The organism is Saccharomonospora sp. NPDC046836, assembly GCF_040645195.1.
In the GTDB taxonomy this organism is placed as follows: domain Bacteria; phylum Actinomycetota; class Actinomycetes; order Mycobacteriales; family Pseudonocardiaceae; genus Prauserella_A.
Genome location: NZ_JBEYXW010000023.1, coordinates 1 through 56,601 on the forward strand (window position 1 = coordinate 1; position 56,601 = coordinate 56,601).

Consider the following 56,601-nt stretch of genomic DNA (forward strand, 5'->3'; position numbering starts at 1 on the left):
ACATGACCACATCTGCGTTCGACGGCGACCTGGTCGTCCTTTCCCGCCGTACCGAGTCCGACGGCGTCGTGACACTCGAACTAGGACTGTCCACAGGCGAGCCATTGCCTCCATGGGAGCCCGGCGCCCACATCGACGTCATGCTGCCGGACGGTCTCATCCGCCAGTACTCGTTGAGCGGCTCCGTCGACGACCGTGCGGCCTGGCGCATCGGCGTCCTGCAGGAACCGGACAGCCGCGGCGGCTCGCGCTGGATCCACGAGCACGCACGCGACGGCACGACACTGCGGGTTCGCGGTCCACGGAACAACTTCCCGCTCGTGCCATCGCCCCGGTACGTGTTCATCGCCGGCGGCATCGGGATCACGCCGCTGCTGCCCATGCTGGCTCAGGCGCGCGCGTCCGGAGCGGAATGGGTGCTGCACTACGGCGGACGGAGCCTGGCGTCCATGGCCTTCCTCGGCGAGCTCGAAACCTACGGTGACCATGTCGTGGTCACACCGCAGGACGAGGCCGGTCTGCTCGACCTGGCAACGATTCTCGGTGCACCCGCGGAGTCCACTGTGGTCTACTGCTGCGGCCCGGCAGGACTCATCGATGCCGTCGAGGAGCACTGCGAGCGCTGGCCTGCCGGGTCCCTGCACGTCGAACGTTTCGCGGCAGCCGCGCCTGCCACCGATCTCGACGACCACGCGTTCGAGGTGGAGTTGCGTGGCTCGGGGTTCACCATCGACGTCCCGCCGGGTGTGTCCATCCTCGACGCCGTGGAGAAGGCGGGCGTGCCGGTGATCTCGTCGTGCACCGAAGGTATCTGTGGTTCGTGCGAGACCACGGTCCTCGACGGAGACGTGGAACACCGTGACTGCGTGCTCACCGACGAGGAGCGCGATGCGGGCGACATCATGATGATCTGCGTGTCGCGGGCTAAATCCGGCCGCCTCGTCCTGGATCTGTGACCACCGGGCGATTTCGCTGTAGCTCCCTTTCCGTGACGTGAAAGCACTCTCGCCCTGCCGCTTCGCGGTCCGGCATGGTTGAGAGTGCCACGGGGGTCGCACACCGGCCCCAGAGGGAAAGGGTGCCCAATGAGCATCACCACGCGCGCTGCCATCTGCCGGGAGCCGGGCCGACCGTGGGAGATCGCCGATCTCGAACTGGACGAGCCGAAGGCCAACGAGGTCAGGATCAAGTTCTTCGCCGCGGGGCTGTGTCACTCCGACGACCACATCCAGAAAGGGGACGCGCGGATGCGCTTCCCCGTGGTCGGCGGCCACGAGGGCGCAGGGATCGTCGAAGCCGTCGGCGAAGGGGTGACACGGGTCGCGATCGGCGACCACGTCGTGTGCTCGTTCATCCCCGCCTGCGGCGCGTGCCGCTACTGCTCGACAGGCCGCCAGAACCTGTGCGACGAGGGCAAGAACGCCTCCACCGGTATGTTCGCCGACGGCACGTTCCGGTTCCACCACGACGGCGAGGACCTCGGCGGGCTGTGCGTGCTCGGCACGTTCTCGCAGTACGCCGTGGTGTCCGAGTTCTCCTGCATCGTCATCCCCGAGGACATCCCGTTCGACGTCGCCGCGCTGGTGGGCTGTGGGGTGCCGACCGGATGGGGGTCGGCGGTGCACGCGGCCGGGGTGCGGGCCGGGCAGACGGTCGTGATCTACGGCTCCGGTGGGGTCGGCAGCAACGCCGTGCAGGGTGCCCGGTATGCCGGGGCGAAGAACGTGGTCGTGGTGGATCCGGTGCCGTTCAAGCAGGACATGGCGAAGGTGTTCGGTGCCACGCACACGTTCGGCGATGCGGAGGCTGCGCACGAGTTCGTGGTGGAGACCACCTGGGGCCAGCTCGCCGACCACGCCATCATCACCGTCGGCGTGCTGCATGACGAGGTGATCGACCGCGCGATCCAGGTCGTCGGCAAGAGCGGTCAGGTGACGATCACCGCGGTCGGCAACGGTTCGGTCGCGGCCCCGGCCGGCATGCTCATCGGCTACCAGCGGCGTGTGCAGGGCGCGATCTTCGGTGGCTGCAACCCGCTCTACGACGTCCCCCGGCTGCTCGGCCTGTACCGCTCCGGCGACCTCAAGCTCGACGAGCTGGTCACCCGCCGCTACCGGCTCGACGAGGTCAACGACGGGTACGCGGACATGCTGGGCGGCAAGAACATTCGCGGCGTCATCGTTCACGAGCACTGAGCTCGTCGTCAAACCCGAGGAGCCGACCAATGACGATCGCCCCAACCGAGTCGAATGTCGCCACGCTGATCATCGAGGGCGCCCACCTCATCGCCGGTGAGTGGGTCCCCGCGGTCAGCGGCGACACCATCGAGGTGCTCAACCCGGCGAACCAGGAGGTGCTGGCCAGGGTGCCACGCGGCACAACGGCCGACGTCGACGCCGCTGTGCAGGCCGCGGCCGCGGCGTTCCCGGCCTGGCGGGACACCGACGCGACCACCCGCGGCGCACTGATCCTGCGCTGGGCCGAGCTGATCGAGCAGCACGAGAACGAGCTGGACCGGCTGGAGTCACAGGAGGTCGGCCGCCCGCACTGGGGCACCCCACCCATGGCCAGGATTCTCCGGTTCATCGCGGGCCAGGCCGACAAGGTCAGCGGCCTGTCGCTGCCCACGCACAGTCCCGACGTGCTGGGGCTGACGCTGCGCGAACCGTACGGCGTGGTGGGCAGCGTGATCCCGTGGAACGCGCCCGGACCCATGTTCGTCAACGACGCCGGTGCCGCGATCGCCGCGGGCAACACCATCGTGATCAAACCGGCCGAGGACGCGCCGCTCACCCCACTGGCACTGGCGCGCCTCGCGGTCGACGCGGGAATACCGCCCGGCGTGCTCAACGTGGTCACCGGCTACGGCCCCGAGGCGGGGGCGGCGATCCCGGTTCACCCGGGAATCCGCCGGATGAGCTTCACCGGCTCGCCGGCCACCGGCGCCGCGGTCATGCAGGCGTGCGCGACGAACCTCGTGCCACTGCACCTCGAACTCGGCGGCAAGTCACCGCAGGTCATCTTCGGCGATGCGGACCTGGACGCCGCCATCCCGGCCATCGTCGCAGGCATCACGCTCAACACCGGACAGATCTGCGCCGCGGGCTCTCGCGTCGTCGTCGATCGGGCGGTACACGCCGAGGTGGTGCGCCGCCTCGCCGAGGAGATGGCGCGGGTGTCGGTCGGGCCGTGGTACGAACCGGTGCGGATGGGCCCGCTGATCAACGCCAAGCAGCACTCCCGGGTGCTCGGGTACGTGCGGTCCGGTCAGGAGGAGGGCGCGGAGCTCGTGGTCGGCGGGGGAGTTCCCGACGGGGAGGTGTTCGAGCGGGGGTTCTTCGTCCAACCCACGCTGTTCGACCGGGTCGAGCCCGGTATGCGCATCGCGCAGGAGGAGATCTTCGGCCCGGTCCTCTCGGTCATTCCCGTCGACGGCGAGGTCGATGCGCTCGCCGTGGCGAACGGCACCGACTACGGGCTGGTCGCCTCGGTGTGGACACGCGACGTCGGCCGCGCGGTACGGATGGCGCGGGGCCTGCAGGCCGGCCAGGTGGCGGTGAACGCGGCACTCGGCTCCGGCGTGATCGGCGGCCCGTTCGGCGGGTACAAGCGCAGCGGGTTCGGGCGGACGATGGGCGCCGACGCGGTGCTCGCGTACACCCAGGTGAAGACGGTGTCGATCCGTGGCACGGCCTGACGGCGGCGGGCTCCGGATGCGGGTGCTCATGGAGCCCCGCCACGGATCCCGCTACGACGAGATCCTCGCGCTCGCGCTCGCCACCGAGCGGGCGGGCTTCGACGCGTTCTTCCGGTCCGATCACCTGCTCGGTGTCGACCCGACCGACCAGAGCTACCTGCCGACGGACTGCTGGACCACGCTCGCGGGCCTCGCGCGGGACACCGAACGGGTGCGGCTCGGGTCACTGGTGACCGCGGCGACGTTCCGTGCGCCGGGACTGGTCGCCACCATCGTGTCCACTGTGGACCAGATGAGCGGTGGCAGGGCAGAGCTGGGCATCGGCACGGGATGGTACGCCCGCGAGCACGCCGCGTTCGGGCTCGACTTCCCGTCGACGGGGGAGCGGTTCGACCGGCTCGAGGAGCAGCTGGCGATCATCACCGGCCTCTGGGGCACCACGACCGGGGACGAAGCGGGCTTCTCCTTCTCCGGCAAGCACTATCGGGTCGAGGCGAACCACACCCCTGCGCAGGCAGTGCAGTCGCCGCACCCGCCGATCGTCATCGGCGGCAGCGGTCCACAACGGACACCGGCTCTCGCCGCGCGCTACGCCGACGAGTTCAATGCCGCGCTCGGCATCGATCCGCGGCAGCGCTACGAGGTGTTCGCCCGCGCCTGCGAGGCGATCGGCCGCGATCCGGACGAGGCACGGCGCTCGATCGTGCTGCCGGTCGCCTGCGGGGCCACCCCGGCCGACGTGGAGCGCCGCGCGGCGGTGATCGGCTCGGAGCTCATGCGCACACATGCGGCGATCGGATCGCCCGAGCAGGTCACCGAGCGGGTCCTCGCGCTCGGCGAGGCCGGTGCCGACACCGTTTACCTGCACATCTACGACATCCACGACCTTGACCACATCGCGCTGCTCGGCGCGGAGGTGCTGCCGCACGTGACCAGTGCGGCGCCGGAGCCAGTAGGGGGTAACCGATGATAACGACACGTGCGGCCATCGCCCGCGGCCCGCAGCTGGGCTGGGAACAGGCGGAGCTGCGACTCGACGAGCCGAAGGCGCACGAGGTGCGCGTGAAGTTCGCCGCGGCGGGGCTGTGTCACTCCGACCACCACATCACCAATGGCGACGCCAAGGTGCGGTTCCCGATCGTCGGCGGCCACGAGGGCGCGGGCGTGGTCGAGGCCGTCGGGCCGGATGTCCGCAGGGTGAACGTGGGCGACCGCGTCGTCTGCTCCTACATCCCGGCCTGTGGTGGCTGCCGGCCGTGCTCGACCGGGCACCAGAACATGTGCGAGAAGGGGCTCAACGCCGCGACCGGCATGTTTCTCGACGGCACCTTCCGGTTCCACCTCGGCGACGAGGACCTCGGCGGGTTCTGCTCGCTCGGCACGTTCTCGCAGTACGCGGTGGTGTCGGAGTGGGCGTGCGTTCCGCTCGCCGACGACATCCCGTTCGAGATCGCCGCGCTGGTTGGGTGCGGCGTGCCGACCGGCTGGGGCTCGGCGGTGTACGCCGCGGGAGTGCGGGCCGGTCAGACGGTGGTGATCTACGGTGCAGGCGGCGTCGGCAGCAACGCCGTGCAGGGTGCCCGGTACGCGGGCGCGAAGAACGTGGTCGTGGTGGATCCGGTGGCGTTCAAGCGGGACATGGCGAAGACGTTCGGCGCCACCCACACGTTCGCCGACGCGGGATCGGCACACGACTTCGTAGTGGAGACCACCTGGGGCCAGCTCGCCGACCACGCCATCTGCACGCCGGGCGTGGTCACCGAGGACATCGTCAACGCCGCCGTGCAGGTGGTCGGCAAGGGTGGCAAGGTCGTCGTCACCGCCGTCAGCAAGCTGGGCGAGCCGGCCATCCACGTCCATGCCGGCAGTCTCATCAGCTACCAGCGGCAGGTACGCGGCGCGCTCTTCGGTGACTGCAATCCGCTCTACGACATTCCCCGGCTACTCGGCCTGTACCGCTCGGGCGACCTCAAGCTCGACGAGCTGATCACCCGCCGCTACCGCCTCGACGAGGTCAACGACGCCTACCGCGACCTCGACGACGGCACAAACATCCGCGGCGTGATTGTTCACGAGTAATGAGTGTTGGAAGTGGTTTGCGTGGCGGCGCAAGCTGCCAGCCCCACAGCAAGCGGCTCCGCCGCTTATGAACACAACCTAGTGCTCACCGCTTGTTGGAGGAACTGCCTTGGCCACACCGAGTTTCGTGGCGCCCGATGATCAGGACGCCGTGACCGAGCTGCTGCGCGCTCAGCTGGAAGGGCTGCCCGCGCGCTCGCCGTTCTACGCCGACCTGTTCACCGAGCACGGCGTCACCGCCTCGACGTTCGCCGTACTCGACGACCTGCGCAAGCTGCCCTTCACCACCAAGCAGATGCTGCGTGACTCCCAGGCCGCGTCGCCGCCGCTCGGCCGGCACGCCGGTACCGGTCTCGGCGACGTGATCCGGGTGCACGCCTCGACCGGCACCACCGGGAAACCGAGCTGGGTCGGCGTCACCCGCCGGGACGCCACAGCCTGGACCGACATGGTCGCACGGGCGTTCCGCACGATGGGTGCCACCCGCGACGACGTGGTGCTGCATGCCGCGGGGCTGACGTTGTTCGTCGGCGGGCTGCCGATCCGCGACGCGCTGGAGCGGATCGGGGCCACGCTGATCCCGATCGGCACGGGCGCGTCGGAGAAGGCGGTGCTGGCGATGGAGACGCTGGGGGTCACCGCACTGCACTCGACCCCTTCCTACGCAAGGTACCTCGCCGAGTACCTGCGAGCCCGCGGGCGCGATCCGAAGGAGTTCGGCCTGCGCAAGATTTTCGTCGGCGGAGAGCCGGGCGGCGGCGAGCCCGCGTTCCGTGCCCACATCGAGCAGGAATGGGGCGCACCGGTCACCGAAGGGCTCGGCAACGCCGACATGGCGCCGGTCCTTTTCGGAGAGTCGCCGGGCAGCGGCGGCATGCGGTTCACCGGCGGGCGGCACGTCGTGTTCGGAGAGTCGCCGGGCAGCGGCGGCATGCGGTTCACCGGCGGGCGGCACGTCGTGGTCGAGCTGATCGACCCCGACAGCGGGGAGCCGGTCGCGCCTGAGGAGGGCGCGTCCGGCGAGCTGGTCTACACCGCCGTGGACCGCGAATGCTGCCCGCTGGTGCGGTTCCGGACCGGCGACCGGGTGCTCGTCACCGGGCTCGCCGGTGACGGCGCCCCGCTGATCCGGTGCTCCGGGCGCACAGACGACATGCTGATCCTGCTGGGGGTCAACGTCTTTCCCTCGGCGATCCGCGACGTCGTGCAGGGCATGCACCCGCGCACCACCGGCGCGATGCAGGTTGTGTTGCCGGGCAAGGGCCCCAGGGTCGAGCCGCCGCTGCGGGTGGAGGCCGAGTGGGGCGAGGAACCGGGGGATCGCGGGCAGCTGGCCCACGAGATCGAGGCGGCGATCCGGTCGCGGCTCTCGGTGCGGGCGGCGGTCACGCTCGTCCCGCCGGGCTCGATCGAGCGAACCGAAGCGAAGACACGGCTGACAAGGATGGTGCCACAGTGACAGACATGGTTCGTGCGGCGGTACAGGTCGGGCCGCGGCAGATCGAGATCCGCGAGTTCCCCCGCCCCCGCATCGGGGACGACGACGGTCTGCTTCGCGTCGAGGCCAACGGCATCTGCGGCAGTGACGTCGAGATGTACAAGGGACACATGCGGGCCGACGCGCCCCCGACGATCCCCGGACACGAGCCGCTCGGCATCATCGAGGAGATCGGCGAGCGCGCCGCGCAGCGGTGGGGCGTGCAGCCGGGCGACCGGGTGGCGCTGGAGGTCATCGTGCCGTGCCGGTCGTGCCACGACTGCCTGACCGGCCGCTACCAGGCGTGCCGCAACCGTACCTTCGGCCACGGTGTGACACCGATCGACACCGCACCCGCGTTGTGGGGCGGGCTTGCCGAGTACCTCTATCTCACCCCGGGTGCCGTACTGCACAAAGTGGACAACCAGCTGCCTGCCGAGCTCGCGGCGATGTTCAACCCGCTCGGCGCGGGTGTGCGCTGGGCGGTGCACCTGGGCCAGGCCGGACTCGGCGACACGGTGCTGGTGCTCGGTAGCGGTCAGCGCGGGATCGCCTCGGTGATCGCGGCGCGGGCCGCCGGCGTGGGGACGATCATCGTCACCGGCCTCGCCGCCGATGCGCACAAACTGGCGCTGGCCAAGGAGTTCGGCGCGGACCACACGATCGTTGTGGACGGTGACGAGGCCGAGAACACGGTCGAGCGCGTCCGGGAGATCACCGATGGCGCGATGGCCGATGTCGTGCTGGAGCTGACGCCGATGGCGACCGCGCCGGTCACCGACGCGCTGTTGTCGGCCCGTCATGGTGGCCGGGTGGTGCTGGCCGGACTCAAGGGCGGCCGGGACGTTCCGCTGCGCACCGACCTCATCATCAACCGGGCGCTGAACGTCGTGGGCGCCTACGGTGTCGACGCGACCGCCTACGCCGAGGCGATCTCGATCATCGAGTCCCGCCGGTTCCCACTGGAGAAGCTGCACACGCACACGTTCGGCCTCGACGACGCCGCGCTGGCCATGGAGACGCTCGCCGGCGATGTTCCCGGCGAGGCCGCGGTACACGTCTCGGTCCACCCGAACTCCTGAAGGAGTGACCACTGGTGCTCGTTGACACCCATGCCCACCTCCTGCCGGCCGGCTACCCGGCCGACGCGCCGGAGTGCTTTCCCGCGATGGAACCGATCGACGGCGACACCGCGCGGACGCTGTTGTTCGGCGCGACACGGTTCCGCGCCGCCGACGTGTTCTTCGACGCCGAGCGCCGCATCGAGGCGCAGCACGCCTCGGGGGTCGACGTCGAGGTGCTGACGCCGATGCCACCACTGCTGCGCTACGACCTTGCCATCGCCGACGGTGTGTCGCTCGCCCGGCACGTCAACGAGCTCACCGCGACGTTCTGTGCGGCCGACCCGGCGCGGCTGATCGGCTTCGGGCTCGTGCCGCTGCAGGACCCCGAAGCCGCGGCGGCCGAGCTGAGCACGATCCGCGACCTCGGCCTGCGCGGCGTCGAGATCGCGTCCACTGTGCTCGGTGCCTCGATCGGCGACGAGCGGTTCCTGCCGTTCTTCGCCGAGGCACAGCGGCTCGGGCTCGCGGTGTTCGTGCACGCCCTGCCCACCCCGACCGACCGGCTGCCCGCCTCGGCGATGGGCACCTACGTGGTCGGCGTCGAGGGCGCGCTTGCCGCCGCGTCGATGGTGACCGGCGGAACCGCGGCCAAATGTCCCGACCTGCGTATCGCGTTCAGCCACGCGGCCGGTGGCTTCCCACTGATGCTGCCGCGCGCCCAGTACTTCTGGGGCGGCAGCTGGAACGAGGAGCCGCCCGTCCCCGAGCGCGCGGTCGCCCCCGACGACGGCCCGTCACCGCTGGCCTACGCGCGCCGTTTCTACTACGACTCGCTGGTGTTCGACCGCCGCGCGCTGCGGTACCTGATCGACCTGCTCGGGCCGGACCGGCTGCTCGTCGGCTCCGACTTCCCGGCAATGCCACGGGAGGACCCGACGGGCCGCACGCTGCGCTCACTGGACCTGCCCGAGAACGTGCTCGCCGACATCACCTGGTTCAACGCGTTCCGCTGGCTGGGTGTGGACCCACCAACGCCGCACTGACCCGGCCGGCGTAGTTGTCCCCCAAGGCCACCTTGGTTGCGTTCAACGCAACCAAGGTGGCCTTGGGTGCATTTGGTACCTACCGGAGTGGGCAACTCGCGTGCTGGAGTGGGAAACTCGCGTGCTGGAGTGGGGGACTCGCGCTCCGGAGCGGGGGACTCGCGCGCTCCGGAGCGCTGGGACCTAGCGGTGCAGGCGGGGGTCCAGGAAGTCGCGCAGCGAGTCGCCGAGCAGGTTGAAGGCGAAGACCGCCATCGACAGCACGATCCCCGGAGCGAACACCATCCACGGCGCCATCTCCACGTAACGCACACCCTCCGAGAGCATCAGCCCCCACGAAGGCGTCGGAGGCGGCGTTCCGATGCCGAGGAAGCTCAGCGCCGACTCGGCGATGATCACGCCGGCGAACAGCAGGGACGACATCGTCAGCAGTGGCGCCACCATGTTCGGTAGCACGTGGCGGGTCATGATACGCAGCGCACTCGCGCCGGTCGCCCTGGCTGCCTCGATGTAGGGCTCCTCCCTGATGCGCAACGTCTCCGCCCGCGCCACGCGGTTGAACGACGGCGTGATGACGATGACCAGCGCGATGATGGTGCCCTCGATGGACGGGGTGAGCACGACCGCCATGAACAGCAGCAGCACCAGGGGCGGAACGGACTGGATGGCGTCCATGACGCGCTGGATCACCAGATCCTTCGTCTTGCCGAGAAAGCCCGACACGACGCCGATGATCGTCCCCAGTACCAGGCTGATCGCGGTGGTCAGGACGCCGATGATCATCGAGGAGCGAGCCCCGTAGATCAGCCGGCTCAGTACGTCACGCCCCAGATCGTCGGTCCCCAGCAGGAAATCGCCAGAGGGACCCTCTGTGGTGCGCGTCCGATGCTGCAGCAGCGGGTCGTACGGAGCCACCAGCGGCGCAAAAACCGCCACCAGCACGATGATTGTGATGAGCGCGAGGCTCACCGCGCCGAGGGGCTCGGACCGCACGAACCTCTTCAAACCCGCCCACCAGGCCGCGGGGTTCACCCGCCGTGGCGGTGGTTCGAAGGGCGAGCCGGCGGGCGGCAGGGAACTTCTCATGACGTCACTGCTCATTTCCCGGCCTCCCTGGCGGCTCGGATACGCGGATCGACGAGGGCGTAGAGGAGATCAATGATGATCATCGTGACGACGAACAACCCGGCGTAGAAGATGGTGCACGCGATCACGACGGGGTAGTCACGGTTCTGCACCGACTCGAAGATAAGCTGCCCGGTGCCCGGCAGGGAGAACATCTGCTCCAGGATCACGGTGCCGCCCAGCACGGTTCCCAGGTTCACACCGAGTAGCGTGAGGACGGAGATCACCGAGTTGCGCAGCGCGTGTTTGTACAGCACCAGCCGTTCCGATGCCCCCTTCGCCCGCACCGTGCGGATGAACTGCGAGCCGAGATTCTCCAAAAGGGACGAACGGGTCATCCGTGCGGTACCGGCGACAGCGGAGGTACCGAGCGCGATCGCCGGTAGCGCCATCTGCTGAAGCCAGGACCCGAAGTCCTCGGTCGGGCTGGTGTAGACGAACGGCGGTGACCACGCGAACCACAGCCCGAGAACGGTCAGCAGCAACAGACCCACGACGTAGTTGGGCACCGAGAGACCGGCCACCGCGACCGCGCGGATCGTGCCGTCCGTCCGGGTGCCCCGGCGAACAGCGGCGAGGATGCCGAAGGCCACCCCGATGACCGTGCCGACGGCCAGCGAGAGCAGGCCGAGCTGCAGGGTCACCGGAACGCGGTCGAGAAACAGGTCAACGACCGGTTCGTTGGTGTAGAAGGATGTCCCGAAGTCGCCCTGTACCGCGCCACCGAGAAAACCGGCCAGCTGCTGGTGTACCGGTTGGTCGAGCCCCAGCTCGGTACGCAGCGCTTCTGCCTGCTCCTCCGACGCCCCCGTGTCGGCGAGCATGAGATCGACGGCATCGCTGGGAATGAACGTCATGGCGATGAACACGAACACGGTGACGAGCACCAGAACCACGGCGCCGTAGCCGAGCCTGCCCAGTAGGTACCGGATCATGGCTTGCCCCCGCTGGTGGTGTCGAGCAGGTGACACGCCGCGGCCCTGCCCGGCTCCGGACCCGGCTGGAGCCGCGGTGCCTCCGTCCGGCACCGGTCGAAGGCCAACGGGCAGCGGGTGTGGAAGCGGCACCCGCTCGGGGGCGCGCTGGGGCTGGGCACCTCACCCCGTGCCGTGGCGCGTTCCCTGGCACGGGCCGTTGTCGGATCGTGTCCCGGGATGGCCGCCAACAGCATCTGCGTGTAGGGGTGCAGCGGTTCGGCGAAGACCGCGTCGCTGCCACCGCGCTCGACGATCTCGCCCATGTACATGACGCACAGCTCGTCGGCCATGTACCGCACGACGTTGAGGTCGTGCGCGATGAACAGGTAGGAGAGCCCGTGCTCGTGCTGCAACCGCTTGAGCAGGTTCAGGATCTGCGCCTGCACCGAGACGTCGAGCGCGGAGACCGACTCGTCACAGAAGATCACGTCCGGACTGGTCGCCAGCGCCCTGGCGATGCCGAGCCGCTGAGCCTGCCCACCGGAGAACTGGTGCGGGAAGCGGTAGAGGTCGCGGCCCGAAAGGCCAACGGTTTCGAGCAGCTCGACCACCCGCGCGACCCGCGCCTTCCCGCGCGCGACCCCATGCACCTCCAGCGGCTCGCCGACGATGTTCAGCACGGTCATCCGCGGGTTGAGTGACCCGTACGGGTCCTGGAAGATCATCTGCATGCGCCGGCGAAGCGCGGTGAGTTCCCTGCCCCGCTTGGCGAGTAGGTCGTCGCCGTCGAAGAACACCTGCCCGGATGTCGGCTCGATGAGCCGGTTGGCGAGCCGCGCGGTGGTCGACTTCCCCGATCCCGACTCGCCGACCAGGCCGACGGTCCTGCCGCGGGGGATGCTGAACGAGACCCCGTCGACCGCGCGCACGGAGCCTGTGCCGCGCCCGAGCGGGCCCTGCCTGATCGGATAGTGCTTGACGAGGTCGCGCACCTCCAGGATGGGTACCTCCTGTTCGGCACCGGCGACCTGTCCCTCGATGGTCGTCTCAGCTGACACCTGTTGCTCCTGACTGGATCGAGCTCAGGCCGGCGGCCGGTTCGTCGTGCGACCAGCACCGGCTGTCCCGCCGCTCCGGCAGGCTGAACAGCGGAGGTGCCTCGGAGCCGCAGCGGTCGAAGGCTTGCGGGCAGCGCGGGTGGAACCGGCACCCCGACGGCATCTCGAGCAGGTTCGGCACGGACCCCCGGATGGCAGGCATGAGGGTGTCGCGGCTGATCGTCGGGCTCGGTATCGACCGCAGAAGTGCCGCGGTGTAGGGATTTCGCGGGTCGCCGAGCACCTGCTCGACCGTGCCCTGCTCGACGACCTGCCCGGCATACATCACCACGACCCTGTCGGCCATCTCGGCGACGACGCCCATGTCGTGTGTGATGAACAACAGCGCGGTGCCGTGCTCGCGCTGGAGGGTCCGCATCAGTTTCAGGATCTGGGCTTCGACCGTGACATCCAGGGCCGTGGTCGGCTCGTCGGCGATGAGCAGCGATGGGCTGCACGACAGTGCGATCGCGATCACGACGCGCTGCTGCTGCCCGCCGGACAGCTCGTGCGGGTAGGCCCGCGCCCTTCGCTCCGGGTCGGGGAGCCCGACCTCCTTGAGCAGTTCCACGGCGCGAGCCCTCGCCTCGGCCGCCGTCACGTCGCGATGGATGCGGATCGCCTCCGCGACCTGGTTGCCGACCGTGTAAAGGGGATCGAGAGCGGCCATCGGGTTCTGGAAGACCATCGCGATCTCCTCACCACGGATCTCCCGCATCCGCTTCGGTCCGGCCGCGGCGATGTCCTCGCCGCGGAACCGGATCGATCCCTCGTCAATACGGCCCGAGTCCAGCAGCCCCATGATGGACAGTGCTGTGACACTCTTTCCGGAACCGGACTCGCCGACGATCGCCACCGTCTCGCCCTCGTCGACGGTGAACGACATGTCGCTGACAGCCTCGACCCGCCCGTGGCGCGTCGAGAACCGGACACGCAGGTTGCTCACGTCGAGCAGTGGTGCCTCCCGCATGCTCACGCTCCTCCTAATCGCCGGTGACCCACATGTCGGCGTAGCGGCGTCCGTGGTAGATGGGGGACTGGTAGTAGTTCTGCACCCGGTTGTTCACGGCCCAGAACTGGTAGTACTGGACGGGCAGGACGGAGCCTGCCACCTCGGTTTCCATGTGTTCCTGGAAATCGCGATAGATCTGGTTGCGATCCTCGTCGTCGAGCGTCGTCCGCGATTCGGCGATCATCTGGTCCACCTGGGGATCGGAGATGGCCGCGTAGTTCTCCGCCGACCCGCTGCGATAGTCCTGAATGGTCTGATCCGGGAAGATCACCGCACGGGCGGCCTTGCTGAGGTCGAACTGGTGATCGCGGCGTCGCCAGATCGCAGTGGCCGGGTCGAGGGTGCTGATCTCGGCGTCGATGCCGACCTCCGCGAGGTCGGCGACGATCCACTCACCCTCGCGGATGTCGGCGTCACTGAGCTTCTGCACCAGCAGGGTCGTCTGGAAACCGTTGGGGTAACCGGCTTCGGCGAGTAGCTGCCGCGCGCGCTCGGGATCATAGGGCCGCAGCTCCCGCACCTGCTCGCCCGTGAGCGCCGCATCGCTGATCTCGGGGCGCAGCAACGAGGTGTAGTTCATCTTGCCGCGGGTGTTCTCGCCCATGTTCTCCCAGTCGATGGCCATCATGATGGCTCTGCGCACGCGCGGATCGGTGAACGGTGCCCGGGTGGTGTTGATGTCGAAGCTCACGAAGTCGGCCGCCCGCTCGGTGACGGTGAAGTCGTTGTTGTCCCGGAAGGTGTTCTCGATGACGTCGAACGGCTGCGCGCCGATGTCGAGCCGGCCGCTGCGCAGGGCGGCAGTGACCGCCGCGCTGTCGCTGATGATCGGCAGCCGGATCTCGTCGAGATAGGGCTTGCCGTCCTCGTAGTAGTCCGGATTGCGCTTGAGTACCCATTCCACGTCCGGCTTGTGGCTGTCCACCATGAACGGGCCGGTGCCGATCGCCTTGGTGGCCATGTCGAACTCGCCGTCGACCCCTTCCCGCGGAAGGATCACGTTGAAATGGTGCGCCATGTACTCCAGGAAGGGCGCGTACGGATGGCTCAGTTCGAAGACGACCCGGTGGTCGCCTTCGGCCTTGATGCTCTCGATTGGCTCAGCCATCCATTTGTGGGTTGACTGGCTCGCCTTCAGGCCTTCGAAGGTCGCCACCACGTCGTCGGCGGTGAACGGCCTCCCACTGACCGGCGGGACGTTCTGCCAGGTCACGTCATCGCGGAGGTCGAACGTGTAGGTCAGCCCGTCTTCGGACACCGTCCACTCCGTTGCCAGGTCGGGCACGATCTCGACCTTCGTGACGCCCTCCCCGGTACGAAGGTCCACCAGTTTGCTGTAGACCGTCCCGGACAGGATCTGCATCAGCGAAGGGTCGTCGCTGACGAGGAAGTTGAGGCCACGCCCTGGTTCGAAGGGTTGCTGCACGGTAATGCTCCCGCCGTGGCGGGGCTGACCGGGATCGCCCTCCGGCGAATCGTCGCCGCCGCTACCGCAGCTGGCGACGAGCACTGCGACGCACAACAGCGCGGTCACACGAGGCGCACTCCATTGTGGCACTGGGACTCACTCTCCTTACCCCCAAAAAAGAATCATGGAAAGAAAATGAAGTGGGGAGACATGGCTCGAATGCAGTCGGACACCACCATGCGGCAGAAACTCGCCGACGCAACCGATGGCTAGTAGTTCGTTACCATACCGTGACGGTCCTAAATAGACAATGGCAGCCGGGACGAGGCGTGCGAAGAGACCAATCAATCGATCTGTTCTGGATAATTGTCCGAACCGCGGCGAGTCATTTGTCGTAGCCGGGCATCGGCGGTGTCCAAGCAGGACTTCCGCATAGAGGAATTCTCGCACACCACGACATTCGGAATTCGGAGCGGGGGACTCGCGTGCCCGCGCGGGGGACTCGCGCGCTGGAGCGGGGGACTCGCGGGTCGGTCAGGCGGACATCGCCCTGGCGATCGAGCGGGACGCCTGGGTGAGCAGCGCAGCCAGCTGCCGCGGCTGTGCCTGCGCGGCCTCGACAACCACGCTGATCGCCGCGGCGACCTCACCGTCGGGGCCGGGTACCGGGACGGCGACTACGAGGTCGGGCAAGGTGATCAGCCCGCGGGCCACCGCGACACCCGTCTGCCTGACCTGCGCGAGCTTGCGCCGTAGCTGCCCGGGATCGACGACGGTCAGCGGTGTGAAGCGTTCCAGCGGCGAGCACAGCACCTGCTCCTGCAGATCGCGCTCGGCGTGGGCGAGCAGGACGAGCCCGGTGCCGGTGGCGTGCATGGGCCAGCGGTCGCCGACCCGGCTGGTGACAGGGTTGCGCACCCTGGCGCGCAAAGCCTCGACGTAGACCACCTCCAGCCCATCACGTACGCCGAGGTGGACATTGCCCTTGGTGATCTGGTGCAGGTCTTCGAGGTAGGGGAACGCGATCTCGCGCAGCTCGAGCCCGCGCGGTGCGAGCGCGGACAGCTCCAGCAGCCGCAGCCCGACGGAGTAGCGGCCGTCCTCGCCGCGTTCCAGCGCGCCCCAGCCGACGAGCTCGCGCACCAGCCGGTGCGCGGTCGGCAAGGTCAGGCCGGCTCGGCGGGAGATCTCGCTGAGTGACAGCGCGCGGTGCCGCGGACCGAACGCGTCGAGTACGGCGAGTACCCTGCCCGCGGCGGTCCTCCGCAGCGCGTCGTCCGTACCGGCCGCTGTGGACGGTGGTGCCGGTGACGTTGTCGCACAAGCCCGTTCGCTCACGTCAACCCCTTCGTCAACGTCGTTCCAGTCTGCAGCAGGCCGACATTGGGCTGGCAGAGACAAATGACGTAGGCGCTGTTACGCCGTTCCCCGCCCCGCACGTGAGCGAAAGTCTTCCGCCGTGCGGAATCGGCCTGCCTTGCGCGGGCACCGACTGGCGACGCTGTAGCGCGGAGGAGGTCCGTGTGACCTCGGCCACGCCATCAACGACGATCGGCCCCACCGCCTCGCCAGGTACTGCGCACCGATCACGACCGAAGCGGGAGTACGCACGTGAGAAGCAGGATGCGACTGCTGTCCTTTCTACTGGTACCAGTGCTGTTCGCCGTCGGTTGCTCTGGCGGTGCGAGTCCCGCCGGGCCGGAAGCGGCCGGACCACCACAGCGCGGTGGGGAGCTCACCGTGCTGGAGAACGCGAGCTTCACCGGAAGCTGGCCGACCGGCCTCGACCCCGCCACCAACACCACCGGCGGCGCGAACATCCCCATGATGAGCGCCATCTACGGTGGCCTGTTCCTCCTCCGTGCCAACGATGACGGCTCAGGCGCCGAGGTCGCGCCGAACCAGGCCGAAGGCTACGAGTTCACCGACGGCGGGACGACCGTGCGGATCACCTTGCGCGAGGGGATCCAGTTCAGCGACGGTACCCCGTTGGACGCCGAGGCCGTCGCGTTCAACTTCCAGAGGGCGCTCGAATCGCCGTGTACCTGCAAGCCGACGTGGCCCCTGGCCGACGACGGCATCTCCACCGAGGGCGACCGCGTCGTGGTGCTCCGCTTCACCCGGCCGTATGCGGCGGTCATCCACTCCTTCCCGGCATCCAACGTCAACTGGATCGCCTCACCGACCGCACTGGAGAACTTGGGGGAGGAGCGGTTCAAGATCGAGCCGGTCGGCGCGGGTCCGTTCACCGTCGTGTCGAACACCCTCAACTCGGAGCTTGTCCTGCAGCGCAACCCGCAGTACTTCAAGGAAGGACTGCCCTATCTCGACCGGCTGACATTCAAGTCGATCGGCGGTGACCAGCCCGCCTACCAGGCGCTGCTGGCTGGTCAGGCGCAGGCGTACGAGGGCCTCACCACGACACCGCTTCTGGAGCAGGCGCAGGCCGACCCGCGGCTCACGGTCACCCTCCAGCCGCCGACCTCACCGTATGTCGTGCAGCTCAACACCAAGGCCGCGCCGTTCGACGACGAGAAGGCGCGCGAGGCGATCTACCACGCGACGGACTTCGAAGCGATCGCACGCGGTCTGTTCGGTGGGCGCTACCCGGTCAGCCAGATGTTCACCGGCCCCGGCGGTCTCTTCCACCAGGAGAAGATCGAGGGCTACCCGGAGTACGACCCGGACCGGGCACGGCAGCTGGTGACCGAGCTCGGTGGACTGGACGTGACACTGGGCACGCTGAACTCCTACGTGGCCGAGCAGGTGATGACCGCGCTGCAGACGCAATGGAAACAGGCAGGCATCAACGTCGACATCGAGCACTACCAACTGTCCACATTGGTGCAGGAGTTCAACTCCGGTAACTGGCAGGCGATGCTGCAGACTGCGGGAGCGTGGGACCCGGCTTCCGGTGTCGGCGTCGCGTTCCGGTTCTCCTCGACATCACCGTTCAGCGGCGTCGACGATCCCGAGCTCGACCAGCTGCTCAACGACGCCGCGGCCACCATCGACGCCGGTGAACGCGAGCAGTTGTACCGCCAGGCCGGTGAGCTCATCGGCGCCAACGCCTACGCACCGTTCGGGCTCGCCTTCGCACCGGCCAACCTCGCCGTCAAGGGCGTGCACGGGCCGGGGTTGACCACGAAGATCCCGCCGATCGTCGTCAATACCGGCGTCATCTGGGACGAGGTGTGGAGGGAGCAGCAGTGACCGCGGTTGTCGACGAGGGGCCGCCGGCGTCGCTGGCGGCCAGGCTGGTCGCCTCGCCCAGCCTGCGGCTGATCGGCAAGCGGCTGCTCACGGCGGTGCCGATCCTGCTCGGGGTGAGCGTCCTCAGCTTCTGGGTGCTCAACCTCATCCCCGGTAACGCGGCACAGCAACTGCTGGGCGCCGAGGCCACCCCCGAGCAGGTCAGGGCGCTCGAGCTGCGGCTCGGCCTGGACGAGCCCGCGGTGAGCCGCTACCTGAGCTGGCTCGGCGGAGCGCTCACCGGCGACCTCGGCGCGTCGCTCGTCAGCGACCAGCCGGTGACCGAGCTGCTGTGGAGTCACCTCGCCGTCAGTGGTGAGCTGGTGCTGCTGGCCTTCCTGATCTCGCTCGGGCTGGCGATTCCCGTTGCCCTGCTGGCCGCCTACAAGCCGAACAGCCTGTTCGACCGGATCAGCATGATCGTCAGCATCAGCGGGCTGTCCGTGGCGAACTATGTGCTGGCGCTGCTGTTGGTGCTGGTGTTCGCCGTGCAGCTGGCGATGTTCCCCGCCATCGGGTTCGTGCCGCTGGGCGAGAGCGTCGGCGACAACCTGCGCTCGCTCGCGCTCCCGGCGTCGGCGATCGCGTTCCCGCTGTTCTGCTTTTATACCCGGTTCCTGCGTGGCGACCTGGTGGATCAGTTGCAGGGCGAGGACTACATCGTCACCGCAAGAGCCAAGGGCATCGGGCCGTGGCAGGTGCTGCTGCGGCACGCGTTCCGCAACTCGACCTTCGGGCTGATCACCGTGGTCGGGCTGAACCTCGGCACGCTGATCGGCGCCACCGTGATCACCGAGCAGATCTTCGCCCTGCCGGGGCTCGGTCAGCTGATGCTGCAGGCGATCAACTCCCGCGACTTCGTCGTCGTGCAGGCCTGCGTGGTCGTGTTCGCCGTCGTCGCGGTGGGGGCCAACCTGCTCGCTGACCTGCTCTACGCCGTACTCGACCCGAGGATTCGCTATGGCAGTCGTTGACGCAGGCGCACCGGCGCTCGCCGACCAGCCGATGGCGCCCCGGCGCCGGGGCTGGGCCCGGGGCTTGGAGATCGTCGTGCCGGCCACCGTGCTGGGAATCCTTGCCGTGGCGTGCTTTCTGGGGCCGCTGGTCCTGCCGATCCCCGACCCGATCGGCGGGAACGTGCTGGAGTCCTATCTGCCTTCGTTCTCGCCGGGGCACCTGCTCGGGACCGACCCGAACGGCAACGACATCCTGGCGCGGATCCTGCATGGTGGCCAGTCGTCGCTGACCGTGGCGCTCGCGGTGAACCTGCTGGGCCTGCTGGTGGGCGGGACGCTCGGCGCACTGTCGGGGTTCGCGGGCGGGATCACCGACACCGTGATCATGCGCCTGCTCGACGTTCTCATCGCGTTCCCGTCGCTCGTGCTCACGCTCGCCGTGGCGCAGAGCCTCGGCCCCAGCCAGACCAACACCATCCTGGCGCTGGCGTTCTTCAGTGTCCCGGCGTTCGCCCGGGTGTCGAGGGCGGCCACGCTGCGGCTGCGGGAACTGCCGTTCATGGCGGCGGCGGGGCTGTGCGGCACGCCGGTGCGGCGGGTGCTGTTGCGCCACGTCGCACCGAACATCGCGCCGCAGCTGATCACCTTCGCCATGCTCGGCATGGGCATCGTCATCGTCATCGAGGGAGCGCTCAGCTTCCTCGGGCTCGGCATCCCGCCGCCGGCGCCGAGCTGGGGCAACATGATCGCCCAGGGGCAGCAGAGCCTGTCCGCGACGCCGATGCTGGTCGTGTGGCCGTCCGTGGCGCTGTTCGTGACCGTGCTCGCGTTCAACCTCCTCGGGGAAAGCCTCCGCGCACGATGGAGCCGCCAATGAGCGATGACGACCGGAGGGAGGAATCGCTCAGATTGACACAGCGTACTCGTGCCTCATGGGCGTTGCCGCGGACCGAGGAACGAGGGGAGTGGGAACGCCCATGAGTATCGATCGAGCTGGTAACGATGTGCTCGTCACCGATCCCGAATCGGCTACCCGGTCACTGCTCGAGGTGACCGACCTGCGGGTGTATTTTGCCAGTGCCCGGCAGCGGGTGCACGCGGTCAACGGGTTGTCGTACCGGCTGCAGGCCGGCCGCATGCTCGCGATCGTCGGCGAGTCGGGCTCGGGCAAGAGCGTGAGCGCACGCGCGTTGCTCGGGCTGCTCCCGCACACCGCGCAGGTGTCGGGCTCGGTGCGCTTCGACGGCACCGAGCTGGTCGGCTTGCCGGAGCGGGAGATGCGCAGGCGCCGCGGCGCCGACATCGCGATGGTGTTCCAGGACCCCGCCCGCTCGCTCAACCCGACGATGCGAATCGGCACGCAGATCACCGAGGCGGTACGCGCGCACAGTGACCTCGACCGCAACGCGGCCAGGGACCGGGCCGTCGAGCTGTTGCGGCTGGTCCGGCTGGCGGCGCCGCAGCGGCGGTTCTTCGAGTACCCGCACCAGCTTTCCGGCGGGATGCGGCAGCGGGTGATGATCGCGATCGCGCTGGCGGCCTCGCCGCGTCTGCTCGTCGCGGACGAGGCAACCACGGCACTGGACGTCACTACGCAGGCCCAGATCATGGAGCTGTTGCTGGAGTTGCAGCAGCGGCTCGGGATGGCCGTCATCATGATCACCCACGACCTCGGCCTCGCCGCGAGCTATGCCCAGGACGTGATCGTCATGTACGCGGGAAGGGCGGTGGAGTACGCGCAGGCGAGCACGTTGTTCACCCGCGTCCGCATGCCTTACACGCGGGCGCTGCTCGGGGCGCTGCCGCAGTTGGAGCGGGAACCGCACACGCTGTTGCCGGTGATTCCGGGACAGCCGCCGGATCTCAGTGCTCTGCCGGCTGGCTGCCCGTTTCGCCCTCGCTGTGACGCGGCGAGCGACGACTGCGCGACGGCGCCGCCGTTCGCCGAGCACGAGCCGGGGCACTGGTGGGCGTGCTGGCACCCGGCCGAGGAAACCAGCCAGGACGGAGCGAGCCGATGACCGCCGTCGACCAGCTGCTCAGCGTGCGCAACGTCGAGCAGCGCTTCACCGCCCGCGGCACGGGCGGGCTCAAGTCCGGTGTCGTGCACGCGGTGTCCAATGTGTCATTCGACATCCGGGCAGGCGAAACCCTCGGCGTCGTTGGGGAAACCGGCTCCGGCAAGTCCACTCTGGCCAGAGCGATCCTGCAGTCGCCGCGCCCGCAGTCGGGCGAGGTCGTCTTCGAGGGCGCCGAGCTCACCAGGCTACGCCGGCGTGCACTCGTTGCTGCAAGGAAGAACCTGCAGATGGTGTTCCAGGACCCGTTCGGTTCGCTGAACCCGCGCTGGCGGGTCACCGATCTCGTCGAGGAACCGCTGGCCGGCTTCGGCGTGCGCGGCGTGGCCCGCAGACAGGCGAGGGTCAGGGAACTGCTGGAGCTCGTCGGGCTCGATCCGGACACGCACGGCAGGCGCCGCCCGCGCGAGCTGTCCGGCGGGCAGTGCCAGCGGGTCGCGATCGCCCGGGCTCTGGCACTGAACCCTGCGCTGATCATCTGCGATGAGGCGGTGTCCTCGCTCGACGTGCTCATTCAGGCGCAGGTACTCAACCTGTTCGAGCAGCTACGCCGGGAGCTCGGCGTGTCCTACCTGTTCATCTCGCACGATCTCGCCCTGGTCCGGCAGGTGAGCGACCGGGTCGCCGTCATGCACCTCGGGCAGCTCGTCGAGATCGGGCCCGCGCAAGGCCTGTACCAGCGCCCGCTGCACCCGTACACGGCGGCGTTGCTGGACTCCATCCCCGGCCTCGACCCGGTCACCGGACGTGCCAGGCGGCCCGCGCCGTTGCCGGGAGAGCCACCCTCGCCGCTGCACCCGCCGAGCGGTTGCCGTTTCCGCACCCGGTGCCCGCTGGCGCAGCAGCGTTGCGCCGACGAGGAGCCTGCGCTGCGCGAGCTGGCACCCGGCCAGCAGGTGGCCTGCCATTTCCCGCTGGATCAACAAGGGTCGCCTTTCCGTGACGCGAAAGCGTCGTAGCGGTCCACCGCGGACCGGACCTACTGTCGTTACTGGGCCAACGTCGAATCCGACTCCAGGGAGCCCCCATGTTCGAGGCGATGATCGATCCGACAACCCGACCGTCCGGCGGGACCACCTCCGGTGCACGCGCACCGCGACACGGCACACTGAACGGCCTGACCGTCGGCCTGCTGGCCAACGTCAAGCAGAACGCCGAGGAGTTCCTCGGCGCGGTCGGTGACCTGCTGGCCGCCGAGCACGGCACGGCCGGTGTGGTGCGCCGCAAGAAACTGAGCATCACCGATCCGGTACCCGCGTCGATGCTGGCCGAACTGGCCGACGCCTGTGACGTCGTGGTCATCGGTGTCGGTGACTGCGGCTCCTGCAGCGCGTCCGCCGTCGCCGACGGGCTCGCGTTCGAGGCGGCCGGTATCCCGGCGGCCGTCATCTGCAGTGACGCGTTCGCTGTCAGCGCCGACGCGATGGCCAACGTCATGGGCGAGTCCGGCTACACCTACGTGACGACCGCGCATCCGGTCGCACCGCTGAACAGCGGCGAGGTCCGGGAGCGGGCCACGACGGCGCTGCCCACCATCGTCGGGCTGCTGACCGCGCAGGCGAACACGACGGCGGCCGCATGAGCGGCACCGAATCGGACGCCGAGCGCCTCGACTACGCCCGGCAGGCAATCGAGCACGCCTACGACAAGGGCTGGACCGATGGTCTACCGGTCGTGCCGGTCACTGCCGGGATGGTGGAGGAGTTCCTGGCCACCACGGCGCGCGCCCGCGACGAGGTCATCGCCGCGGTCCCGCACCTCGGCCGGGAGTGCACGGTCGAGCAGGCCGCGGTCAACGCCGCGCTGGCCGGCTGCCGCCCGGAGTTCTTCCCCGTCGTGCTCGCCGCGTGGGACGCGCTGATGCGTGAGCGGACCGTGACCGGCGGCGGTTGGCAGAGCACGAGCGGTCCCGCGCCGCTGATCGTGGTCAACGGGCCCATCCGCGCCGAGCTCGGCATCAACTCCGCCGGTGGGGTGCTCGGGCCCGGGTTCCGGGCGAACGCGACCATCGCGCGGTCGGTCGGTCTCGTGGTGCGCAACGTGTTCGGCATCCGGCCACACGAACTGGACCAGACCACGCAGGGTATTCCGGGGCGCTGGACGCTGTGCCTCGGCGAGAACGAGGAGGAAAGTCCCTGGGAGCCGCTGTCCGTTGAGCTCGGGCTGCCGGCCGGTGCCGACGCGGTGTCCGCTCTGCTCTTGCGTACCAGTGAGTTCGTCGACAACCGGCACACCCAGAACGCCGAGGAGGTGCTCTGGGACATCTGTGACACGGTGGCGCGGACCGGCGCCGCGATTGTGCCGCACTCGTCGGCGGGGCTGATCCTCGGTGTCGAGCACGCGCAGCAGCTCGCCGATGCCGGGTTCACCAAGGCGGAGGTGCAGCGGTGGCTCAGCGAGCACGCCGTGCGAAGCCACGCCGAGCTGAACCGGGCAGGCAAGGGCATCGAGGGCTCTCCGTCGAATGTGGACGAACGCGGGATGCACATGGTGCCCGATCCGGGGCAGATCCCGATCGTGGTGGCGGGTGCCCGCAACGCGGCGATGTCGATGGTCGTGCGGCCGTTCGGCTTCGGCGGCTGGTCCCGTGAGCCGCAGCTCGTCGAGCGCGCCGCGGCGCACGCGCCCGCCGGTGCGGGGAGCGCCCGGTGACCGTCGACGACACCGCGCTGGCGAAGCTGCGCGCGACGCTGGCTGCCGACGATTACGAGCTGGCCGTCAGCGAGTCGAGCGGGGGATTCCAGGTACGCATCACCGCCGGCCCGGACGCGTGCGAGGACTGCCTCGTGCCCAAACCGTTGCTGCGGGCGATCCTCCACGACGCACTGGGCGTGCCCGAGGACGACATCACCCTGACCTACCCCGGCGAGGTCCCGTAGCCCGCCCTCTGTATGGGAGTACACAGTGGACGTATCACTTGCCGGCAAGGTCGCGATCGTGACCGGAGCGGGCCCCAACATCGGCAGCGGAATCGCGCTCGCGCTCGCGAAGTACGGCGCGACGGTGGCGTGCAACGACATCGACGCGGACGCGGCGAAGACCGCGGTGAAGCGGATCGAACGCAACGGCGGCACCGCCATCGCCATACCCGGCGACGTCACCGACGAGGAGCAGGTGAAGGGTTACCTGCAGGAGGTCGTGGAGCGGTTCGGCCGTGTCGACATCCTGGTCAACAACGCGGCGCTGCTGGGCGGCAAGGGCGTGCTCGACGAGAGTGCGGACTTCTTCCGTCGCGCGGTGGAGGTCGCCGCACTCGGCAACTTCCTCAACACCAAGCACATCGGCCGCTATATGGCCGAGCACGGCATCCGCGGTTCGATCGTCGCGATCTCGTCGTCCAACGGCTGGTCCGGCTCGGCCGGCGTGATCGCCTACGCGTTCCACAAGGGCGGCGTCAACAACTTCGTACGGGCGGCCGCGATGGATCTGGCGCCCTATGGAATCCGGGTCAACAGCTTTACGCCCACGGCCCCCACCCCGGACAATCCGGAACTGATCGCCGAGCGCGGCGCGGGCGGGGTGCTGGAACGGCCACAGGCGTTCCGGCACGGTATCGGCGGTGCCACCGGGACCGAGTCGTGGCGCCGCCCCGCGCGCTGGACCGGGGAACGCATGCCGTTGGTGCCGATGGGAACCACGGGTACCCCGACCGACATCGGGCACTGTGTGGCGTGGCTGTGCTCCGATTACTCCCGGCTGATCACCGGGTGCGACTTCGTGGTCGATGGCGGTGCGCGCGCGAAGAACTTCGCCTACGCCCCTGCTGCAGTTGCCGACCTCGCTGGGCCGGCGCCGCTCGTTCCCCTTGACGTTACTGGTGAGTTGGATCGGGAGTTGTCTATGTGAGCGGTTGTTGTTGGGGTGGTTGGGTTTCAGGCACGCCTTCGGCACGCCGTGTGAAACTGTCGCTCCTGTGGTTGGGTTTTGTCACTGTCTACTAGCGACAGTTCCCACGGTCCGGGGTTCGTGGGCCTCTTGCTTGTAGTGCACTACGCGGTTCGGTATAATGGGTCGTGTGGGGGATTCCTTGCTAGACCAAGAACTTTGGCCCAGATCGAGGGCTTGAATCGGATCAAGAAGCGGGCTGATGCCTTGTTGCATCGAGCTGTTGAGGCGCTCGATAACTCTCGCGGACATGCGCCGGATGTGGCTGCTGAGTTGGCGTTGGTGCTTTCGGTGAGTGAGCAGCATGCTCGGCGCGTCGTGGATCTGTCTGCCACCTTGGTTCATCGGTTGCCGGAGACTTTGGCTGCTATGGGGTCCGGTGTTGTGGATTCTTATCGGGCTTCGAAGGTTGCTGCGGCTACGGCTTGGTTGAGGGACTCGCAGGCTCGGGAGGTCGATTCGGCTGTCGCGCCTCGGCTTGTCGGTAAGAATCCTCATCAGGTGCGCCGGGTCGCTGCCTATTGGGCGATGAAAACTGACCCTTAGGGGGCTGCCCGGCGGGCAGACCACCGTCGGGGGGAGCGTTCGGTGCAATTGCTGCCTGGTGAGGACGGAATGTCCACCTTGCTCGCCGATCTGCCCGCCGAGGTTGCCTCATCCGCTTATGCGCGGATTGATCGGATGGCCCGTACCGCGCGTGGCGGCAACGAATCCCGCATCCTCGACCAACTTCGCGCCGACGTGTTCGCTGAGCTGTTGCTCGGCTCGAACACCGATGGTTCCGGGGCGAAGGCCGATGTGCACGTCTACGTCGACCTCACCACCCTGGCCGGGCTCAACGACGATCCAGCCCAGTTGGCGGGATATGGGCCGATTCCGGCTGCGGTGGCACGAGAGATTGCCGAAGAACCTACCTCGACCTGGCGGCGGATCGTCACCGATCCCCTTACCGGAGCGCCGATCGACGTGGGACGCCGCCGCTATCGGCGACCGGCAGTGACCGATGACTTCGTGAGGGTCCGGGATCGCGAATGCCGCTTCCTATCGTGCCACCGGCCCGCCCATTTCGGCGACAACGACCACCACATGCCCCGGCAGTACCACGGATCAACTAGTCTGTCCAATTTGGTCAACTACTGTCGGCGACACCATCGATTGAAAGACCGGCCCGGCTGGGTTCACCACCTGTACGGAGATACGGTCACCGTCACCACGCCTTCCGGCGCCACCTACACGAGCCGCCCGGAACACCTCCACGACCCGCCGTTTTAGTGTCCAGCGCGGAAATTCGTTGAAGCCAGAGGAAAATGACAGCGATAGTGGGCAGTCGGCCCGATCCTGCGGGCAACTCGCGAACGGGAGCGGGCAATTCGCCGGCTGGTGCGGGGGACTCGCCGGCCGGTACGGGGAACTCGCGGATCGGGTCGGGGGACTCGCCAGCTGGTGCGGGCAACTCGCGCGCCGGTACGTGGAACTCGCCGACCTGGGTGGGGAACTCGCGGCCGCAAGCGGGGGACTCGCGCGCCGGTGCGGGGAACTCGTGGGCCGGAGCGGGGGACTCGCGTGCCTGGGCGGGGGACTCGCGGTCAGGGGCGCCGGCGAGTGTCGGGCGCTGACCGTGTCACCGGACTCGCCGACGCACGCCCCGAGCCCAGACTGGTGACGGGTCGTGAGTGGCCATCGGGTGGTCACCCACGACCCGGGCCGGTCAGCCGGAGACGGCGGTGCGCCATCCGGGCTGGTAGGTTTCGCGGGCCATCGCCGAGTAGGGGGTGGGGCTGACGATGGCGCGTGCCGCGAACTGTTCGTGCGGTTGGACGGTCGTCTTGCGGCTGCCGCCGTTGGGTTCGCCCCAGACGACCTGTACTTCGGCGCCGAGCGGGACGTCGGGGTTGACGGTGGCCAGGGAGAGCGCGGTGCGTTCGTTGGCGCTGTAGCCGGTGAAGAGGGACAGGCCGATCTGGTTGCCGTCCGCGTCGAGCACAGAGTCGAAGTTGGACGATCCGTAGTTGGCGTTGGGCAGATCGAAGAACTGGTAGCCGGGGCCATCCGGATTGACGGGGGAGGCCAGGAGCGTGGCGACGTCCTCGGCGTTCCAGGCGAGAGTCACCTTGTGCCGCTGGGTTTCCGGCGTGATGGCGGCGAGTGCGTCGCGGCCGATGAAGTCGTGGTCGAACTTGACGAACGAGCCGTAGCCGAGTTCCCAGGGGTTGAGGTAGTAGTCCTCGATCCTGTCGGAGACGAAGCTGCCCGCGAGGGCGTTGGTGGCTTCGTAGCTGGTGGCGCCGAGCCATTCACGGTAGGCGCGGAGTTCCTCGCTGGTGTAGATGGCGGGCAGCGGGGAGGGGATCCAGCCCGATTCGAGGGTGTTGCAGGAGTAGGCGCGGGCCCCGGCGGGTTCGAGGCCGAACTCCTGTCCCGCTTCGAGGATGGTGTCGCGGATCTGGTCGTAGGTGTCGTACGGGCCCCAGAGTTCGAGGCCCGGGGCGCCGGCCATCCCGTGACGGAGGGTACGGACCTGGTGGCCGGCGACGTTGAGGTAGCCCATCCGGAAGAACTTGACCTGCTCGACGGGGCCACCGTTGACCTTCTCGATGACCTCCCAGGCGCGGGGACCCTGGATTTGGAAGCGCCAGAGGTCGCGGGTCACGAGCTTGCCATACGGCCGCGACGGCGAGCGCTGGTCGAGACGCAGGTCGACATTGTAGCCCTGCTCGGCGTGGTAGGTGAGCCAGTTGGCGACGGGGGCACGGCCGACGAACGTGAACTCTTCGTCGCCTTCCCGGAAGAGGATGCCGTCGCCGATGACGCCGCCTTCGGGGGAGACCGGCACGAACTGCTTGGCGGAGTTGACGGGGAACTTCGCAAGGCTGTTGATGCCGGTGTCGGAGAGCAGGCGCAGGGAGTCGGGGCCGGAGATGAACAGGTTGACCATGTGGTGGGTCTGGTCGAACAGGACCGCGCTCTCGCGCCAGGCGGTGACCTCACGGCGCCAGTTGGTGAACTCCGACGGAACCACGGGGTAGATGTAGGCCCCGAGCTGGGAGTTGCGGAGCAACTCGACCGTGTTCCCCGCACGGTCGAGGACTTCCTGCAGATTCTTCGCGCTCATGATCTTCCGTTCTCGTTCGGCGCCATCGGCGTACTCTTGGGCCTCACGCTACGGAGGCTCCCTTGTGGACTACAGAGCGAAATGGTTGGGAGTGACTGCGTCATATGACGTACCGTCCGATCAGGACCTATAGTCCTCCGCCGTGACGTACTCGACGCCGAGCTCGGTGAGTCTGCTGCGCAGGTTGTACCGGTCGAGGCCGAGTTGACCATTGCGGAAAGCCTCGCGAGAGGCTTGCTCCTTCTCGATCCTGGCCTGCGAACTCCGCAGCGCTCGGTCGATGTGGCTGCGGGGCACGACCATGACGCCGTCGTCGTCGGCGAGGATCGCGTCACCGGGGTGAATGGTCTGTCCGCCAAGGACAATCGGGACGTTGACGGAGCCGGCGGTGGCTTTGACGGTGCCCTGCGCGCTGACCGCGGCCGACCACACCGGGAAGTTCATGGCCCGCAGGTCGGTGACGTCGCGGACGCCGGTGCCGGTCACGAGCCCGCGGACGCCGCGATGTTGCAGGGCGGTGGCGAACAGTTCGCCGAAAAGGCCGTCACTGCACGGTGAGGTGGTGGTGACGACAAGGACATCCCCGGGCTGGCATTGTTCGATGGCAGCGTGGATCATCAAGTTGTCCCCGGGCCAGCACAGGACTGTCACGGCGGTACCACCAATGCGTGCACCGTCCTGGATGGGGCGCAAGTGCGGGCCGAGCAGCCCGGAACGGCCCAGTGCTTCGTGGACGGTCGCGACGCCGTAGTCGGCGAGTGTGCCCACCTGGGCGAGATCCGCCCGTGGGGGATTGGTGACGATGACCGTCCTCATGCGAGCTCTCCGGTGACCTGGGGGTAGAGCCGCACGTAGGCCTCGCCCATGGTGTTGTGCGGCAGACCGAGGTTGGGGCCCGCATTGCGCTTGAGCTGCACCCCGCGCCGCTTGGCCAGATCGGTGTAGTAGTCCCACATGTGCTGTTGCGCGGGCAGGCATTCCATGGCCTTGCGCTTGGTGTCGAACACCGACGTGATGTCCAGCAGCACGTTCGGTTTGAAATCGGACTGCTCGGGCTGGTGGGGTTCGAAGAAGAACACCGGCGGCGCGCCAAGGGGTTCGCCGGGCGCGTCGTAGCCGATGGCCTGCGCCAGCACTCGCGCCTGCAACGCCATCCGCGCCGCCGCGGGGTGATCGCCGTTGTAGGGGTCGGCCAGCGGGTGGGTCAGCACCACCGACGGGTTCACCTCCCGGTACACCCGCACCATCCGGTCCACCAACTCGGGCGACTCCAGCAACGGATAGTCCCCGGCGTCGATAAACTCGATATCCGCGCCGAGCACCTCGGCAGCCGCGGAGGCCTCCGCGCGGCGCATCGCCTTGATCTCCTCCAGCGGCTTGCCCTCGCGCCAGGCCTTCGCGGACTCGCCCCGCTCACCGAAACTCAGGCAGAGCACCTTCGCCCGGTCCCCGCGCGCCGTCGCCAGCGCGATCGCCCCCGCCGCACGCCACACGAAGTCACCCGCATGCGCGCTGACCACCAGCAACGAACCCATTCCCGGCATCTCCTTCGCAGTCCTGCAGCAGCTACCACAGGACAGTAGGAGCGCGAGGCCGTCGATCGTGACGGCCTGCAGGCGGTTCCGCACTACGTCATTCGACGTAGCAGGCGTGCCAGTGGTGTCCCGGCGAAATCCGTCATCGGACAGTGTCAGGCTGCCGCGGGGCGCCATAGCGTCACCGGCCATGACGCGATTCGAGCCCATCGCGACTCTCGACGAGGTGGAGCGGTACCTCCTGGCGGAGCTGCCGTCGTCGAGTGCCACCGTCGTCAGCGGCGGCGTGGGCAGACGACGCGCCGCAATCCTGCTGAGCCTGCTGGGCAACCCCCAGAACGGCATCCGGACGGTGCACATCGCCGGCACCGCCGGCAAGGGTTCGGTGTCGACGTTCGTCACCGCGGTGCTGCGGGCGCACGGGTTCAGGGTGGGCACCTACCTGTCGCCGCACGTGCATTCGCTGCTGGAGCGGTTCCAGCTCGACGGCGCGCACGCACCGGTGCGCGACGTCGCCGCAGCGCTGAACGCCGTACGGCACAAGGAGATCGAGCTCAGCCGCGGCCCGCTCGGCGCGGTCACCATGTTCGAGGCGGCCACCGCCGCAGCGTTCCAGCTCTTCCGCGACCGCGGCGTCGACTACGCGGTGATCGAGACCGGTCTCGGCGGGTGGCACGACGCGACGAACACCGTCACACGTCAGGACAAGCTGGCCGTGCTCACCGCCATCGGGCTGGACCACACCGAGCTGCTCGGCGCGACATTACCCGAGATCGCCCGGCAGAAAGCCGGCATCCTGCCCCAGGACGGCTCCGCGATCGCCCTGCGCTGCGGGCCCGCGATCGACGAGATCGTCGCAGCCGAGGCGCTGCACCGCGGTTGCCGCCTCGATGCGCCCCACCCCGACGACCTCGCCGCGACGCTGCCGGACCTCGGTCTCGGGCTGCCCGGCAGGCACCAGCGGATCAACGCCGGGCTCGCCATCCGAGCCGCCCAGCACCTCGCCGACAGAGACGGCTGGCGGCTCGACCCGGACCGCGCGGCCGGCGGTCTGCGTGAAGCGCGGCTGCCCGGCCGGTTCGAGCGGCGGCGCTGGCGCGGCCACCCCCTCGTCCTCGACGGTGCCCACAATCCGATGAAGCTCGCCGCGCTGGCCGAGGCGGTGCAACAGGAGTGGCCGCGGCGCGCTCCCGTGTGGGTGCTGACCATCAAGTCCGGCAAGGACCTTCCCGCGATCATGGACATGGTGGCACCGGCCGCCGCGATGGTCGTCGCGACGGAGTTCGGCACCGTCGGCACCAACCACAAGCCGCTGCCCGCAGAGGAGATTGCCGCGGCGGCACGGCGTGCCGGTGTGCGGGTGGCCACCGAACCCCGGCTCGCCGAAGCGCTCGGCTGGGCGGTCGAACTGTCCGAACCGGACGTGCCCGTGATCGTCACCGGGTCCTTCCACGCGGTCGCGGACGCGGGAATGATCGCAGCGCCGGTGAACGCGTGAGCTGTCTCCGTCATTTGTCGCGGTCAACCCGGTCTCGTTGCCGGAGGACACACGATCTCCGTTCGGTTCTACTGATCGCAGGCGCCGTTTCGAAGCACGAAGGAATGAGGTGAACCCGTGATCGGTTCGCGTTCGAGTCTGGCCGACCTGGTGCGCAACATCAGCTACGAGGTGATGCCATTCGCCAAGACGGAGCAGGCCGTGCTCGACAACGTGCCGACCAGCGTCCCGCTCACCGTCACCGTCACCGAGGCCAAAGGGATCGACGCGACCCTCGACCTCACCGAACGCCTGCTGCGGCACGGATACAGCGTCGCACCGCACCTGCCGGCGCGGCAGTTCGTCGACGACGGCCACGTCGGCGAGGTGGTGGACCGCCTGCGGCAGGCCGGAGTGCGGTCGGTCTTCGTCATCGGCGGCGACGCCCCGAAACCGGCGGGCCCGTTCCCGGACGCGTACTCACTGCTGCAGTCGATGGAGGCGCACCAGCACCCCTTCGAGGAGATCGGCATCGGTGGCTACCCGGAAGGTCACGCCGTCATTCCGCAGGAGGCGATCGAGCTGGCGTTGAAGCAGAAGGCTCCGCTGGCCACCCGTATCCTCACCCAGATCTGCTTCGACGCAAGGACAACGGCCGCCTGGGCCGCGAGCATCGCCGCCGGCGGCATCGACCTTCCGATCCGGGTCGGGATTCCGGGACCCGTGAGCAGGCAGAAGCTCGTCCGGATCTCGGCGGGAATCGGGCTGGGTCAGTCGGCGCGGTTCCTGCGCAAGCAGCAGAGTCTGCTGTGGCGGTTCCTGCTGCCGGGCGGCTACAACCCCACGACGCTCGCCAGGCGGCTCGGCGCGACCGCGCCGAAGTCCGGCGGCAACATCGCCGGTTTGCACATCTTCACCTTCAACGAGCTGCGCAAGACCGAGCTCTGGCGGCAGCAACTGCTGGCTTCGGTGCCGGACAAGGAAGAACGACCGTGAACGAGTCCATCCACAACGTCGACACTGGGCGCCTCATCGTGCAGGGCGCGGACCGTCCTGGCATCGTGGCGAGCGTGTCGGGTGTGCTCACCCGGTACGGTGCCAACATCGTCTCGCTCGACCAGTCCTCGAGTGACCCCTCCGGTGGGAGGTTCTTCCAGCGCACCGTGTTCCACCTGCCGGGCCTGGCCGCCAGGCTTCCTGCGCTGCAGGACGCGCTGGAGGTCGAGCTCGGTGAGGAGCTGGGGCTGGACTTCCGGCTCGTCGAGGCCAGCCGGCACAAGCGGGCCGCCCTCTTCGTGTCCAAGATGGATCATTGCCTGCTCGACCTGTTGTGGCGGCAGCGGCGCGGTGAGCTGCCGATGACGGTGCGGATGGTGGTGTCGAACCATCCCGAGCTCGCCGGGGAGGTGCGGCAGTTCGGCATCCCGTTCTTCCATGTGCCCGTGGAGAAGGGTAACAAGGCCGCCGCGGAGAAGGAGCAGCTGAATCTGGTCAAGGGCAATGTGGACCTCGTCGTTCTCGCCCGCTACATGCAGATCCTCTCCGGAGACTTCCTCGACGAGGTCGGCGTCCCGGTCATCAACATCCACCACTCGTTCCTGCCCGCCTTCATGGGCGCGGGTCCGTACCAGCGGGCGAAGGAACGCGGGGTGAAACTGGTCGGCGCGACAGCGCATTACGTCACCGAGGAACTCGACGAGGGCCCGATCATCGAGCAGGATGTGATCCGCGTGTCGCATGGCGAGTCGGTGCGCGAGCTGCAGCGCAAGGGTGCGGATGTCGAACGGCTCGTGCTGTCGCGTGCGGTGGCCTGGCACTGCGAGGACCGGGTCATCCGGGACGGCAACACGACGGTCGTGTTCTAGGTATCGCTAAGGGGTAACGAATGACCAAGGCTCGTGACGACTACCTGCTCGACCTGACCGCGAGCCGGCGGGGTTACGCGCTCAACCGGCTGTGCGGTTCGCTTCGGGACCCGGAGAACCGGCGCCGGTTCACTGAGGACGAGGCTGCCTACTGCGATGCCTACGGGCTGTCGCCGGAACAGAAACGAGCAATACTGGGGCGCGACTGGACCGGAATGCTCGAGCTGGGCGGGTCCATTTTCTACACCTACAAGCTGGCCATGCTGGACAAGAAGTCGATGCAGTATCTCGGTGGCGTCTTCACCGGGATGTCGGTCGAGGAGTTCACCGAGGCCATGCGTTCAGGAGGACGGAACTTTGGCTAGGGTCACCTGGGGACTCGCGACCTCGCACGTGCCGTCCATCGGTGCGGCGATGGACAACCACAAGACCGGGGACGAGTACTGGAAACCGTTGTTCGACGGTTACGGCCCCGCCCGGGAGTGGATGGCCCAGCACAAGCCGGATGTGGCGGTGATCGTCTACAACGACCACGCCAACGCCATCGACCTGGACATGGTGCCGTCCTTCGCGGTCGGCACCGCGGCGACCTACGACGTCGCCGATGAGGGCTGGGGCCGCAGGCCGGTCCCGCCGGTCGTCGGCGCGCCGGAGCTGAGCGAACATCTGGTGCGGGAGCTCATCGACGCGGAGTTCGACATCACGACGTGTCACCGGCTCGACGTGGATCACGGCCTCACCGTGCCGCTCTCGGTGTACTGCCGCGAGCCAGGCGACGCCTGGCCGTGCGCCGTCGTCCCGGTGCTCGTCAACGTGATCCAGTACCCACAGCCGACGGCCGCCCGGTGCTACCGGCTCGGCAAGGCGCTCGGCCAGGCGATCCGGTCGTTCCCACAGGATCTGAACGTCGCCGTGTTCGGGACCGGTGGCATGTCGCACCAGCTGGCGGGTGCGCGCGCCGGCCTGATCAACGAGCGCTTCGACCGGATGTTCCTGGAGGCCATCGAGCACGACCCGGAGTCGCTCGCGGCACTGTCGCGTGAGGACTACATCCGCGAGGCCGGGACAGAGGGCATCGAGCTGATCATGTGGCTCGTGATGCGGGGCGCGATGAGTGACAAGATCGCCAGGGTTCACGACACCTACCACGTTCCCGCGTCCAACACGGCCGCGGCGCTCGCGCTGTTCGAGGACCTGGGGGAGCGATGACCAACTTCGTCCTGATCCACGGCGCTTGGCACGGCGGCTGGGTGTGGCAGCGGGTCGCCCCGCTGCTGCGTGCGGCGGGACATGAGGTGCACGCGCCGACCCTGACCGGGGTCAGCGACCGCGCACACCTGCTCAGCCCGTCGGTCGGGCTGAGCACGCACGCACAGGACGTTGTCGCGCTCATCGAGGCGCACGACCTCGACGATGTGGTGCTGGTCGGGCACAGCTACGCAGGGCAGGTCGTCACCGCCGTCGCCGACCGGGTTCCCGAGCGGCTCGCCACGCGGGTGTATCTCGACGCGTTCGTCGGTGACGACGGCGACGCCGCGATCGACCTGCTTCCCGAGCAGGTGGCCCACCACTACCGGGAATCCGTTGCGGGGCCCGGATTCGGCTGGCTCATCCCGGTGCGCTCGCTGACGGTGCTCGGCGTGTCGGAGCAGGCCGACCTCGACTGGCTCGGCGCACGCCTGACGCCGCATCCGTGGCTCACCTACACCGAGCCGTTGCGACTGAGCGGAAACCACGACGCGGTCCCGGCTGCCTTCGTCGAATGCACCGACTGGATGCGGGTGTTCCGAACCCAGGCCGGCAAGGCCGCTGAACGCGGCTGGCCGGTGCACCACGTCGCGACCGGCCACGAGGCCATGGTCACCGCACCCAAGGAACTCGCCGACGTGCTGCTCTCGATCAGCACATCCTGACTCCGGAGAGACACATGGAATTCCTGGTCCGCACTGAGAACCTGCTGCCACCCGACACCCCTGACGAGACTCGCGAGCAGTTGCGCAAGGCCGAACGCGAGCGTGCCCAGCAACTACGCGACGCGGGTGTCCTCAAACGACTGTGGCGGGTCCCCGGTCGCAACGCGACCGTCGGCCTGTACGAGGCGGACGACCCAGCCGCGCTGCACGACGCACTCACCTCCCTGCCCATGTGGAAGTGGATGGACGTCACCGTCGAAGCCCTCGCAACTCACCCCCAGGAGCGCTGACCGAGCCGGAAAGGGCTGATCCGATGGACGTCTCCTTCGGCACCATCTGGGAAGCCGTCGCTCGCAGGCTGCCGGATGCCGTCGCGATATCCGAGCCAGGGCGGGACTACACCTACGCCGAGTTCGAGAATCGCGCCGCGCGGCTGGCCGCCGCGCTGGTCGGCGCCGGAGTCGGACCGGGTGACAAAGTGGCCTGTTACCTGTACAACGGGGCCGCCTACCTGGAAACCGTCTTCGCCGCACTCAAGATCGGCGCGGTGCCGGTCAACGCGAACTATCGTTACACCGCAGGCGAACTGTCCTCGCTGCTCGCCGATGCCGACGCCGCGGCGCTGGTCTTCAGCGGGGAGCTCGCCGCGAACGTCACCCACGCCGCGCAGCACGTTCCCACGCTGCGCCTGCTGGTCCGGGTGGGTGCCACCGTCGGCGACGATCCCGGCCCGGAGGCACCCGAACTGGAGGACCTGCTCGCGGCGACCCCGCCGAGGCCCGCCGAGCCACGCCCGGGTTCGGATCAGCTCTTCATGTACACGGGCGGCACCACCGGCAAACCCAAGGGCGTGATCTGGCGGCAGGCCGACCTGCTGCACTCACTGGTGGTGCCGATTTTCCGGCCGTTGGGCGAAACCAAGCTTCCGACTATGCTCGACGACGCCGTCCGGATCGCGGCCACGGCGCGAACCGAAGGCCGCGCACCCGCCACGATGCCGGTCATCCCGCTCATGCACGGCACCGGACTGTTCAACTCGATGGGCGCCCTGCTGGTCGGCGGCCGGGTCGTCACCGCGCGCCCCGGCCGGCTCGACGCGCGGCACATCTGGGAGACCGTTGCAAGCCAGCGCGTCCAGCTGATCATCGTGGCCGGCAACGCGGTCTGCGGTCCACTCGTCGACGAGCTGACAGCGGCCGAGGACGCGGGCAAACCACATGACCTGAGCTCGCTCACCTCGGTGCTCAGCTCCGGAACCGCGCTCAGCGACCGGCTCAAACGCGGCCTGCACGAGCGGGCTGCCGTGACCGTCGTCGACGCCATCGCCTCCAGTGAGGGCGGTCCCTTCGCCTTCGCGATCACCTCGTCGGTGAACGACCTGCCCGCCCGGTTCTTCCCGGTTCCCGCCACGAAGGTCCTCGCCGACGACGGTGCACCGGTCGTGCCGGGCAGCGGGCAGGCGGGCGTCCTCGCCTACAGCGGACCGATCCCGCTGGGCTACTACAAGGATGCGGCCAAGACCACCGCCACGTTCCGGACCGTCGACGGGGTCCGCTACACGATTCCCGGTGACCTCGCGCAGGTCGAGGCCGACGGCGCGATCCGGTTCCTCGGCCGTGGATCGGGTGTGGTCAACACCGGCGGCGAGAAGGTGCATCCGCAGGAGGTCGAAGACGTCCTGCTGGCACATCCCGATGTTGCCGACGCCGTGGTCATCGGCATGCCGGACGAGACGTGGGGCGAGCGGGTCGCGGCCGTGGTCGCCACCACGAACAGCGCGCTGACGGCTGAGGAACTTCAGGATGCCGTGCGGCGCAGGCTGGCTGGTTACAAGGTGCCGCGTGACATCGTGCTGCTTCCCGAGCTGCGCAGGACACCCACCGGGAAGCTGGAGATCTCCTGGGCGAGGCGCATGGTGGAAAGCCTCGTCACGTCTCCCGATGGCCTGCCGCGGAAGGATCGGGCGGACCGGCGATGACGCCCTCGCGGATGGCCAGCAGCGCGGCCTGGGTCCGCGAGGAGAGCTGAAGCTTGGTCAGCATGTTGCTGACATGCGTGCGTGCCGTGCGCTCGCTGATCACGAGCTGGTCGGCGATCTCCCGGTTCGAGTGGCCCTGCGCGACCAGCGCGAGGATCTCGCGTTCCCGCGCGGTCAGCGCCGTCAGCCCGACGTGCGGTGTGGTCATGCGGCGGGTGAGCTGGCGGGTCACCGCGGGGTCGAGGTGCATCTCGCCATCGGCCGCGGCGCGGATGGCGAGTGCGACCTCCTCGGGTTCGGCGTCCTTGAGCAGGTAGCCTGCCGCTCCGGCCGTGAGGGCGGCATGGACACGCTCGACCTCACCGAAGCTCGACAGCACAACGACTTTCACGGCCGGATGGGCTTTGGTGATCTCGGCGGTCGCCTCGACCCCGCCCAGCCGTGGCATCTGCAGGTCCATCAAAACCACGTCGGGCAGCGGTTCACCGAGGGTGTGCCACTGCCGCAGCTTCGCGACCGCCTGCTCGCCGTCGGCTGCCTCGCCGATCACCGTCAGGGCAGGCACCGTGTCGATGTAGGCCAGCAGGCCCCGGCGCACCACCGCGTGGTCGTCGACGACCATGACCCGGATGGTCCGCTCCGCGGGTGTGTCGCCGCTCATCGGTTCCGTCCCTCCCCGTGCGTGCCCTGCGGTGGCAGCGTGGCGCCCACCGTCCAGCCGCCTTCCGGGTTGGGGCCGGCGAGAAGACTACCGCCCCATTGCTGGATCCGTTCCCGCATGGACACCAGCCCCAGCATTCCGTTGCTTACTCCGTCGGGCAGCGGCGTGCCGGAGCCGCGGCCGGCGCCCGCTCCGTTGTCGGTGATGTCGACAGCGATTCCGGTGTCGCCTTCGGACTGTCCGAAACGGATGTCCACTGTCGTCGCGCTCGCATGTTTGACCACGTTGTGCAGTGCCTCCTGGATGATGCGGTAGAGGTCCTCCTGGACGTCGATCCCGGCAGCGCAGGCGAGCCGGCCGGGATCGTGCACGCTGATGGCAAGGCCGGTCCGCGCCGCCACGCTCGCAGCGTGCGCGCGGACGGCATCGATCAGCCCGTGCTCGGTCAGGTCCAGCGGGCGGAGCTCGAAGATGAGGGCACGCAGGTCCGCCAGCGCGCTCTGCGACAGCTCGGTCAGCTCCTCCACACCACGGCGCATTCCAGCCGGGTCCGCGTCCGCGAGATCGAGCTGGGCGCGCAGGGCTTTCGCCTGCATGCGCATCGAGAACAGCTGCTGCGCCACGGAGTCGTGCAGGTCCCGCGCCAGCCGGCGGCGGGCGTCGAGCTGTGCCTGCGAGCGGGTCTGCGTCACGAGCGAGACCGTGTCGATCGCGACCGCCGCCTGATCCGCCATGGCTTCGAGGAAGGCCAGCGACCCCGGCCCCGGATCCTCGCCCGGCAGGTAGTAGGCGTTGATCACCCCGAGTGTGCGGCCGCGTGCCACCAGCGGCATGGACACGAAACTGTCCCAGTCCGGGTAGTTCATGAAGTCGTGCAGCGGCGCCCAGGTCGGATCCGCCAGGATGGCAGGCCTGCGGTGCCGCACCACCACCTGTTTCCCGGTGTTGAACGCTTCGAGGCAGCGGACTCGGGCGCCGCGTCGGCGGCAGGCGCTCAGCAGTGCGGTGAAGTCCGCGGCGTCGGCGTCCGGGAAGCCGGCCATACCGAGCACCCTGACCTCGTCGTCGGGGTTGTCCAGAGCCAGGATCTGCACGGCGGCGATGGTCGCGGTCATGGCGACCTCGCTGGCGACGGCGTCGAGGGTGGCGCGCAGCGAGCACACCGCGGCGACGCTGGACGCCGTCCGCGCGATCGCGGTCAGCCGCTCCTGCTGCCGCAATGTGTCGGTGACGTCCCGGAACCAGATGGCGAAGCCACCCCCGGCCACGGGGGCGACGCGGTATTCGAGGTCGCGCCGCCGTCCGTCCGGAGTCAGCCACCTCGCGCGGAGCCGGTCCTCCTGGCCGGTCGTGGCGCTGGTGTCGAACGGTGCGGTGTGCCCGGTCAGCTCGACCGCGCCGAGGCCGAGGACGTGCGCGGCCGCCTCGTTCGCGGCCACGAACCGCCCGTCCGGGTCGAGGACCGCCAGGCCGTCCGCGGATACCTCCAGCAGGACCTGGAGTGCGCTGTCGTCGATCGTGAGTCCGCTGTGGTTGTGCATCTTTGCCCTATCACCCAGCACCGTGTCGCTGGACAAGACCGTACTACGCGCGGTTCACGGCGTCGGTCACGCTCGCCTTCTCGGCTGCGCCGCTCCTGCGAATTCCCAGCACGGCGAGCAGGCTGACCAGCGACAACCCGGAGACGTACAGGGCGATGGGGGTCGAGGAGTCGTACGTCGCGAAGAGCGCGGTCGCGACGATGGGGGTGACGGCGCCACCGATCATGCCACCGAGCTGGTAGGCGATCGAGATGCCGCTGTAGCGCACGACGACGTCGAAGGCCTCGGTGAACAGGCCGCCCTGGGCGCCGGCCATGATGCCCTGCACCATCGCGGCGACGATGAACCCGAGCAGCGCCAGACCGGCGTTGCCGGTGTTGACGAGTGCGAACAGCGGGATGGGCCACAGCACCGCGGTGAGCGCACCGAGGGCGTAGACCTTCTTGGCGCCGAACCGGTCCGCGACCATCGCGGCCACCACGATGGTGCCGATCCACACCGCCGTCGAGGACAGGATCAGCGTGAGGAGTGTCGTGCGTTCGAACCCCACGACGGTGGTGCCGTAGGTGAGCATGTAGAGGATCACCGTGTAGCCGACGGCGGGCGCGGCGACGGAGGCGAGGCTGGCGAGCACGAGGTTGCGCGGCTGCCTGCGCAGCAGCTCGGTGAGCGGGAGCCTGCTGGTGGCGCCGGACTTCTTCGCGTGCTGGAACTCCGGCGCGTCCTGCAGCCGGGTGCGGACGATGAAGCCGACGACCACGAGCACGATGCTGATCAGGAACGGGATTCGCCAGCCGTAGGACAGGAACTGCTCGTTGGAGAGGCCGGAGACGGCGAGGAACGCCAGGTTCGAGGTGAGTACCCCGATCGGGACGCCGAACTGCGCGAAGCTGCCGTAGAGCGCCCGGCGTCGCGGGGAGGCGTTCTCGGTGGCGATCAGGATCGCCCCGCCCCACTCGCCGCCGACGCCGAAACCCTGGACCAGGCGCAGCACCACCAACAGCAGCGGCGCCCCGAGGCCGATCGCGGCGTAGGTGGGCAGCAGGCCGATCAGGAAGGTCGCCCCGCCGGTCAGCAGCAGGGTGAGCACGAGCATCGCCTTGCGGCCGATCCGGTCGCCGTAGTGCCCGATCACCGCGGCGCCCAGTGGTCGTGCGATGAACCCGACGGCGAAGGTCGCGAACGCCGCGAGGGTTCCGGCCGTGGGGGAGGCCTCGGGGAAGAAGAGGGGGCCGAACGCCAGTGCCGCGGCCGTGCCGAAGATGTAGTAGTCGTACCACTCGATCGACGTGCCGACGAAGCTCGCGGCGAAGATACCTTTCCTCGACGGCTGCGCTGGGACCGGCTCTGCGGGCATGGTGCGTGCTCCTTCGGACGCCTGCTTCGCTCAGGGAACGGTAAGCCGAATGGGCACCGCGGGTCGTTGGCCTTCCGTTCCGGCCCGGCTACGTCATCTGTCGCGGTTCAGCCGAGTGAGCGGGTCTCCGCGGTGATCGGCACCTCGACAAGCCGTGGGCCGTGGCCCGGCTGCGTGGCGCGGAGGACCGTGTCGAGCTCAGCCAGGCTGGTGATGTGGTGCGCAGGCAGGTCGTAGCCTTCGGCGATGCGCACCGAGTCGATGCCGGGCAGGTCCAGCCCGGGTGCCCCGGCAACGCCGAGCTGGTTCACGAAGCTCCGCAGCGCGCCGTAGCCGCCGTTGCGCAGCACGAGGAAGGTGATCGGCAGGTTCCACTGGACCGCGGTCCACAACCCGGCCACGCCGTACTGCACGGCGCCGTCACCGAGGACCGCAAGTACGGGCCGGCCGGGGTCGGCCAGCGCCACACCGACGGCCGCGGGGAGCCCGAAGCCCAGCCCGCCCGCAGCAGGGAAGAAGAAACTACGCGGTCGGCTGAGGTCGAGATGGTCCCAGAACTGACTGGTGTTCGCCGTCGACTCGTTGACGAGGCGGACTTCGGCGGGCAGCGACCGGGCCAGCTGCGCGAAGACCGCGGCGGCGGGAAACGGTGGCGTGTCTGGGATATCCGGCGATGCCGTTGCCTCACGCGGGGCTGGGGGAGCGGCCGGTGCCGGGGGCAGCTCGCCGAGCAGCTGCGCGAGCACGTCCGCGACGTCGGCCACGATCGCGTCGCCGAAAGCGGCTCGTGCGGCGTTGCCGGGGTCGCTGCTGACGGAGATCAGCGCGCAGCCCTCCGGCAACCAGGGGCCCGGCCGGTAGGCGTGATACCGGAAGACGGGCGCCCCGAGCACGAGTACCACGTCGTGGCCGGCGAGCTGCTCGCTGACACCGGCGATGCTGGCCGGCAGCACGCCGCGCCAGAGCGGGTGCCTGGTGGGGAACGGGCAACGCGGCGGGGTCGGCGCTGTCCACACGGGTGCCTGCAGCGCTTCGGCGAGATCCACGGCGCGGAGGAAGGCGCACTCGTCGTCGACCTCGGGGCCCACCACGAGCGCAGGCGTGCGCGCGCCGCGCAGGCGGCTCGCGAGGTCGGCGAGCACGTCCGGCGGGAGGGCACCCGCTGCACGCACTCGCCGTGTGGCGAGGTGGGCGACCTCGTCGGTGGACACCTCCTGGGCCCAGTCGTCCAGGGGCAGTGACACGAACACGGGACCGGCCGGGGGCAGCGTGGCGAGGTGGAACGCCTCGGACAGCACGCGCGGCACGTCCTGCGCGCGTGCCGGTTCGAAGGCCCACTTGACGTGGGGCTCGGGCACGCGGGTCATCGCCGGTTCGGCGAGGACCGACCCCAGCCCGATCATTGCGCGTGTCTGCTGGCCCGCGGTCACGACCAGCGGTGTGTGGCATGCGCGGGCGTTGGCGAGGTTGCCCATCGCGTTGCCGAGCCCCGCCGCGGAGTGCAGGTTGACCAGCGCGGGCCGTCCGGTGGCCTGCGCGTAGCCGTCGGCCATCGCGAGCACAGCACCTTCGTGCAGGCCGAGGACGTAGCGGAAGTCGGGTGGGAATCCGTCCAGGAAGGGCAGCTCGTTAGAGCCGGGGTTGCCGAAGATCGTGGTCAGGCCCCAGGCGCGCAGCAGGTCGTATGTTGTTTCGCGAACGGTCGGCATCGTGTGCGGACGCTAGCCGTGTGCGCCGCGGACAGGCAAGCGATCTGCCGCGGCTGCGTCAAATGTCGCGGCCGGGTCGCGTCCGGTGTCGTGGCGTCCTGTCGCGGACGGGACGTAAGTTCTCGTGGCAGGACGACGATGTTCCCGGCCAGCGACCGCACTGTGAGGCGCAGATGACGATGCCCGTTGACCAGCTGCCCCAGATCGAGACCGGGCTCTTCTTCGACGGTGAGCCATGCGGTGCCGAGGATGTGCTGCGGGTGGTCGATCCTGCGGACGGCGAGTCGGTCGTCGGCTACGCTGCGGCCGCGACCGCGGAGCAGGCCAGCGCTGCTGTCGCGGCGGCCGACCGGGCGTTCCCGGGCTGGGCCGCCCGCAGCCCGCGGGAGCGGGCGGAGCTGCTGACGGCGGCTTTGGCTCCGCTGGAGACCGACCGTGCGGCGACCGCCGGGGTGCTCACCCGGGAGAACGGCAAGATCCGGATGGAGTCGGTGATCGACTCCGTGGTGTTCGAGCATCGTTGCCGGCTCGCGGTCGAACTGGCCGGCGAAGTCGAGCAGACGACGCAGCTGGCTGCCCCGCCGTACCGCACCGAGGTCGCTTACCGGCCACTCGGGGCCGTGACGATCATCGTGCCGTTCAACTGGCCGCTCGCGATCCTGGGGGCCTCGCTGCCGCAGGCGCTGTTGGCGGGCAACACCGTCGTGGTGAAGCCGCCGCCCACCGCGCCGCTGGCGACTGTCCGCACTGTGGAGTTGGTTGCGCGGGCGTTGCCGCCCGGCGTGCTCAATGTCGTCACGGGAACCGACGCGGAGATCGGCCCCGCGTTGATCGCCGATGACCGGGTGAAGAAGGTCTGCTTCACCGGCAGCCCGGCCGGCGGCAAACGGATCATGGCGATGGCGGCGGGGTCGCTGACCCGGGTCGCACTCGAGCTGGGCGGCAACGACCCTGCGCTCGTGCTGGCCGACGCCGACCTCGGTCCCGAGGCGATGCGGTCCCTGTTCGGTGGCATATTCGATTCGACCGGCCAGATCTGTATGGCTGTCAAGCGGCTGTACGTTCATCGGTCACGCTATGACGAGGTGGTCGAGGGCCTGACCGGGCTGTTGTCCAATGTGGTCATTGGGCACGGTTTGGCCGAGAACGCGACGATGGGGCCGCTGCACAGCCCGCGCCAGAAGGAGTACGTCCGCGAGCTCGTTGCGCAGGCGCGAGCCAGTGGTGCCGAGGTGCGGGAGTTCGGCACAGTCGCGGATGGGACCGAATTGGAGCGCGGCAACTTCCTGCTGCCGTCGCTGGTTCTCGATCCGTCCCACGACACCCGTGTCGTGGTGGAGGAGCAGTTCGGCCCAACCGTACCGATCCTGCCTTTCGACGACGAGGACGAGGCCGTTGCGCGCGCCAACGACACGTGGGCGGGCCTGGCATCCTCGGTGTGGACGGCGGATCCGGACCGCGCAGCCGCCGTAGCGTCCCGCCTGCGCAGCGGCTACACGTTCGTCAACGCCCACGGCGCCGCCCACCTGGACGAGCGCGCGCCCTTCGGCGGCTTCGACCACAGCGGCATGGGCCGCGAGATGGGCATCGAGGGGATCCGCGAGTTCATGGACACCCACGCCATCAGCTTCCCCGCCTGACCGTTGATCTACTTCGGACGGAGAGGTTCCATCAGGGCCGTGGTGGGTCGTGGAGTGGTTCGGGGTCACTGGTGTAGGTGGCACCGCTCGGTGTCGTGACGGTGACTTGGGCGGTGTCCGGGTGTAGCCGGTAGGTCCAGCCTGGCCGGTCCTTGAGGCGATGGTGCCGGCGGCAGAGGTTGACCAGGTTGGCCCGGTCGGTCGCCCCCTGGCGGTTCCAGGGGGTGTGGTGGTCGTTGTCGCCGAAGTGTGCGGGCCGGTGGCACGACGGGTGGTCTGTAGCGGCAGCGTCCCACGTCGACCGGTGCTCCGGTGAGCGGATCGGTGACAATCCGCCGCCAGGAGGAGGTGGGTTGGTCAGCGATCTGTCGTGCCACCGCAGCCGGAATCGGCCCATATCCCGCCAACTGGGCGGGATCGTCGTTGAGCCCGGCGAGGGTGGTGAGGTCGACGTAGACGTGCACGTCGGCCTTGGCTCCGGAACCATCGGTGTTCGAGCCGAGCAACAGCTCAGCGAACACGTCGGCGCGAAGTTGGTCGAGGGTGCGGGATTCGTTGCCGCCACGCAGGGTACGGGCCATCCGATCAATCCGCGCGTAAGCGGATGAGGCAACCTCGGCAGGCAAATCGGCGAGCAAGGTCGACATCCCGTCCTCACCAGGCAGCAACTGCACCGACCGCTCCGCCCGACGATGGCCCGCCCGCCGAGCAGCACCCTCCGGATCGACCTTCAAAGCCCAATACGACGCAACCCGCCGAACCTGATGAGGATTCTTGCCGTCAAGCCGAGGCGCCGACAGCAGAATCAACCTGGCGAGCCTGCGAGTCATCGAGCCACGCCGTAGCCGCAGCGACTTTCGAAGCCCGATAAGAATCGACAACACCAGACTCCATAGCAGCCAAAGTCTCCGGCAACCGATGAACCAAGGTGGTAGACAGATCGACCACCCGCCGAGCGTGCTGCTCACCAACCGACAACAACAACGCCAACTCGGCAGCCACATCCGACGCATGCCCACGATTTTCATCCAGCGAGTTGATAGCCCGATGCAACGAGGCATCAACCCACATCTTGAGCCGATTGAGAGCCAAGATCCGATCCGGAAGCTGTCGGCCTAACAAGGAATCCCCCACAAGACCGATCATACCGCACTGCGTAGCGAACTACAAGCAAAGTTGACAACGATACCCGAACCGTGAGGAACTGTCGCTAGTAGACAGTGGCAAAACCCAACCACAGGAGCGACAGTTCCACACGGCGCGCCGAAGGCGTGCCTGAAACCCAACAACCCCACCAAATAGGGGCACCCCAAACACCCCATCAGGCACACGAGCAACGATCCGCGACCGCAGGGACGGCCGTTCAAGAGCAGCGAACATCACGTCAGCAGCCGACTCATCGAATAGGGCAGCTCGGCCTCCAGCTCCCGGACTACAGCGACCGTAGCCACCCACTCGGCGTTCACCACCAACACAATCCGCGAGGCCTGGGGAGCCAGTCGGACGATGCACTGCCGGGTGTCCTCGCCCGACTCCAGCATGACGAGCTCGTCGAAAGCCGGACCGTGGGGAACTGTCGCTAGTAGACAGTGACAAAACCCAACCGCAGGAGCGACAGTTTCACACGGCGCACCGAAGGCGTGCCTGAAACCCAATCACCCCAACCCAATAACGGATCAGATCCGCCCCCAAGCCTCGGTCAACACGGCACGCAACACCTGCTCGATCAACGCAAAGTGGGACTCGTCGCAGATCAACGGCGGCGCCAGCTGCACCACGGGATCACCACGGTCATCAGCCCGGCAGTACAGACCGTTCTCGAACAGTGCCCGAGACAGGAAGCCGCGCAGCAGCGCCTCGGACTCCGAGGCGTCGAACGAGGCCTTGGTTGCTTTGTCCTTGACCAGTTCGATGCCGAAGAAGTAGCCGTCGCCGCGCACGTCGTCGACGATCGGCAGGTCCGTGAGCCGTTCGAGATAGGACCGGAACAACGCCGAGTTGCGCTGCACGTGGCCGTTGAGGTCCTCGCGCACGAACAGGTCCAGGTTGGCGAGCGCGACCGCACTCGCCACCGGGTGGCCGCCGAAGGTGACGCCGTGGGCGAACCAGTTGGTGCCATGGCGGAACGGCTCGGCCAGCCGGTCGCTGGCGATCATCGCGCCGAGCGGTACGTAACCACTGGTCAAGCCTTTGGCACAGGTGATGATGTCGGGCTGGTAGCCGTAGCGCTGCGCACCGAAGTACTCGCCGAGCCGGCCGAATCCGCAGATCACCTCGTCCGACACCAGCAGAACGTCGTGCCGGTCGCAGATCTCGCGCACCCGCTGGAAGTAGCCCGGCGGGGGCGGGAGGCAGCCGCCTGCGTTCTGCACTGGTTCGAGGAACACCGCGGCAACGGTGTCAGGTCCCTCGAACAGGATGGCTTCTTCGATGCGATCCGCCGCCCAGCGGCCGAACGCCTCGGCGTCGGTGCCGTCCGGGCCCGCGGTACCGGCGGGCGCGCGGTAGAAGTTGGTGTTCGGCACCCGCACGGTGGAGGGCACCAGCGGCTCGAAGTCCGCCTTCAGGCCGGGTAGTCCGGTGATCGACAACGCGCCCATCGAGGTGCCGTGGTAGGCGATCGACCGGGAGATGACCTTGTGCTTGGTCGGTTTGCCGGTGAGTTTGAAGTAGGCGCGGGCGAGCTTCCACGCGCTTTCCACCGCTTCCGAGCCCCCGGTGGTGAAGAAGACCTGGTTCAGGTCGCCCGGAGCCAGCCCGGCAAGCCGCTCGGCCAGTTCGACGGCTTTCGGGTGCGCGTAGGACCAGATGGGGAAGTAGGCGAGCTCGCGGGCCTGCTTGGCCGCGGCGTCGGCGAGCTCCTCCCTGCCGTGCCCGACCTGCACGACGAACAGCCCGGACAGCCCATCCAGGTACCGCCTGCCGTTGGTGTCGTACAGGTAGGCGCCCTCACCTCGGGCGATCACCGGCACCGGCGTGTCCGCATAGGACGACATGCGGGTGAAGTGCATCCAGAGGTGGTCGGCGGCGTGGGAGTCGATGCTGCTGGACATACCACGGTTATCGCACACCAACACCGTTGAGACAAGTGGTTCACGAACATATCACGTCGATCGACGGTGGATTCCGTGGCTGTACCTCCGCTGATCGACGGATTCCGCACCCTTAGGCTGTGCCCCAGGAATACGTCTGCTTACGCAGCTTGAGGTAGAGGAACGCCTCGGTCGTGGTCACCCCGGGAACGGCTCGCATTTCCTTGAGGATCTCCAGCAGGTGGTCGTCATTGCGGGCGACGACCTCGGCGAGCAGGTCGAAGGAACCGGCCGTGATCACGACGTAGTCCACCGCGGAGATCTCGGCGAGCCGGTCGGCGGTCTGCTCCAGGTCGTCCGACGTCCGCAGGCCGACCATCGCCTGGCGGGGAAACCCCAGCTGGAGCGGGTCGGTGACGGCGACGATCTGCATCACGCCGGCATCGAGCAGCCGCTGTACGCGTTGCCGCACCGCCGCCTCGGACAGCCCCACCGCGCGGGCAATCGTGGCGTAGGGGCGCCGCCCATCCTCCTGGAGCTGCTCGATAATGGCCTTGGCGACGTCGTCCAGCAGTGCGTGCTGGGTACCGTTGTGGACCACGACCCGGCGCGCGGGCCCGTCGAGTGCTGAATCCGTCATGCCATCCCTCCTTGTTACGGCGGTGAGTCTGCCGCATTTCGTTGTGTAGCGCGACCGTGACAACGGAATCCCTTGTGGTGGAGCGGTTCGCATGTCAGGATCAGTCGCCATGCAGACCAGGGCGCACACCCAGCTGTCCCCGGAGGCGGCCGCCGTGCTGCCGGTCATGAACACCGGCCGCCTGCGGACCACCCGCCGCACCGTCCTCAGAGGAATTCTCGCTGCCGGCGCCCTCGCGTCGACGGGCGGCGTGCTGGCCGCCTGCGGCACACAGGGTACCCAGCAGACCGCGGAGAGCTGCGTCAGCGAGGACCGTTCCGGGGCCGAGAAGACACTGGTGTTCTCCAACTGGCCGCTCTACATCGACATCGACGACAGCGACGCGAGCAAGCGGCCCACGCTGGAAGCGTTCACCGCCGAGACCGGCATCCAGGTGACCTACCAGGAGGATGTCAACGACAACAACGAGTTCTTCGGCAAGGTGCGCAACCAGCTCTCCGCGTGCCAGCCGGTCGACCGCGACATCATCGTGCTCACTGACTGGATGGCGGCCCGGCTGATCCGGCTCGGTTGGGTGCAGACGCTCGACAAGGCCACGATTCCGAACGTCACCGCGAACCTGCTGCCGTCACTACAGGGCCGCTCGTGGGACAAGGGCACCGACCACGCCGTGCCGTGGCAGTCCGGGCTGGCGGGCCTCGCCTACAACGCGTCGGTGACCGCGGAGATCCGCACAGTCGACGAGCTACTGACCCGGCCGGACCTCAAGGGCAAGGTCACCATGCTCGCCGAGATGCGCGACACCATGGGCCTGCTGCTGCTGTCGATCGGCGCCGACCCGGCGAACTTCACCGAGGCCCAGTTCGACGAGGCCATCGACAAGCTGGGCGCGGCCACCGCGTCCGGCCAGATCCGCCGCTTCACCGGCAACGACTACGCCCAGGAACTCGCCAGGGGTGACATCGCCGCGTGCATCGGCTGGTCCGGCGACGTCATCCAGCTCAACTTCGAGGACGCCAACGTGCGGTTCGTCGCGCCGGAGTCCGGTCTCATGCTGTGGTCGGACAACATGCTCGTGCCGAACCGGGCCACCCACCGCGCCAATGCCGAGGCGCTCATGGACTACTACTACGACCCGGCCGTGGCCGCGCAGGTCGCCGCCAACGTCAACTACATCTGCCCGGTGAGCGGCGCCCAGTCCGAAATGGAGAAGCTCGATCCGGAGCTCGCGACCAACCCGCTGATCTTCCCGGACGACGCCACACTCGCCGGCGCCAAGGTCTTCATGGCGCTGGACGAGGCCCAGGAGCGCGCCTATGAGCAGAAGTTCCAGCAGGTGATCGGAGCATAGCGGATGGCCGACACTGCAGACCTCGTTCTCGACCACGTCACCAAGCGGTTCGGCTCGTTCACCGCGGTCGACGACCTGAGCCTCACTGTGCCGCAGGGCTCGTTCTTCGCGCTCCTCGGCGCGTCCGGCTGCGGCAAGACCACGACACTGCGCACCGTCGCCGGCCTCGAAGAGCCGACCTCGGGCGAGATCCGGCTCGGCGACAAGGTGATCACCCACCTGCGCCCGTACCGGCGGCCGGTCAACACCGTGTTCCAGAGCTACGCGCTGTTCCCGCACCTGACCGTCGCCGACAACATCGCCTTCGGCTTGCGGAGGCGTGGTATCCGCAAGGTCGCGCCGAAGGTCGGCGAGATGCTGGAGCTGGTGCAGCTCGCCGGGTTCGAGCGGCGCAAGCCCGCGCAGCTGTCGGGCGGTCAGCAGCAGCGGGTGGCGCTGGCCAGGGCGCTCGTCAACGAGCCGAAGGTGCTGCTGCTCGACGAGCCGCTCGGCGCGCTCGATCTGAAGCTGCGCCGCCAGATGCAGATCGAGCTCAAACGAATCCAGACCGAGGTCGGCAGCACCTTCCTGCATGTGACCCACGACCAGGACGAGGCCATGTGGATGGCCGACACGGTCGCGGTCATGAACAAGGGCCGCATCGAGCAGCTCGGTGCGCCCACCGAGATCTACGAGTTCCCCGCGAACCCTTTCGTGTCGAACTTCCTGGGGCAGTCCAACCTGTTCGCCGCCGAGGTGAGCGGCCGGTCCGGCGACGACCTCCTGCTGGCCGCGCACGGTGAGCGGTTCGCCGCCCCGGCTGCCCGTGCCCGTGCCACCGGCGGGCCGGTGTGGCTCGGCATCCGCCCGGAGAAGGTCCGGCTCGCGCTGCCCGGTGAGCAGGTGCCGCCCCAGCACAACCAGGTGCGTGGCGTGCTCACCGACACCTGCTATGCGGGGGTGAGCACCGAGTACCTGCTGCGCACGCCGTGGGGGCAGGAGATGTCGGTGTTCTCCGCCAACGCGATGGCCGGCGAGCCGATGGTCCCGGGCACAGAGGTCGTCGCGCACTGGTACCCGGCGCACTCGTTCGTGCTGGACCGGCCGGACGGCGCGGGTGAGGAGGCACCCCGCTACACCGCCGACCCGCTCGGCGTCGCGCCGTGACGGCACTCATGGGCGCCACGGCCGCCCCACCCCCGGACGATCGGTCCACTGTGGAGCGACCTCCACGGACAAGGCGACGCGGACTGCCCTTCCTGTTGCTGCTGCCCGGTGGGCTGTGGCTGCTGCTGTTCTTCGTGGTGCCGTCCGTGCAGCTCGCCGCGACCAGCCTCTACGACCGCAGCGGCAGCCTGGAGACCGGCTACCGGCAGGCCTTCGCCTTCGGCAACTACGTGGACGCGGTCGCCGAGTACTGGCCGCACCTGCTGCGCTCCGCCGGCTACGCGGGCATCGCCACCGTCATCTGCCTCCTGCTCGGTTACCCGCTCGCCTACGCGATCGCGCAGAAGGCGGGGCGGTGGCGCACGCTGCTGCTGGTGTGCGTGATCGCGCCGTTCTTCACCACGTTCCTGCTCCGCACACTGGCCTGGAAGTCGATCCTGTCGGACAACGGGCCGGTGGTCGCGCTGTGGCGCGCGCTGCCGTTCGTCCCCGACGACGCCCGGTTGCTCGCGACGCCGGTCGCGGTCGTCGCGGGCCTGGTGTACAACTTCCTGCCGTTCATGGTGCTGCCCCTCTACGCCAGCCTCGAGCGGCTCGACCGCCGGATGCTGGAGGCGTCCCGGGACCTGTACGCCCGACCGGTCGCGACGTTCCGCCGGGTCACGCTGCCGTTGTCGATGCCAGGGGTCGTCGCGGGCACGCTCCTGACGTTCATCCCGGCGACGGGCGACTACATCAACGCCGAGCTTCTCGGCACACCGAACCAGTACATGATCGGCAACGTCATCGACTCGGCGTTCCTGGTGCGTCTGGACTATCCGCAGGCAGCGGCGCTGTCGTTCCTGCTCATGGCCACGATCCTCGTCATGGTCTTCTCGTACCTGCGCGCGGCCGGCACCGAGGAGGTGGTGTAGGTGTACCGCTTCTGGCGGTGGGTCGCCGACCACTGGGTGCTGGTGATCGGCCTGATCGTGCTGGCCTACCTGTTCCTGCCGATCGTCGTGGTGTTCCTGCTGTCGGTGAACCGGCCGGCGAGCAGGCTGTCCTACGACCTGTCAGCACAATGGACACTGGAGTACTGGCTCGACCCGTTCGGCAGCGCCGGTATCGCCGATGCGTTGCGGGTCAGCATCGGCATCGCACTTGTCGCCACGCTGATCGCCACCGTGCTCGGGACGCTGATGGCCTTCGCTCTTGCGCGCCACCGCTTCCGCGGCCGGGGCACCGCCAACGCGCTGGTCTTCCTGCCGATGGCCACACCCGAGGTGGTACTGGGCAGCTCACTGCTCGCGCTGTTCGTGATGCTCCGTGTGCCGCTGGGCTTCTGGACCGTCGTGATCGCGCACGTCCTGTTCTGCCTTTCCTTCGTCGTGGTGACGGTGAAGGCACGGCTCGCCGGGCTGGACCCGCGGCTGCAGGAGGCGGCGATGGACCTCTACGCCACCGAATGGCAGACCTTCCGGCGGGTCACCCTGCCGCTGGTGCTGCCCGGTATCGCGGCGGCGGCGCTGCTGTCGCTGTCGCTGTCGTTCGACGACTTCATCATCACCAACTTCAACTCAGGCACCACGGTGACCTTCCCGATGTTCGTCTGGGGCGCCGCGCAGCGCGGCATTCCCCGTGAGGTCAACGTGATCGGCAGCGCGGTGTTCGTGCTGGCGTTCGTTCTGGTGCTGGTGACGCAGCTGCGCGGGCGCGGGCAGGCCCGCCGCGGAACGGGGGTCTCCTGATGCGGGTACTTCTGGTCGGTGCGGGCACTGTCGGCGCGGCCGTGGCCGCCATCGCCGCGCGGAGGCCGTTCTTCTCCGCATTCGTGGTGGCCGACCGGGATTCGGACCGCGCGGCCAGTGCCCTGAAGTCGCTGGACGATCCGCGATTCTCCGCGGTGCAGCTGGACGCGTCCTCGGCAGCCGATGTCGCCGAGCTGTGCCGGGCACATGGGATCACCCATGTGCTCAACGCAGTGGATCCACGGTTCACCATGCCCGTGTTCGAGGGCGCCCTCGCAGCCGATGTGGACTATCTGGACATGGCGATGTCGCTGTCCTCACCGCATCCGACCGAGCCCTACAGCCGTACCGGCGTGAAGCTCGGCGACGATCAGTTCGCTGTGGCGGAGCTGTGGGCCGGGCGCGGCCGGCTCGCGCTGGTCGGCATGGGCGTGGAGCCCGGCCTGTCCGACGTGTTCGCCCGCTACGCCGCGGACCACCTGTTCTCCTCGATCGAGGAGATCGGCGTGCGCGATGGCGCGAACCTCGTGGTGGACGGCCACGACTTCGCGCCGACCTTCTCCATCTGGACCACCATCGAGGAGTGCCTGAACCCGCCGGTCGTGTGGGAGCGCGCGCGTGGCTGGTACACCACCGAACCGTTCTCGGAGCCGGAGGTCTTCGACTTCCCGGAGGGCATCGGGCCGGTCGAGTGTGTGAACGTCGAGCACGAGGAGGTGCTGCTCATCCCGCGTTGGGTCGAGGCCGACAGGGTGACGTTCAAGTACGGGCTCGGCGCGGAGTTCATCGACGTGCTCCGCATGTTGCACAGGCTCGGCCTCGACTCCACCCGCCCGGTGCGGGTGCGCGAGGCGTCGGTGGCGCCCCGTGACCTACTGGCGGCCTGCCTGCCGGACCCCGCGACGCTCGGCCCGCGCATGACCGGCAAGACCTGCGCGGGTACCTGGGTGCGGGGGAGCGGCCCTGGCGGCGCGCCGCGCGAGGTCTACCTCTACCACGTGGTGGACAACGAATGGTCGATGCGCGAGTACGGTCACCAGGCCGTAGCCTGGCAGACCGCGCTCAACCCGGTGGTGGCGCTGGAGCTGCTGTCCTCCGGCGCGTGGTCGGGCAGCGGAGTGCTCGGGCCCGAGGCGTTCGACCCCGTACCGTTGCTCGACCTGCTCGGTGAGTACGGCTCGCCATGGGGTCTGCGCGAGGGCTGAGCACCCCGGCAGCCTCAGCCCTCGATGTTGTGCATGACGTGCTTGACCCGGGTGTAGTCCTCGAAGCCGTACATCGACAGGTCCTTGCCGTGACCGGAGTGCTTGAAGCCCCCGTGCGGCATCTCCGAGATGAACGGGATGTGCGTGTTCACCCACACGCAGCCGAAGTCCAGCCGCGCGGTCATCCGCATCGCGCGGCCGTGGTCGCGGGTCCACACCGATGCCGCGAGGCCGTACTCCACGCCGTTGGCGAAGGCGACCGCCTCGTCCTCGTCGACGAACCGCTGCACGGTGATGACCGGGCCGAACACCTCCTGCTGGATGATCTCGTCATCCTGGCGCACACCCGAGACCACCGTCGGGGCGTAGAAGTAGCCCCGCTCGCCGACCTGCTGACCTCCGATGTGGACGGTCGCGTGGCCGGGAAGCCGGTCAACAAAGCCACGTACCCTGGCGAGCTGGCCGGCGTTGTTCAGCGGTCCGTAGAGGACGTCCGGTTCGGACGGTGCGCCGGTACGGGTGCTGCGGGCCTGCTCGGTGAGTGCGGCGACGAGCTCGTCGTACACGCCGGGCGCGGCGAGCACCCTGGTGGCCGCGGTGCAGTCCTGGCCGGCGTTGAAATAGCCCCCGACGGCGATGGCCTCGGCGGCCCCGGCCACGTCGGCGTCGTCGAACACGACGGCCGGCGCCTTGCCGCCGAGCTCGAGATGGGTGCGCTTGAGGTCGGGTGCCGCGGCCGCGGCGACCTCCCGACCGGCCCGGGTCGACCCGGTGATCGACACCAGCTGCGGCGTGGGGTGGGCGACCAGCGCCCGCCCGGTGTCCCGGTCGCCGCACACCACGTTGAACACCCCTGCCGGGAAGAACTCCGCCGCGATCTCGGCCAGCAGCAGCGTCGTCACCGGTGTGGTGTCCGAAGGCTTGAGCACCACCGTGTTACCGGCCGCCAGTGCCGGCGCGACCTTCCACACCGCCATCATCAGCGGGTAGTTCCACGGGGTGACCTGCGCGCACACGCCGATCGGCTCACGTCGCACGTAGCTGGTGTGCCCGGCGAGGTACTCGCCTGCCGACTTGCCCTCCAGGACCCGCGCCGCGCCGGCGAAGAACCGGAAGTGGTCGACCGCGGGTGGCAGCTCCTCCTCGAGCGTGAGCTGCCGTGGTTTGCCCGTGTTGCGGCATTCGGCGTCGACCAGTTCCCCGGCCCGCGCCTCGATCGCGTCGGCGAACTTCAACAGTGCGAGCTGCCGGTCCTTCGGTGTGGCGCCTCGCCATGCCTCGAACGCCCGCGCCGCGGCGGTCATCGCCCGGTCGACGTCCTGCTGCCCGGACACCGGCGCGGCGGCGAACACCTCACCGGTGCTCGGATCGATCAGATCCGCGTAGTGCCCATCGGCCGGCTCGGCGGAGGCGCCGTCGACGAAGTTCTGCAGCACGCTCTTGTCGGTCATGTCCAGGGCTCCCTGAGGTAAGGATCGCGTCGGCTCGCTGCCATCTTCGCGACTGAATTCGCGGCAGACAAGACCAATGGCAACTGGTTTCGTTTCGGAGCTGAAGGGCTCGGGCGGATGACTCCGTCGGCGTGTTCGGGTTGACTGGTGAGGTACCGCGGACCGACTCCCCAGGAGGCTGCGCCATGGCTTCCGATGACGCTCAGCAGGTGTTGCGCTACCCGATTCCGGCTTCGGCGGTGCTGGCCCCGCCCGCCGAGTGGGCGCGGTTGCGGCAGAGGTGCCCGGTCGCGCGGGTTGCGCTGCCCAGCGGAGACGAGGCGTTGCTGCTCACTAGGCATGCCGACGTCAAGCAGATACTGGCGGACCCGCGCTTCGGCAGGTTGCTGACCGCGCCGGACGCGGCGAGGATCTCGCCCAGTGAGCCGGGTGGGGTGTTCGACAGCCCGCGCGAGACGTCGGAGCTGCAGACCGGCGGAGGGCATCAGCGGTGGCGGCGCACGGTGGGGCAGTGGTTCACCGCCAAGCGCATGGCCGCGCTGCGGCCCGGGATCGAGGCGACAGCCGAACGGCTCGTCGAGGACATGGTCGAACGCGGGCAGCCGGCGGACCTGAAGGCGAGTCTGGCGTTTCCGTTGCCGGTGTGGGTGATCTGCGATCTGCTGGGGGTTCCGGTCGCCGACCGGGACTCCTTCGGCTACTGGTCCGACACCATGCTCAACCTGACCCGGTACACCCCCGGCGAGGTCGCCGCCGCACAGGCCGAGTTCGCCGAGTACCTGACCGCACTCATCACGGCCAAGCGGGCGGAACCAGGTGAGGACCTGCTGAGCGAGTTGATCAGCGGTACCGGGTGGTCGGAAAGGCAGCTGGTGGCCACTGCGCAGGGGTTGCTGGTCGCGGGGCACGAGACCACCACGAACATGATCGGGAAGATGATGGTCATGCTGCTCGCGGACCGGCGGCGCTGGGAGCGGCTGCTGGCTGACCGGTCCCTGGTGCGCACAGCGGTCGAGGAAGCGCTGCGGTTCGATGCGAACGCCGGGTTCGGAATCCCGCGGTACATCGGCGCGGAGGTCGAGGTCGGCGACACCGTACTGCACCGGGGCACGACCGTCGTGTGCAACCTGGCCGCGGCCAACCGGGACGAGAACGTCTTCGACGGCGCCGCCGAGATGAACCTGGACCGCACACCGAATCCGCACCTGGCCTTCGGGGTCGGCGCGCACGCGTGCCTCGGCCAGGCGCTGGCACGAACCGAGCTGCGGACTGTGCTCGACGTGCTGCTGCGCACGCTCCCGTCACTGGAACTGGCTGCCGGGGTGGACGAGCTGCGCCGGATCGAGGGGCTCGTCGTCGGCGGCCTCCGCGAAGTCCCGGTGCGGTGGTGAGTCAAGCGACAGCTGTGCAGCGCGGGCAGTCCTCCACGGAAACACGTACCAGGTGGTGGCAACGCGGGTGGTAGTAGCGCTTGGACGCCCACAGAATCGCACCGGCGGGCACGAGCGCCGTGACGATCACCCCGGCTGCGATCCAGCCCGCTTCACCGAGGCGGGTGCCGACGATGAGCAAGGCGACGCCGAGCACGATCGCGGCGAGAATTCCGAGGGTCAGCACGACCGAGGTGGTGTCCTCCGGGGATCGCATGCGGCGCAGCCACCGATCCAGCCGGGGATTCTCCGTGCGCAGCGTTCGCTCGAGCGCGTCCAGTGCGTGCTGTTCTTTTTCGCTCAGAGGCATAGGTGGCCACCTGCCAACGGCGCACCCAGGTCAGGCAATGGTCCTTCTCCTTCGGGGCGTCCACACAAATCTTTCGTGCAGGATATCGTGCGCACGGTCCGGGGGTATTGCGCAATGACCGTGGTCACAAGGGTTTTGCGCAGCACTATAACGCGACTGCGGATGGTGCGAAGGCGACCACGCACAGCATCGTGCACCGTCCACAATGGCCGGTGGTTCTACGTCGCATACCGGCCGAACCGGACGCACCACGCAGAGAAGGTCACGCCGTCGCCGAGGTTTGTGCAGGCGTGGCCCCGGCAAGCCCTATCGCGGCAGCCGTCTGCGCGTCGTGAGTGGAGGAAAGGCGATGTCGGGCTTCTTCGAGCCGGGTGAGGCCGGCCCCAGTCCTTTCGACGATTTTCTGGCACAGTTCTTCGGGTCCGGCA

The 56,601-nt window shown here is 68.6% G+C and carries 53 protein-coding genes and 1 pseudogene (1 of these 54 only partly in view); 34 read left to right on the forward strand and 20 right to left on the reverse strand.

Annotated features, from left to right (window positions below; genetic code table 11):
• The first annotated feature begins 2 nt into the window (after positions 1-2).
• The 8 genes from ABZ863_RS23790 (at position 3) to ABZ863_RS23825 (ending at position 9,360) form a co-directional block, all read left to right on the forward strand.
• Positions 3-956 (forward strand): PDR/VanB family oxidoreductase, encoded by a 954-nt coding sequence (locus ABZ863_RS23790; protein ID WP_358539417.1) that lies wholly within the window; start codon positions 3-5, stop codon positions 954-956.
• 129 nt (positions 957-1,085) lie between these two features.
• The gene (locus ABZ863_RS23795; protein WP_358539420.1) at positions 1,086-2,195 is read left to right on the forward strand and encodes an NDMA-dependent alcohol dehydrogenase; all 1,110 of its coding nucleotides are present in this window, start codon (positions 1,086-1,088) and stop codon (positions 2,193-2,195) included.
• 29 nt (positions 2,196-2,224) lie between these two features.
• The gene (locus ABZ863_RS23800; protein WP_358539423.1) at positions 2,225-3,697 is read left to right on the forward strand and encodes an aldehyde dehydrogenase family protein; all 1,473 of its coding nucleotides are present in this window, start codon (positions 2,225-2,227) and stop codon (positions 3,695-3,697) included.
• A complete protein-coding gene (locus ABZ863_RS23805; protein ID WP_358539425.1) occupies positions 3,684-4,667 on the forward strand; it encodes a TIGR03560 family F420-dependent LLM class oxidoreductase in 984 nt (327 codons plus the stop codon). Before ABZ863_RS23800 ends, ABZ863_RS23805 begins: the two co-directional genes overlap by 14 nt.
• A complete protein-coding gene (locus ABZ863_RS23810; protein ID WP_358539427.1) occupies positions 4,664-5,776 on the forward strand; it encodes an NDMA-dependent alcohol dehydrogenase in 1,113 nt (370 codons plus the stop codon). Before ABZ863_RS23805 ends, ABZ863_RS23810 begins: the two co-directional genes overlap by 4 nt.
• A gap of 109 nt (positions 5,777-5,885) precedes the next feature.
• Entirely contained in the window at positions 5,886-7,235 is a 1,350-nt protein-coding gene (locus tag ABZ863_RS23815; RefSeq protein WP_358539430.1) for an AMP-binding protein, read from the forward strand.
• Between the two features lie 5 nt (positions 7,236-7,240).
• Positions 7,241-8,335, forward strand: a complete 1,095-nt coding sequence (locus ABZ863_RS23820) for an alcohol dehydrogenase catalytic domain-containing protein (RefSeq protein ID WP_358539610.1) — start codon at positions 7,241-7,243, stop codon at positions 8,333-8,335.
• Positions 8,336-8,349: 14 nt separating this feature from the next.
• The gene (locus ABZ863_RS23825) at positions 8,350-9,360 is read left to right on the forward strand and encodes an amidohydrolase family protein (protein ID WP_358539434.1); all 1,011 of its coding nucleotides are present in this window, start codon (positions 8,350-8,352) and stop codon (positions 9,358-9,360) included.
• 183 nt (positions 9,361-9,543) lie between these two features.
• Here ABZ863_RS23825 and ABZ863_RS23830 read toward each other — a convergent pair whose 3' ends face one another.
• The 6 genes from ABZ863_RS23830 to ABZ863_RS23855 form a co-directional block, all read right to left on the reverse strand.
• A complete protein-coding gene (locus ABZ863_RS23830; RefSeq protein ID WP_358539437.1) occupies positions 9,544-10,461 on the reverse strand; it encodes an ABC transporter permease in 918 nt (305 codons plus the stop codon).
• The gene (locus ABZ863_RS23835) at positions 10,458-11,420 is read right to left on the reverse strand and encodes an ABC transporter permease (protein WP_358539440.1); all 963 of its coding nucleotides are present in this window, start codon (positions 11,418-11,420) and stop codon (positions 10,458-10,460) included. Before ABZ863_RS23835 ends, ABZ863_RS23830 begins: the two co-directional genes overlap by 4 nt.
• Positions 11,417-12,460 (reverse strand): oligopeptide/dipeptide ABC transporter ATP-binding protein, encoded by a 1,044-nt coding sequence (locus ABZ863_RS23840; RefSeq protein ID WP_358539443.1) that lies wholly within the window; start codon positions 12,458-12,460, stop codon positions 11,417-11,419. Before ABZ863_RS23840 ends, ABZ863_RS23835 begins: the two co-directional genes overlap by 4 nt.
• The gene (locus ABZ863_RS23845) at positions 12,450-13,469 is read right to left on the reverse strand and encodes an ABC transporter ATP-binding protein (RefSeq protein ID WP_358539445.1); all 1,020 of its coding nucleotides are present in this window, start codon (positions 13,467-13,469) and stop codon (positions 12,450-12,452) included. The genes ABZ863_RS23840 and ABZ863_RS23845 overlap by 11 nt, the downstream gene beginning before the upstream one ends.
• Before the next feature lie 13 nt (positions 13,470-13,482).
• The gene (locus ABZ863_RS23850; RefSeq protein WP_358539447.1) at positions 13,483-15,045 is read right to left on the reverse strand and encodes an ABC transporter substrate-binding protein; all 1,563 of its coding nucleotides are present in this window, start codon (positions 15,043-15,045) and stop codon (positions 13,483-13,485) included.
• Between the two features lie 408 nt (positions 15,046-15,453).
• Positions 15,454-16,188, reverse strand: a complete 735-nt coding sequence (locus ABZ863_RS23855; protein ID WP_358539613.1) for an IclR family transcriptional regulator — start codon at positions 16,186-16,188, stop codon at positions 15,454-15,456.
• 342 nt (positions 16,189-16,530) lie between these two features.
• Between ABZ863_RS23855 and ABZ863_RS23860 the strand changes: the two genes are divergently transcribed.
• From ABZ863_RS23860 to ABZ863_RS23905, 10 genes and pseudogenes are all read left to right on the forward strand, one after another.
• Positions 16,531-18,132, forward strand: a complete 1,602-nt coding sequence (locus ABZ863_RS23860; RefSeq protein WP_358539450.1) for an ABC transporter substrate-binding protein — start codon at positions 16,531-16,533, stop codon at positions 18,130-18,132.
• A complete protein-coding gene (locus tag ABZ863_RS23865; RefSeq protein WP_358539452.1) occupies positions 18,129-19,145 on the forward strand; it encodes an ABC transporter permease in 1,017 nt (338 codons plus the stop codon). Before ABZ863_RS23860 ends, ABZ863_RS23865 begins: the two co-directional genes overlap by 4 nt.
• Positions 19,132-20,004, forward strand: coding sequence for an ABC transporter permease (locus ABZ863_RS23870; RefSeq protein ID WP_358539455.1), 873 nt, complete (start codon positions 19,132-19,134; stop codon positions 20,002-20,004). The genes ABZ863_RS23865 and ABZ863_RS23870 overlap by 14 nt, the downstream gene beginning before the upstream one ends.
• 100 nt (positions 20,005-20,104) lie before the next feature.
• A complete protein-coding gene (locus ABZ863_RS23875) occupies positions 20,105-21,148 on the forward strand; it encodes an ABC transporter ATP-binding protein (RefSeq protein ID WP_358539457.1) in 1,044 nt (347 codons plus the stop codon).
• Positions 21,145-22,164: an ABC transporter ATP-binding protein gene (locus ABZ863_RS23880; RefSeq protein WP_358539460.1), complete on the forward strand. Its 1,020-nt coding sequence runs from the start codon at positions 21,145-21,147 to the stop codon at positions 22,162-22,164. The genes ABZ863_RS23875 and ABZ863_RS23880 overlap by 4 nt, the downstream gene beginning before the upstream one ends.
• 68 nt (positions 22,165-22,232) lie before the next feature.
• Positions 22,233-22,787: a UGSC family (seleno)protein gene (locus ABZ863_RS23885; RefSeq protein WP_358539463.1), complete on the forward strand. Its 555-nt coding sequence runs from the start codon at positions 22,233-22,235 to the stop codon at positions 22,785-22,787.
• A complete protein-coding gene (locus ABZ863_RS23890; protein ID WP_358539466.1) occupies positions 22,784-23,857 on the forward strand; it encodes a hypothetical protein in 1,074 nt (357 codons plus the stop codon). The genes ABZ863_RS23885 and ABZ863_RS23890 overlap by 4 nt, the downstream gene beginning before the upstream one ends.
• Positions 23,854-24,084, forward strand: coding sequence for a hypothetical protein (locus ABZ863_RS23895; protein ID WP_358539469.1), 231 nt, complete (start codon positions 23,854-23,856; stop codon positions 24,082-24,084). The genes ABZ863_RS23890 and ABZ863_RS23895 overlap by 4 nt, the downstream gene beginning before the upstream one ends.
• Before the next feature lie 25 nt (positions 24,085-24,109).
• Positions 24,110-25,051 carry an SDR family oxidoreductase gene (locus ABZ863_RS23900; protein WP_358539471.1) on the forward strand — a complete coding sequence of 314 codons (942 nt, stop codon included), beginning with the start codon at positions 24,110-24,112 and terminating at the stop codon, positions 25,049-25,051.
• A 138-nt stretch (positions 25,052-25,189) separates the two neighbouring features.
• Positions 25,190-26,362 (forward strand): annotated as a pseudogene (locus ABZ863_RS23905) (DUF222 domain-containing protein).
• 436 nt (positions 26,363-26,798) lie between these two features.
• Here the strand turns inward: ABZ863_RS23905 and ABZ863_RS23910 are convergent.
• The 3 genes from ABZ863_RS23910 to ABZ863_RS23920 all read right to left on the reverse strand — a co-directional run bounded on the left by ABZ863_RS23910 (position 26,799) and on the right by ABZ863_RS23920 (position 29,737).
• Positions 26,799-28,202 carry an aminomethyl transferase family protein gene (locus tag ABZ863_RS23910; protein WP_358539474.1) on the reverse strand — a complete coding sequence of 468 codons (1,404 nt, stop codon included), beginning with the start codon at positions 28,200-28,202 and terminating at the stop codon, positions 26,799-26,801.
• Positions 28,203-28,322: 120 nt separating this feature from the next.
• Positions 28,323-29,018, reverse strand: coding sequence for a 4-carboxy-4-hydroxy-2-oxoadipate aldolase/oxaloacetate decarboxylase (locus ABZ863_RS23915; RefSeq protein ID WP_358539477.1), 696 nt, complete (start codon positions 29,016-29,018; stop codon positions 28,323-28,325).
• Positions 29,015-29,737, reverse strand: coding sequence for a PIG-L deacetylase family protein (locus tag ABZ863_RS23920; protein ID WP_358539616.1), 723 nt, complete (start codon positions 29,735-29,737; stop codon positions 29,015-29,017). The genes ABZ863_RS23915 and ABZ863_RS23920 overlap by 4 nt, the downstream gene beginning before the upstream one ends.
• 190 nt (positions 29,738-29,927) lie before the next feature.
• Between ABZ863_RS23920 and ABZ863_RS23925 the strand changes: the two genes are divergently transcribed.
• From ABZ863_RS23925 to ABZ863_RS23960, 8 genes are all read left to right on the forward strand, one after another.
• The gene (locus ABZ863_RS23925; protein WP_358539479.1) at positions 29,928-31,235 is read left to right on the forward strand and encodes a cyanophycin synthetase; all 1,308 of its coding nucleotides are present in this window, start codon (positions 29,928-29,930) and stop codon (positions 31,233-31,235) included.
• A gap of 174 nt (positions 31,236-31,409) precedes the next feature.
• Positions 31,410-32,210, forward strand: coding sequence for a methylenetetrahydrofolate reductase (locus ABZ863_RS23930; RefSeq protein ID WP_358539619.1), 801 nt, complete (start codon positions 31,410-31,412; stop codon positions 32,208-32,210).
• Positions 32,207-33,079 carry a formyltetrahydrofolate deformylase gene (purU, locus tag ABZ863_RS23935; protein ID WP_358539482.1) on the forward strand — a complete coding sequence of 291 codons (873 nt, stop codon included), beginning with the start codon at positions 32,207-32,209 and terminating at the stop codon, positions 33,077-33,079. Before ABZ863_RS23930 ends, purU begins: the two co-directional genes overlap by 4 nt.
• 20 nt (positions 33,080-33,099) lie before the next feature.
• Positions 33,100-33,444, forward strand: a complete 345-nt coding sequence (locus tag ABZ863_RS23940) for a protocatechuate 3,4-dioxygenase (RefSeq protein WP_358539485.1) — start codon at positions 33,100-33,102, stop codon at positions 33,442-33,444.
• Positions 33,437-34,288 carry a class III extradiol dioxygenase subunit beta gene (locus tag ABZ863_RS23945; RefSeq protein WP_358539487.1) on the forward strand — a complete coding sequence of 284 codons (852 nt, stop codon included), beginning with the start codon at positions 33,437-33,439 and terminating at the stop codon, positions 34,286-34,288. Before ABZ863_RS23940 ends, ABZ863_RS23945 begins: the two co-directional genes overlap by 8 nt.
• Complete coding sequence (locus ABZ863_RS23950) at positions 34,285-34,992, forward strand: alpha/beta hydrolase family protein (protein WP_358539490.1); 708 nt, start codon at positions 34,285-34,287, stop codon at positions 34,990-34,992. Before ABZ863_RS23945 ends, ABZ863_RS23950 begins: the two co-directional genes overlap by 4 nt.
• Before the next feature lie 14 nt (positions 34,993-35,006).
• Positions 35,007-35,282: a muconolactone Delta-isomerase family protein gene (locus ABZ863_RS23955; RefSeq protein WP_358539493.1), complete on the forward strand. Its 276-nt coding sequence runs from the start codon at positions 35,007-35,009 to the stop codon at positions 35,280-35,282.
• A gap of 23 nt (positions 35,283-35,305) precedes the next feature.
• Complete coding sequence (locus tag ABZ863_RS23960; protein WP_358539496.1) at positions 35,306-36,970, forward strand: AMP-binding protein; 1,665 nt, start codon at positions 35,306-35,308, stop codon at positions 36,968-36,970.
• Here the strand turns inward: ABZ863_RS23960 and ABZ863_RS23965 are convergent.
• The 4 genes from ABZ863_RS23965 to mdlC all read right to left on the reverse strand — a co-directional run bounded on the left by ABZ863_RS23965 (position 36,921) and on the right by mdlC (position 42,238).
• Complete coding sequence (locus ABZ863_RS23965) at positions 36,921-37,631, reverse strand: response regulator transcription factor (protein WP_358539499.1); 711 nt, start codon at positions 37,629-37,631, stop codon at positions 36,921-36,923. The genes ABZ863_RS23960 and ABZ863_RS23965 overlap by 50 nt on opposite strands.
• A complete protein-coding gene (locus ABZ863_RS23970; protein WP_358539501.1) occupies positions 37,628-39,172 on the reverse strand; it encodes a histidine kinase in 1,545 nt (514 codons plus the stop codon). The genes ABZ863_RS23965 and ABZ863_RS23970 overlap by 4 nt, the downstream gene beginning before the upstream one ends.
• Before the next feature lie 43 nt (positions 39,173-39,215).
• A complete protein-coding gene (locus tag ABZ863_RS23975; protein ID WP_358539504.1) occupies positions 39,216-40,529 on the reverse strand; it encodes an MFS transporter in 1,314 nt (437 codons plus the stop codon).
• Between the two features lie 107 nt (positions 40,530-40,636).
• Entirely contained in the window at positions 40,637-42,238 is a 1,602-nt protein-coding gene (gene mdlC, locus ABZ863_RS23980; RefSeq protein WP_358539506.1) for a benzoylformate decarboxylase, read from the reverse strand.
• Positions 42,239-42,411: 173 nt separating this feature from the next.
• On the opposite strand from mdlC, the gene ABZ863_RS23985 reads away from it, so the two are divergent.
• Complete coding sequence (locus ABZ863_RS23985) at positions 42,412-43,878, forward strand: aldehyde dehydrogenase family protein (RefSeq protein ID WP_358539509.1); 1,467 nt, start codon at positions 42,412-42,414, stop codon at positions 43,876-43,878.
• A 65-nt stretch (positions 43,879-43,943) separates the two neighbouring features.
• Here ABZ863_RS23985 and ABZ863_RS23990 read toward each other — a convergent pair whose 3' ends face one another.
• The 5 genes from ABZ863_RS23990 to ABZ863_RS24010 form a co-directional block, all read right to left on the reverse strand.
• Entirely contained in the window at positions 43,944-44,708 is a 765-nt protein-coding gene (locus tag ABZ863_RS23990) for a DUF222 domain-containing protein (RefSeq protein ID WP_358539511.1), read from the reverse strand.
• Entirely contained in the window at positions 44,659-45,024 is a 366-nt protein-coding gene (locus ABZ863_RS23995; protein WP_358539514.1) for a hypothetical protein, read from the reverse strand. The genes ABZ863_RS23990 and ABZ863_RS23995 overlap by 50 nt, the downstream gene beginning before the upstream one ends.
• A gap of 233 nt (positions 45,025-45,257) precedes the next feature.
• On the reverse strand, positions 45,258-45,419 hold the full coding sequence (locus tag ABZ863_RS24000; RefSeq protein WP_358539517.1) for a hypothetical protein: 162 nt from the start codon (positions 45,417-45,419) through the stop codon (positions 45,258-45,260).
• A gap of 135 nt (positions 45,420-45,554) precedes the next feature.
• Positions 45,555-46,931: an aspartate aminotransferase family protein gene (locus tag ABZ863_RS24005; protein WP_358539520.1), complete on the reverse strand. Its 1,377-nt coding sequence runs from the start codon at positions 46,929-46,931 to the stop codon at positions 45,555-45,557.
• Between the two features lie 112 nt (positions 46,932-47,043).
• Positions 47,044-47,550 carry an Lrp/AsnC family transcriptional regulator gene (locus ABZ863_RS24010; protein ID WP_358539521.1) on the reverse strand — a complete coding sequence of 169 codons (507 nt, stop codon included), beginning with the start codon at positions 47,548-47,550 and terminating at the stop codon, positions 47,044-47,046.
• Between the two features lie 91 nt (positions 47,551-47,641).
• Between ABZ863_RS24010 and ABZ863_RS24015 the strand changes: the two genes are divergently transcribed.
• Genes ABZ863_RS24015 through ABZ863_RS24035 form a run of 5 tightly spaced genes read left to right on the forward strand, consistent with a single transcriptional unit; the run spans position 47,642 to position 52,982 of the window.
• Positions 47,642-48,901: a spermidine/putrescine ABC transporter substrate-binding protein gene (locus tag ABZ863_RS24015; RefSeq protein ID WP_358539523.1), complete on the forward strand. Its 1,260-nt coding sequence runs from the start codon at positions 47,642-47,644 to the stop codon at positions 48,899-48,901.
• Positions 48,902-48,904: 3 nt separating this feature from the next.
• Positions 48,905-50,047 carry an ABC transporter ATP-binding protein gene (locus tag ABZ863_RS24020; protein ID WP_358539526.1) on the forward strand — a complete coding sequence of 381 codons (1,143 nt, stop codon included), beginning with the start codon at positions 48,905-48,907 and terminating at the stop codon, positions 50,045-50,047.
• Positions 50,044-50,961: an ABC transporter permease gene (locus ABZ863_RS24025; RefSeq protein WP_358539528.1), complete on the forward strand. Its 918-nt coding sequence runs from the start codon at positions 50,044-50,046 to the stop codon at positions 50,959-50,961. Before ABZ863_RS24020 ends, ABZ863_RS24025 begins: the two co-directional genes overlap by 4 nt.
• Positions 50,962-51,777, forward strand: coding sequence for an ABC transporter permease (locus tag ABZ863_RS24030; protein WP_358539529.1), 816 nt, complete (start codon positions 50,962-50,964; stop codon positions 51,775-51,777).
• On the forward strand, positions 51,777-52,982 hold the full coding sequence (locus tag ABZ863_RS24035; protein WP_358539531.1) for a saccharopine dehydrogenase C-terminal domain-containing protein: 1,206 nt from the start codon (positions 51,777-51,779) through the stop codon (positions 52,980-52,982). Before ABZ863_RS24030 ends, ABZ863_RS24035 begins: the two co-directional genes overlap by 1 nt.
• 14 nt (positions 52,983-52,996) lie before the next feature.
• On the opposite strand, the gene ABZ863_RS24040 is transcribed toward ABZ863_RS24035, so the two are convergent.
• Positions 52,997-54,433: a gamma-aminobutyraldehyde dehydrogenase gene (locus ABZ863_RS24040; protein WP_358539532.1), complete on the reverse strand. Its 1,437-nt coding sequence runs from the start codon at positions 54,431-54,433 to the stop codon at positions 52,997-52,999.
• 185 nt (positions 54,434-54,618) lie between these two features.
• Here ABZ863_RS24040 and ABZ863_RS24045 point away from each other — a divergent pair, with 185 nt between their 5' ends.
• Positions 54,619-55,824, forward strand: a complete 1,206-nt coding sequence (locus tag ABZ863_RS24045; protein ID WP_358539535.1) for a cytochrome P450 — start codon at positions 54,619-54,621, stop codon at positions 55,822-55,824.
• A 1-nt stretch (position 55,825) separates the two neighbouring features.
• On the opposite strand, the gene ABZ863_RS24050 is transcribed toward ABZ863_RS24045, so the two are convergent.
• On the reverse strand, positions 55,826-56,173 hold the full coding sequence (locus ABZ863_RS24050) for a DUF3040 domain-containing protein (RefSeq protein WP_358539537.1): 348 nt from the start codon (positions 56,171-56,173) through the stop codon (positions 55,826-55,828).
• A 349-nt stretch (positions 56,174-56,522) separates the two neighbouring features.
• On the opposite strand from ABZ863_RS24050, the gene ABZ863_RS24055 reads away from it, so the two are divergent.
• Positions 56,523-56,601, forward strand: partial view of an ATP-dependent Clp protease ATP-binding subunit gene (locus tag ABZ863_RS24055; protein WP_358539539.1) — the start only. Its footprint extends 2,420 nt past the window's final position; the window shows 79 of its 2,499 coding nt (coding positions 1-79); the start codon lies at positions 56,523-56,525; the stop codon falls past the right edge of the window.

Coding starts and splice junctions, on each gene's coding strand:
- ABZ863_RS24020 (WP_358539526.1), top strand. CDS start 48,905: ATGGCCGACACTGCAGACCTCGTTCTCGACCACGTCACCAAGCGGTTC.
- ABZ863_RS23975 (WP_358539504.1), bottom strand. CDS start 40,529: ATGCCCGCAGAGCCGGTCCCAGCGCAGCCGTCGAGGAAAGGTATCTTC.
- ABZ863_RS23940 (WP_358539485.1), top strand. CDS start 33,100: ATGACCAAGGCTCGTGACGACTACCTGCTCGACCTGACCGCGAGCCGG.
- mdlC (WP_358539506.1), bottom strand. CDS start 42,238: ATGCCGACCGTTCGCGAAACAACATACGACCTGCTGCGCGCCTGGGGC.
- ABZ863_RS23915 (WP_358539477.1), bottom strand. CDS start 29,018: ATGAGGACGGTCATCGTCACCAATCCCCCACGGGCGGATCTCGCCCAG.
- ABZ863_RS23990 (WP_358539511.1), bottom strand. CDS start 44,708: ATGACTCGCAGGCTCGCCAGGTTGATTCTGCTGTCGGCGCCTCGGCTT.
- ABZ863_RS23820 (WP_358539610.1), top strand. CDS start 7,241: ATGGTTCGTGCGGCGGTACAGGTCGGGCCGCGGCAGATCGAGATCCGC.
- ABZ863_RS23885 (WP_358539463.1), top strand. CDS start 22,233: ATGTTCGAGGCGATGATCGATCCGACAACCCGACCGTCCGGCGGGACC.
- ABZ863_RS23790 (WP_358539417.1), top strand. CDS start 3: ATGACCACATCTGCGTTCGACGGCGACCTGGTCGTCCTTTCCCGCCGT.
- ABZ863_RS23795 (WP_358539420.1), top strand. CDS start 1,086: ATGAGCATCACCACGCGCGCTGCCATCTGCCGGGAGCCGGGCCGACCG.
- ABZ863_RS23890 (WP_358539466.1), top strand. CDS start 22,784: ATGAGCGGCACCGAATCGGACGCCGAGCGCCTCGACTACGCCCGGCAG.
- ABZ863_RS23995 (WP_358539514.1), bottom strand. CDS start 45,024: ATGATCGGTCTTGTGGGGGATTCCTTGTTAGGCCGACAGCTTCCGGAT.
- ABZ863_RS23960 (WP_358539496.1), top strand. CDS start 35,306: ATGGACGTCTCCTTCGGCACCATCTGGGAAGCCGTCGCTCGCAGGCTG.
- ABZ863_RS24040 (WP_358539532.1), bottom strand. CDS start 54,433: ATGACCGACAAGAGCGTGCTGCAGAACTTCGTCGACGGCGCCTCCGCC.
- ABZ863_RS24035 (WP_358539531.1), top strand. CDS start 51,777: ATGCGGGTACTTCTGGTCGGTGCGGGCACTGTCGGCGCGGCCGTGGCC.
- ABZ863_RS23910 (WP_358539474.1), bottom strand. CDS start 28,202: ATGAGCGCGAAGAATCTGCAGGAAGTCCTCGACCGTGCGGGGAACACG.
- ABZ863_RS23955 (WP_358539493.1), top strand. CDS start 35,007: ATGGAATTCCTGGTCCGCACTGAGAACCTGCTGCCACCCGACACCCCT.
- ABZ863_RS23925 (WP_358539479.1), top strand. CDS start 29,928: ATGACGCGATTCGAGCCCATCGCGACTCTCGACGAGGTGGAGCGGTAC.
- ABZ863_RS23830 (WP_358539437.1), bottom strand. CDS start 10,461: ATGAGCAGTGACGTCATGAGAAGTTCCCTGCCGCCCGCCGGCTCGCCC.
- ABZ863_RS23870 (WP_358539455.1), top strand. CDS start 19,132: ATGGCAGTCGTTGACGCAGGCGCACCGGCGCTCGCCGACCAGCCGATG.
- ABZ863_RS23970 (WP_358539501.1), bottom strand. CDS start 39,172: ATGCACAACCACAGCGGACTCACGATCGACGACAGCGCACTCCAGGTC.
- ABZ863_RS24050 (WP_358539537.1), bottom strand. CDS start 56,173: ATGCCTCTGAGCGAAAAAGAACAGCACGCACTGGACGCGCTCGAGCGA.
- ABZ863_RS23800 (WP_358539423.1), top strand. CDS start 2,225: ATGACGATCGCCCCAACCGAGTCGAATGTCGCCACGCTGATCATCGAG.
- ABZ863_RS23810 (WP_358539427.1), top strand. CDS start 4,664: ATGATAACGACACGTGCGGCCATCGCCCGCGGCCCGCAGCTGGGCTGG.
- ABZ863_RS23880 (WP_358539460.1), top strand. CDS start 21,145: ATGACCGCCGTCGACCAGCTGCTCAGCGTGCGCAACGTCGAGCAGCGC.
- ABZ863_RS24015 (WP_358539523.1), top strand. CDS start 47,642: ATGTCAGGATCAGTCGCCATGCAGACCAGGGCGCACACCCAGCTGTCC.
- ABZ863_RS23920 (WP_358539616.1), bottom strand. CDS start 29,737: ATGGGTTCGTTGCTGGTGGTCAGCGCGCATGCGGGTGACTTCGTGTGG.
- ABZ863_RS23985 (WP_358539509.1), top strand. CDS start 42,412: ATGACGATGCCCGTTGACCAGCTGCCCCAGATCGAGACCGGGCTCTTC.
- ABZ863_RS23875 (WP_358539457.1), top strand. CDS start 20,105: ATGAGTATCGATCGAGCTGGTAACGATGTGCTCGTCACCGATCCCGAA.
- ABZ863_RS23965 (WP_358539499.1), bottom strand. CDS start 37,631: ATGAGCGGCGACACACCCGCGGAGCGGACCATCCGGGTCATGGTCGTC.
- ABZ863_RS24005 (WP_358539520.1), bottom strand. CDS start 46,931: ATGTCCAGCAGCATCGACTCCCACGCCGCCGACCACCTCTGGATGCAC.
- ABZ863_RS24010 (WP_358539521.1), bottom strand. CDS start 47,550: ATGACGGATTCAGCACTCGACGGGCCCGCGCGCCGGGTCGTGGTCCAC.
- ABZ863_RS24045 (WP_358539535.1), top strand. CDS start 54,619: ATGGCTTCCGATGACGCTCAGCAGGTGTTGCGCTACCCGATTCCGGCT.
- ABZ863_RS23835 (WP_358539440.1), bottom strand. CDS start 11,420: ATGATCCGGTACCTACTGGGCAGGCTCGGCTACGGCGCCGTGGTTCTG.
- ABZ863_RS24000 (WP_358539517.1), bottom strand. CDS start 45,419: ATGCTGGAGTCGGGCGAGGACACCCGGCAGTGCATCGTCCGACTGGCT.
- ABZ863_RS23950 (WP_358539490.1), top strand. CDS start 34,285: ATGACCAACTTCGTCCTGATCCACGGCGCTTGGCACGGCGGCTGGGTG.
- ABZ863_RS23845 (WP_358539445.1), bottom strand. CDS start 13,469: ATGCGGGAGGCACCACTGCTCGACGTGAGCAACCTGCGTGTCCGGTTC.
- ABZ863_RS23930 (WP_358539619.1), top strand. CDS start 31,410: ATGCCATTCGCCAAGACGGAGCAGGCCGTGCTCGACAACGTGCCGACC.